General features: G+C 33.9%; 41 protein-coding genes, 1 pseudogene, 2 riboswitches and 1 other annotated feature (1 of these 45 running past the window's edge). Of the genes and pseudogenes, 39 read left to right on the forward strand and 3 right to left on the reverse strand.

Annotation, left to right across the window (positions count from 1 at the left end; all coding sequences use genetic code 11):
- Positions 1-234 precede the first annotated feature (234 nt).
- From C7954_RS05895 to C7954_RS06015, 24 genes and pseudogenes are all read left to right on the forward strand, one after another.
- Entirely contained in the window at positions 235-1,737 is a 1,503-nt protein-coding gene (locus C7954_RS05895) for a glutamate synthase subunit beta (RefSeq protein WP_089655734.1), read from the forward strand.
- Between the two features lie 1,119 nt (positions 1,738-2,856).
- On the forward strand, positions 2,857-3,249 hold the full coding sequence (locus C7954_RS05900; protein ID WP_073158850.1) for a hypothetical protein: 393 nt from the start codon (positions 2,857-2,859) through the stop codon (positions 3,247-3,249).
- A gap of 47 nt (positions 3,250-3,296) precedes the next feature.
- Positions 3,297-3,549, forward strand: a binding site (T-box leader).
- Between the two features lie 86 nt (positions 3,550-3,635).
- Positions 3,636-5,393, forward strand: a complete 1,758-nt coding sequence (gene ilvB, locus C7954_RS05905) for a biosynthetic-type acetolactate synthase large subunit (protein WP_073158852.1) — start codon at positions 3,636-3,638, stop codon at positions 5,391-5,393.
- A gap of 443 nt (positions 5,394-5,836) precedes the next feature.
- A pseudogene (locus C7954_RS13850) lies at positions 5,837-6,618 on the forward strand (LTA synthase family protein).
- 104 nt (positions 6,619-6,722) lie between these two features.
- Positions 6,723-8,009, forward strand: a complete 1,287-nt coding sequence (locus tag C7954_RS05920) for a hypothetical protein (RefSeq protein WP_133618077.1) — start codon at positions 6,723-6,725, stop codon at positions 8,007-8,009.
- A 114-nt stretch (positions 8,010-8,123) separates the two neighbouring features.
- A riboswitch (FMN riboswitch) is annotated at positions 8,124-8,238 on the forward strand.
- A 251-nt stretch (positions 8,239-8,489) separates the two neighbouring features.
- Positions 8,490-9,611: a bifunctional diaminohydroxyphosphoribosylaminopyrimidine deaminase/5-amino-6-(5-phosphoribosylamino)uracil reductase RibD gene (gene ribD, locus C7954_RS05925; protein WP_089655730.1), complete on the forward strand. Its 1,122-nt coding sequence runs from the start codon at positions 8,490-8,492 to the stop codon at positions 9,609-9,611.
- A gap of 39 nt (positions 9,612-9,650) precedes the next feature.
- Positions 9,651-10,313: a riboflavin synthase gene (gene ribE / locus C7954_RS05930; RefSeq protein WP_243734131.1), complete on the forward strand. Its 663-nt coding sequence runs from the start codon at positions 9,651-9,653 to the stop codon at positions 10,311-10,313.
- Between the two features lie 39 nt (positions 10,314-10,352).
- Positions 10,353-11,549, forward strand: coding sequence for a bifunctional 3,4-dihydroxy-2-butanone-4-phosphate synthase/GTP cyclohydrolase II (locus C7954_RS05935; RefSeq protein WP_089655728.1), 1,197 nt, complete (start codon positions 10,353-10,355; stop codon positions 11,547-11,549).
- Between the two features lie 108 nt (positions 11,550-11,657).
- A complete protein-coding gene (gene ribH, locus C7954_RS05940) occupies positions 11,658-12,122 on the forward strand; it encodes a 6,7-dimethyl-8-ribityllumazine synthase (protein WP_089655727.1) in 465 nt (154 codons plus the stop codon).
- 167 nt (positions 12,123-12,289) lie between these two features.
- The gene (locus tag C7954_RS05945; RefSeq protein WP_089655726.1) at positions 12,290-14,017 is read left to right on the forward strand and encodes a putative bifunctional diguanylate cyclase/phosphodiesterase; all 1,728 of its coding nucleotides are present in this window, start codon (positions 12,290-12,292) and stop codon (positions 14,015-14,017) included.
- 105 nt (positions 14,018-14,122) lie between these two features.
- Complete coding sequence (locus C7954_RS05950; RefSeq protein ID WP_133505429.1) at positions 14,123-15,607, forward strand: GGDEF domain-containing protein; 1,485 nt, start codon at positions 14,123-14,125, stop codon at positions 15,605-15,607.
- 5 nt (positions 15,608-15,612) lie between these two features.
- Complete coding sequence (locus tag C7954_RS05955; protein ID WP_089655894.1) at positions 15,613-17,139, forward strand: phosphohexomutase domain-containing protein; 1,527 nt, start codon at positions 15,613-15,615, stop codon at positions 17,137-17,139.
- Positions 17,140-17,153: 14 nt separating this feature from the next.
- The gene (locus C7954_RS05960) at positions 17,154-18,110 is read left to right on the forward strand and encodes an aldo/keto reductase (protein ID WP_110300815.1); all 957 of its coding nucleotides are present in this window, start codon (positions 17,154-17,156) and stop codon (positions 18,108-18,110) included.
- A gap of 254 nt (positions 18,111-18,364) precedes the next feature.
- Positions 18,365-19,858, forward strand: coding sequence for a threonine synthase (thrC, locus tag C7954_RS05965; protein ID WP_073158877.1), 1,494 nt, complete (start codon positions 18,365-18,367; stop codon positions 19,856-19,858).
- 220 nt (positions 19,859-20,078) lie between these two features.
- Positions 20,079-21,749, forward strand: coding sequence for a bifunctional diguanylate cyclase/phosphodiesterase (locus C7954_RS05970; RefSeq protein ID WP_089723097.1), 1,671 nt, complete (start codon positions 20,079-20,081; stop codon positions 21,747-21,749).
- A gap of 15 nt (positions 21,750-21,764) precedes the next feature.
- A complete protein-coding gene (locus tag C7954_RS05975) occupies positions 21,765-22,268 on the forward strand; it encodes a GNAT family N-acetyltransferase (protein ID WP_089655891.1) in 504 nt (167 codons plus the stop codon).
- Positions 22,269-22,340: 72 nt separating this feature from the next.
- Positions 22,341-24,293, forward strand: a complete 1,953-nt coding sequence (locus C7954_RS05980; RefSeq protein ID WP_073158883.1) for a fructose-1,6-bisphosphatase — start codon at positions 22,341-22,343, stop codon at positions 24,291-24,293.
- Positions 24,294-24,651: 358 nt separating this feature from the next.
- Positions 24,652-26,766 (forward strand): BglG family transcription antiterminator, encoded by a 2,115-nt coding sequence (locus C7954_RS05985; protein WP_089655890.1) that lies wholly within the window; start codon positions 24,652-24,654, stop codon positions 26,764-26,766.
- Complete coding sequence (locus tag C7954_RS05990; protein WP_073158887.1) at positions 26,767-28,665, forward strand: PTS mannitol transporter subunit IICBA; 1,899 nt, start codon at positions 26,767-26,769, stop codon at positions 28,663-28,665. It abuts the gene before it with no gap.
- A 46-nt stretch (positions 28,666-28,711) separates the two neighbouring features.
- Entirely contained in the window at positions 28,712-29,971 is a 1,260-nt protein-coding gene (locus C7954_RS05995) for a zinc-binding dehydrogenase (RefSeq protein WP_073158953.1), read from the forward strand.
- Positions 29,972-30,034: 63 nt separating this feature from the next.
- Positions 30,035-30,316 carry an HPr family phosphocarrier protein gene (locus C7954_RS06000; protein ID WP_073158889.1) on the forward strand — a complete coding sequence of 94 codons (282 nt, stop codon included), beginning with the start codon at positions 30,035-30,037 and terminating at the stop codon, positions 30,314-30,316.
- A gap of 231 nt (positions 30,317-30,547) precedes the next feature.
- The gene (locus tag C7954_RS06005; protein WP_134059093.1) at positions 30,548-33,208 is read left to right on the forward strand and encodes a glycoside hydrolase family 31 protein; all 2,661 of its coding nucleotides are present in this window, start codon (positions 30,548-30,550) and stop codon (positions 33,206-33,208) included.
- Between the two features lie 146 nt (positions 33,209-33,354).
- Positions 33,355-34,092 carry a Mut7-C RNAse domain-containing protein gene (locus tag C7954_RS06010; protein ID WP_276330797.1) on the forward strand — a complete coding sequence of 246 codons (738 nt, stop codon included), beginning with the start codon at positions 33,355-33,357 and terminating at the stop codon, positions 34,090-34,092.
- Between the two features lie 105 nt (positions 34,093-34,197).
- Positions 34,198-34,848: a metallophosphoesterase family protein gene (locus C7954_RS06015; RefSeq protein WP_134059100.1), complete on the forward strand. Its 651-nt coding sequence runs from the start codon at positions 34,198-34,200 to the stop codon at positions 34,846-34,848.
- 135 nt (positions 34,849-34,983) lie between these two features.
- On the opposite strand, the gene nhaC is transcribed toward C7954_RS06015, so the two are convergent.
- Positions 34,984-36,360: a Na+/H+ antiporter NhaC gene (gene nhaC / locus C7954_RS06020; protein ID WP_089716762.1), complete on the reverse strand. Its 1,377-nt coding sequence runs from the start codon at positions 36,358-36,360 to the stop codon at positions 34,984-34,986.
- A 327-nt stretch (positions 36,361-36,687) separates the two neighbouring features.
- Here nhaC and C7954_RS06025 point away from each other — a divergent pair, with 327 nt between their 5' ends.
- From C7954_RS06025 to recQ, 7 genes are all read left to right on the forward strand, one after another.
- Entirely contained in the window at positions 36,688-36,864 is a 177-nt protein-coding gene (locus tag C7954_RS06025) for a hypothetical protein (RefSeq protein ID WP_176760723.1), read from the forward strand.
- A gap of 107 nt (positions 36,865-36,971) precedes the next feature.
- Positions 36,972-38,174 (forward strand): peptide-methionine (R)-S-oxide reductase MsrB, encoded by a 1,203-nt coding sequence (gene msrB, locus C7954_RS06030; RefSeq protein ID WP_089716763.1) that lies wholly within the window; start codon positions 36,972-36,974, stop codon positions 38,172-38,174.
- A 287-nt stretch (positions 38,175-38,461) separates the two neighbouring features.
- Entirely contained in the window at positions 38,462-38,998 is a 537-nt protein-coding gene (locus C7954_RS06035; protein ID WP_073158899.1) for a macro domain-containing protein, read from the forward strand.
- Between the two features lie 221 nt (positions 38,999-39,219).
- Positions 39,220-39,304, forward strand: a riboswitch (ZMP/ZTP riboswitch).
- A 257-nt stretch (positions 39,305-39,561) separates the two neighbouring features.
- Positions 39,562-41,790, forward strand: a complete 2,229-nt coding sequence (gene pflB / locus C7954_RS06045) for a formate C-acetyltransferase (RefSeq protein WP_073158901.1) — start codon at positions 39,562-39,564, stop codon at positions 41,788-41,790.
- A gap of 83 nt (positions 41,791-41,873) precedes the next feature.
- Complete coding sequence (gene pflA / locus C7954_RS06050) at positions 41,874-42,602, forward strand: pyruvate formate-lyase-activating protein (RefSeq protein WP_073158903.1); 729 nt, start codon at positions 41,874-41,876, stop codon at positions 42,600-42,602.
- 149 nt (positions 42,603-42,751) lie between these two features.
- Positions 42,752-43,849, forward strand: a complete 1,098-nt coding sequence (locus C7954_RS06055; protein WP_073158905.1) for an alpha-amylase family glycosyl hydrolase — start codon at positions 42,752-42,754, stop codon at positions 43,847-43,849.
- Positions 43,850-43,918: 69 nt separating this feature from the next.
- Entirely contained in the window at positions 43,919-45,694 is a 1,776-nt protein-coding gene (recQ, locus tag C7954_RS06060) for a DNA helicase RecQ (protein WP_134059103.1), read from the forward strand.
- Positions 45,695-45,728: 34 nt separating this feature from the next.
- Here recQ and C7954_RS06065 read toward each other — a convergent pair whose 3' ends face one another.
- Positions 45,729-46,745 (reverse strand): mechanosensitive ion channel family protein, encoded by a 1,017-nt coding sequence (locus C7954_RS06065; protein ID WP_089723238.1) that lies wholly within the window; start codon positions 46,743-46,745, stop codon positions 45,729-45,731.
- Between the two features lie 187 nt (positions 46,746-46,932).
- On the opposite strand from C7954_RS06065, the gene C7954_RS06070 reads away from it, so the two are divergent.
- Complete coding sequence (locus tag C7954_RS06070) at positions 46,933-47,538, forward strand: hypothetical protein (RefSeq protein ID WP_134059107.1); 606 nt, start codon at positions 46,933-46,935, stop codon at positions 47,536-47,538.
- Between the two features lie 101 nt (positions 47,539-47,639).
- Here C7954_RS06070 and glgD read toward each other — a convergent pair whose 3' ends face one another.
- Positions 47,640-48,881 (reverse strand): glucose-1-phosphate adenylyltransferase subunit GlgD, encoded by a 1,242-nt coding sequence (glgD, locus tag C7954_RS06075; RefSeq protein WP_089723240.1) that lies wholly within the window; start codon positions 48,879-48,881, stop codon positions 47,640-47,642.
- A gap of 351 nt (positions 48,882-49,232) precedes the next feature.
- Between glgD and sdaAB the strand changes: the two genes are divergently transcribed.
- The 7 genes from sdaAB to C7954_RS06110 all read left to right on the forward strand — a co-directional run.
- The gene (gene sdaAB / locus C7954_RS06080) at positions 49,233-49,904 is read left to right on the forward strand and encodes an L-serine ammonia-lyase, iron-sulfur-dependent subunit beta (RefSeq protein WP_089723241.1); all 672 of its coding nucleotides are present in this window, start codon (positions 49,233-49,235) and stop codon (positions 49,902-49,904) included.
- Between the two features lie 12 nt (positions 49,905-49,916).
- Complete coding sequence (gene sdaAA, locus C7954_RS06085) at positions 49,917-50,825, forward strand: L-serine ammonia-lyase, iron-sulfur-dependent, subunit alpha (protein ID WP_089723242.1); 909 nt, start codon at positions 49,917-49,919, stop codon at positions 50,823-50,825.
- Positions 50,826-51,132: 307 nt separating this feature from the next.
- Positions 51,133-51,324 (forward strand): iron-containing alcohol dehydrogenase, encoded by a 192-nt coding sequence (locus tag C7954_RS06090; RefSeq protein WP_223174538.1) that lies wholly within the window; start codon positions 51,133-51,135, stop codon positions 51,322-51,324.
- A gap of 229 nt (positions 51,325-51,553) precedes the next feature.
- Positions 51,554-52,771: a Tm-1-like ATP-binding domain-containing protein gene (locus C7954_RS06095; RefSeq protein WP_089723243.1), complete on the forward strand. Its 1,218-nt coding sequence runs from the start codon at positions 51,554-51,556 to the stop codon at positions 52,769-52,771.
- A 67-nt stretch (positions 52,772-52,838) separates the two neighbouring features.
- Positions 52,839-53,672, forward strand: coding sequence for a phosphoenolpyruvate hydrolase family protein (locus tag C7954_RS06100; RefSeq protein ID WP_073158930.1), 834 nt, complete (start codon positions 52,839-52,841; stop codon positions 53,670-53,672).
- Between the two features lie 430 nt (positions 53,673-54,102).
- Positions 54,103-57,306: a carbamoyl-phosphate synthase large subunit gene (gene carB, locus C7954_RS06105; RefSeq protein ID WP_073158932.1), complete on the forward strand. Its 3,204-nt coding sequence runs from the start codon at positions 54,103-54,105 to the stop codon at positions 57,304-57,306.
- Between the two features lie 359 nt (positions 57,307-57,665).
- Positions 57,666-57,671 carry the 5' end (the start) of a helix-turn-helix domain-containing protein gene (locus C7954_RS06110; protein WP_081374565.1) on the forward strand. Its footprint extends 165 nt past the window's final position, so only the first 6 of its 171 coding nucleotides appear in the window; its start codon is at positions 57,666-57,668; the stop codon falls past the right edge of the window.

Here is a 57,671-nt window from a genome sequence, read left to right on the forward strand (position 1 = left end):
AATTCATAAGAGGTTTAAGCAGGAAATTAGGTAAATTTCGAGAAAACATAACTTAGGATCCCTTCCTTTCTGGGTGTAGTAAGTTGTGGTTCTCTCAATTACTATTTACGAGCTCAGGGGGAGGGATTCCTGCATTTTATGCAAATTCCTAACCTGACAATTATGATAACTATTAATATTTTTAAAAAAACTATTAGATTTGACGTAACGAATTAGGACAGAGGAGGAGATAAAATGGGTAAAGCAACTGGATTTATGGAATATAAGCGGGAAACTCCGAAAGAGCGCCCGCCGAAAGAGCGAATAAAAGACTGGAAAGAATTTAAAAATAAATTTAGCGAAGAAGCTGCTAAAATTCAGGGAGCCCGCTGTATGGAATGTGGAATTCCCTTCTGTCACAGCGGCCTGGAAATTGGAGGTATGGTTTCTGGCTGTCCTGTAAATAATTTGATTCCGGAGTGGAATGATCTAATCTATAAAGATAAATGGGAAGAAGCAGTTAAAAGACTTTTAAAAACCAATAATTTTCCCGAATTTACGGGTAGAGTCTGTCCGGCTCCTTGCGAAGGTTCATGTACAGTGGAGCTGAATGACCCGGCAGTAACCATTAAGGCAAATGAGTATCAGATTATTGAAAAGGCTTTTGCCGAAGGCTGGATCAAGCCTGAGCCACCAGAAAAAAGAACAGGAAAATCAGCAGCAGTAGTTGGTTCTGGACCTGCTGGTCTGGCTGCTGCTGATCAGCTAAACAAATTGGGACACAAGGTAACAGTTTATGAGCGTCAGGATAGAATAGGTGGCCTTTTAGTTTACGGTATTCCTAATATGAAGCTTGATAAAGAACTGGTTCTCAAACGTCGGCTTGATATTATGGAGGCTGAAGGAGTAGAATTTATCACAGAGATTGAAATTGGTAAAGATCTTAGTCTGGAAGCGCTTGAAAATAATTTTGATGCTGTAGTACTGACAGGTGGAGCAACTAAGCCTCGAGATCTTGAAGTCCCAGGAAGAGAGGCAGCTGGAGTATATTTTGCTGTAGACTATCTAAAAGCAAATACAAAGCATATTTTGGGTGACCAGAATGAAGATTATATTTCTGCTGAGGATAAAGATGTGATTGTAATTGGTGGTGGAGATACGGGAACTGACTGTGCCGCAACTGCTATTAGACAGGGTGCAAAAAGTGTAAATCAGTTTGAAATAATGCCTAAATCACCATCTGAGCGTCAGGCAGATAACCCCTGGCCTGAATGGCCCAAAACTCTTAAGGTCGATTATGGCCAGGAAGAAGCGATTGAAGTTTTTGGTTCTGATCCGCGAGAGTTTCTAATTATGACAGAAAAAATTATGACAGAAAAAATTGACGGAGAAAAGGTTGTCAGTGGAGTTAAAACTGTTAAAATTAACTGGGAAAGAAATGATGAAAATCGTTTTGTGCCAATAGAAAAACCAGGAACAGAAAAAATCTGGTCTGCTGATCTAATTTTAATAGCAATGGGTTTTTTAGGGCCAGAAAAGACTCTGATTGAAAAAGCAGGTATAGAACAGGATCGGCGGTCTAATGTTAATGCTGATTATGGTGATTTTAGAACAAATGTTAAAGGAGTTTTTGCTGCTGGTGATATGCGTAAAGGCCAGAGTCTGGTAGTTAATGCAATTGATGAGGGTCGAAAAGCAGCTAGGGAAGTAGATAAATATTTGCACGTACCGTTTACCAAACCAATTTATGGAAATTAATTTAGCTTGCTTTATCAAGCACTTCATAATCAATGTTTTCTGATAATTTGTACTCTTGATTTTACCATTTATGGTGCCGCCAATTTGTTGGAATGCAAGTAAGTAAAAAGCATGGTTTAAATCACGACAGCCGTGCTTTTTGTAGCTTAAGTTTTTAGAGGTGCCAGAGCTATGTTCTACAGGTGCCCGGCATGGATGTCAGCTGATACTGGCTTTTTTCAACTGCTTTTTTAAGCTGACTATTGATTTTCTCAAGAGATTTTCAAGCAGTTTCAAATGTTCAATACAATAGTACTTTTGATAATAATATTTCTGGGGCTTTGGTATCAGCAGTTTTTTCCTGTTCTTATCTACCAGAAAAAGTATAGTTTCAACTTTATCATTGCCTATAGATTTAACTTGAGATCATTTAGAAAATCCTGGAGCCTGATTTCTCCATAATAGTCAAGCTCTGAGGGATGAGGAAATTTCTCATAAAAAGCTATAACAGTTTTACCGATGGGATCACTAAAAAAATTTTAGTATTCAAGATACTGCTGGTGAATTAGATTATGGAATCTGTTTTTAAGTTTTGTCTGTTCTTTAACTAGAGTCTTACGCTGGTTATTTAGCTGTCTGATTGCTTTAAAATTAGCATCATAGATATAGCATCAGGAAGCTCATTGAAATCTGCCAACAATACATTGGCAATGGCTTCAGCATCAATTTCATCTTAATTAGAATTTAAATTATCATCAGGCGTGCCTTATTGGATTAGCGTTGATTCGCAGCGTCCTATTTGACGTCTCTGATCTGATGATAGTAATAGGTAGGTGAATTGCAGTTTCATTTAAAGCGTTACTCTGATAGATAAAGCCGCAATGTACTTCCATCCCAGGTAAATTATATCAAAAGACAAAATGAAGTACAAATTATTAAGTTTGATTAGTTTCTATAATTTAGAATAACACAATAGGGAGGAAGTATATTAATTTTAAACTAACATTTTCTTTGATTATAATCACCTATTATGGTATAATTTAGTCATATAGAATTTAAATAAGTGCCAGTGACTGAAATTATTAAATATAGAGATAAATGCCGCTCATGGAAACCATTAAGAGATAGGTGGTGTTAATTGTGAATCAGGAACTTTTAGATAGTATTAGACAGATAATCAGAGAAGAAATATCTGGAGTCAAAGGTGATGTATCTTCACTAAAAGGTGATGTATCTTCACTAAAAAATGATGTATCTTCACTAAAAGGTGATGTATCTTCACTAAAAAATGATGTAGCAGAAATGAAGCCTCAACTAGAAGAAAATACTCAGATGCTTAGGACTTTACTTGCTCGAACTGATAATCATGGAGCAATGTTAGAACAGCTTAATATAAGAGTGTCTAGACTCGAAGGAAATGAGAAGAGATATAAGAAATTAAATAATGATTTTTATTATCACAGCCATAAAGTAGTTGTTGAAATAAAAGAACCAGTATTTGAAATTGACTCAAATGACCATTCTGATTCTTGACAATTTTCTAAAAACAATATATAATAAAACAAATTACAATTATATAATTAAAAGTTATGAGAGGGAGGAAAATAATATTTAATGATTACAGAGAGTCGGAATGCTGAGACCCGATATTAAAAAAATTATTTTTGTAGCCCTTGAACTGCAGTACCGAATAAAGTAAGTACTGTCGGAATCTTTGTTTAAATGCATCCGTTATCACATGCAGAAGTATAAATGATTAATATCAGGAGTACTGAAGAGGCTGTCTAACAGCAAATTCGGGTGGTACCACGTGAGATAACTCTCGTCCCTATTAATAGTTCAACTATTAGTAGGGATGAGAGTTTTTTGATTTTGAGAATGTTAATTAAAATTCATTATTTTAAGAAGGAGTGAGCAGCATGAGTAGTAATGATAAAAAGATGATGAGTGGAGCAGAAATTTTTGTGAGGTCATTAGAGTCAGAAGGTGTAGATACTATATTTGGCTATATTGGGGCAAAGGTAATAGATATTTATGACAAATTATATGATTCAAAAATTAGACATATTATGCCACATCACGAGCAGGGAGGAGTTCATGCGGCTGATGGATATGCTCGTTCGAGTGGAAAGACAGGAGTCTGTATTGCGACCTCAGGACCCGGTGCAGCAAATATGGTTACTGCCTTAGCAACCGCAAATATGGATTCAGTTCCCCTTGTTGCTTTTACAGGTCAGGTGCCAAATAATATGATCGGTACTGATGGTTTTCAAGAAGCTGATATCAAAGGGGTAACTATGCCAATCACCAAAAATAACTATATTGTTAATGATGTTAAAGATTTAGCCAGAATAATTAAAGAGGCCTTCTATATCGCTTCTACTGGACGTCCTGGACCTGTACTGGTTGATATACCTTCGAATATTTTAAAAGAGGAAGCAGAATTTAATTATCCAAAAGAAGTTGATCTTCCCGGCTATAAACCAACTTATAAAGCAAATAAACTGCAGTTGAAAAGAGCTGCAGAACTAATAAACGATTCCAATCAGCCGATTATCTATGCTGGAGGGGGCTCTATTATCTCGGAAGCAGAAAAAGAAATAGCAGAATTGGCAGCAAGTGCTGAAATACCTGTAACAACCACCTTAAATGGAATTGGGGTTTTTGATGAAAATAATTATTTATCCTTAGGAATGTTAGGAATGCATGGGACAACTGAAGCTAATTTAGCAATTACAAATTCTGATTTAATTATTGCTTTAGGAGCTCGTTTTGATGATCGAGTTACCGGGGAAATAGAAGACTTTGCTGTCAATGCAGATGTGATTCATATTGATATTGATCCTGCAGAAATAGCAAAAATTATAGAAACAAAAATCCCAATTACAGCTGATGTTAAGACCGCTTTAAAAGAATTAATACCGCAAATTAAAAAGGTTAAAAGGCCTGCCTGGATCAAAAAAATCAATAACTGGAAGCAAATTGATCAAAAATCAGATCCTGGAAAAAGTCAAAAATTATTACCATCAGAGATTATAGAAACTCTTTATGAGTTAACAGCTGGAGAGGCAATAATTACTGCTGGTGTAGGTCAGCATCAGATGTGGGCTGCTCAGTATTATAAATATAAAAAACCTAGAACCTTCATCAGTTCAGGTGGTTTGGGAACCATGGGCTATGGTTTTCCAGCTGCAATAGGAGCTAAAATTGCTAATCCAGAAAAAGAGGTTTTTGCACTTGTTGGTGATGGTAGTTTTCAAATGAATATTCAGGAATTAGCAACTGCAGCTAAAAACCATGTAGCAGTAAAAATTATTATATTTAACAATCAGTATCTTGGAATGGTAAGGCAGTGGCAGGAGCTATTTTATGACAAGCGCTATTCCGCTACCTGTTTAAGAAGACAAAGTGACTGCCCGCCTAAATGTTCCGGCCCTAATTCAGAATGTCCAGAAATGATTCCTGATTTTATTCAGGTAGCAAAAGGTTATGGAATTAAAGGAGAAACTATTACTGAACGAAAAGATATTAAATCAGCAATTGAAAGAACTATTAAGGCTAAAGAAAGCTATATTTTAAACTTTATAATCGAAGAAGAAGAGAATGTGTTTCCTATGGTTTCTGCTGGTGGGAGTTTGGAAGATATGATTTTAAGAAAGGATAATCAGAAAAAATAAATTTAATCTATCTCAATTTATATCAATTATCGTCTTATCACAAAAAATTTAAAAAATATTTTCTAATTTAATTGCATATTTTCTAAAAACAACATACTATTAAAGTAAGAGAAAATATATGGGAAAGGTATAAATTGAGATATTTTAATGATTTAAGCTTTAAGAAAAAAATTATATTTCTTTTATCTCTTAGTCACTTCATTTTTCTTTGCAAATTTATGGTATAATAGGTATTTTTCTAACTATTTAAGTGTTGCTGATATTACTATGGGGCAGGGAATAAGACCATTCAAAGTTTTATTCAGACAGCTAATTAGCTATTTAGATTTGCTTTTCATTTTTGAAATAGCAATTTTATTGTTTTTCTTATTTTATAGTTCAAATTTCAGGACAGTAAAAATATCAATGGCCAATAATAAAGGATATAGACGTTATATTTTAGCATGCAGAACCAGGAAAAAGAGGATATTGAACAAATAACCGATTCAGAAATTGTTGGAGAAGAAGATTTAAACCAGTACCATCAACTAGAATATATTAAAAATATTATAGTTATTCAACTAGAGTCTTTTGATCAAAAAATAATTAATTACCGCCATAACAATAGAAAAGTAGCTCCTTTTTTAAATAAGCTTAAGGAAAATTCTCTTTATTTTAATAATATTTATGCCCAACATGTTAATGAAAGTTTTGATGCTGAATTTTCTTTTTTGACCTCCCTTTATCCTAGAAATAAGAATTATGCTTTTAAAACTAATGATATGTCAAAGTTTAATTCAATAGTTAAAGTTTTGAAAAAAGAGGCTACCAATTCTTAGCTTTTCATGGTAATAGCGGTGATTTCTTTTATCGAAATAAAGCTTATCCGGAACTAGGTTTTGATAAATTTTACAGTAGAGAAGATTTTGAAATTGAAAATGCCAAAATTGCTGAAGAAAGTTATCTCGGAATTGACGACTACGATTTTTTCGACCAGTCTATTGATTATTTAGAGCAGGCAGCAGAGCCATTTTTTGCTTTTTATATAACGGTAACCAGTCATATGCCATTTGATTTTTATCCAGAAGAATATAGCCAGGAGGAATTTGAGGATTTAGAACCTCCGATTGTAAAATATTACTTTAATTCAGTTTACTTTACTGATCAGTCAATAAAACATTTTTTTGAAAAACTTAACTTAAAGAAAAGATTTATACCAAGGTACTCTTTTTGTCTTTTACTCTAATCATAGTTCTGATATAAAAAAAGAAACATACAGTTCAGCTGGAGAATTTGTTATGGAAAAAAATATTTCAGAAGAAAATGCTCAAGAATAGGGAGGTCCAAGTAATGAACAAATTTATTAAAAAAGCTTCAATTTATATTTTAGTAATGTTATTTGCAGCTGCAGTTATTTTTACAGCTAATTATTATTATGGACAAAAAATAGCAGAAGATGTGGAAATTGAAATCAGAAAAACAGCAGCGGCTAATGACTATCAGCTCCGCAGTTTGGAGGTTGAAAGCAATCCTTTGCTTCAAAAAATAGATATCAGAGATGCTAGTATAACAAAAAGAGATCAATTTAATTTAATTGTTAATCAGGCAGAAATTAGTTTTAACTGGCAGCAAATAATTAATTATATTCGTAATCAGAATTTTGAGTTTAATAAGAATTTAGAGACAAAGATTGCTCAAATTAATTATTCTAATTTAAATAAAAACTATCAAATTAATATAAAAGGTGCAGAACTTCATTACCAGGGTAATCTAACAGAAGAAAATATTTTAGCTATCAAAAATGAAAATGATCTTCATCTTCTTTTAGAAGATAATCATAATTTAGATTTTACTGCAGCTGAATTAAAGTATAATTTTCCCTATTATAGAAGTTATGGTCTCAGTGAACAGGATTGGAATAGATTGTCGACATTTAGTGATTTTAAATTAAGGGTAGATTATGATCAGGCAAATCAAAACTTAAAACTGGAAGAATTTAATTTAAGCAGCGAATTACTGAAAATAATTTATAATTTTGATTCAATAATTGATTATAATGAGCAAGAGCAGCAAATTTATGTTGAAGAAGCAAAAGGTAATTATGATTTTCATTTAACAGCATCAGATTTGAATTTTTCAGCTAATGATTTTTATCAGGACCTTGAATTTAACCAATTTGATTTTAATGGAAGCTTTGATTTAACAAATCAGAATAATCGAATTAAGGTAAATCAGCTTGAATTTAATTTGAATTTAAATGAATTGAAACTTGTGCTGGCAGAAATCATGGCTCAACAATTAAATGAAAATAGTTTTGGTATTTTAGCTGAAAATAATCAATTTGAAATTTTAATCAACAAATTTTCTTATCAGCAGCAGTACAGTCATCCTAATGGCAGCAGTCATTCGGAATTAGATTCTTCAATACTGTTGGCTGAATTAGATGCTGAATATAATTATAGTGAAGAAATCCCATATATCAGCAGTGGTGAATTAAGATATAAACCGCAAACTGCTAAAGTTGAACAGCTTAATTCTTTTCTGCAGCTTGTGTTAAGTGAAAGAATAACTAGAAATGAAGATGGTTTTTATCAGCTTAAATTTTGGGGTCCAATAGATTCTTTAAATTTAGAGTAAAGAGCAAAACATTCTAAATTATTAGAAAGAGCTGTTCAAATAGGAAAAACAAACAATTATGTGAAATTACTTTACAAACTTTAATTTAGATGCTAAAATATAACTAGTAAATTTAATAACTAACGAGGATGGGTGAAATTCCCTACCGGTGGTAAAGTCCACAAATCCATTAGGATTGATCTGATGAAATGCAGAACCGACAGTAAAGTCTGGAAGGGAGTTAGGTTATGGGTTAATTAATCTAATTTGTTTATTTGTCATTTAATTTATTATAGATTTTAAATATTTTAAATCTATAGTGCTGAATAAATAGTTATAATTAACTTATATTATAATATTTGATTATTAAAGTCCTTCCAGTTTTGGTCAGTTCTGGAAGGACTTTTTCTAATTTCCGAGGAATTATAAAATTATTGAGTCGGAGCAGTTGAATTTTAGGCTAAAAATTAAACTATAAAAATGGGGGTATGGGGGTAGATGATGCAGAAATTTTCTAGTATCGATTACAAGCACATGAAAAGAGCCTTGGAGTTAGCAAAATTAGGTGAAGGAAAAACTTCACCTAATCCAATGGTTGGAGCAGTAGTAGTTAAAAACGGTGAAATAGTTGGAGAAGGTTATCATCAGGAATGTGGTGGCCCACATGCAGAGGTATTTGCACTTGAAGAGGCCGGGAAAAAAGCTGTAGGAGCAGATATTTATGTTACTTTAGAACCCTGCAGTCATTATGGGAAAACACCTCCTTGTGCTCAAAAACTAATTGATACGGGGATAAAAAAAGCAGTAGTGGCAATGGTTGATCCGAATCCAGAGGTTTCCGGACGAGGAATTGAGATGCTCAGAGAAGCTGGTATTAAAGTTGAGCTTGGATTATTAAAAAATGAAGCTCAAAAATTAAATGAAATATTTTTGAAATATATTCAAAGCGATTATCCTTTTGTTTTTTTAAAAAAAGCCCAAACTTTAGATGGCTATATTGCCAGCAAAACTGGTGATTCAAAATGGATAACTAATTCAGCTGCTAGATTAGAAGGCCATAAATTAAGACATCGAATTGATGCAATTATGGTTGGTATTGGAACTGTTTTAGCTGATGATCCTTCTTTAACAGCAAGATTAGATACCAGAGAAGGAATAGATCCTCTGCGGATTATTTTAGATCCCGACTTAGAAATACCAATAAATGCCAGGATTATAAATCAAAAGTCAACAGCCAAGACTTTAATTATTACAGCTCAAAATGATGAGCCTGATATTTTAGCAAAAAAAGAAAGATTATTGAAACTGAAACAGGTCGATATTATATCATTTGCAGCTGAAAATAAATATTTTGATCTCAGAGAAATTTTGAAAACCTTAAAAAAAAGAAAAATAAGTAGTCTGTTAGTTGAAGGAGGCGCAAAACTCAGCCATACATTTCTAAAAGAAAATTTGGTTGACAAATTTTATTACTTTATTGCTCCCAAAATTTATGGTGGTAGTGATGGAATAGCATCTTTCTGCGGTAAAGGTCCAAAACTGATGTCAGATACTGTTGAATTAAAAATTCTAGAACAAAAATTATTGGAAGACAATATTTTACTAATTGCTGAAAGAAAATAATTTTTTAAAATAGATTTATGTGGCATCTATTTTTAGGAGGTGGATTTATTGTTTAGCGGGATAATTCAAGAAAAAGGTAATTTTTTAAGAAAATTTAAAGGAAATAATAAATATCAATTGGAAATTAAATCAGAAAAAGTTTTAGAAAATATTAAAACCGGTGACAGTATAGCAGTCAATGGAGTTTGTTTAACTGTGGTGGATTATGGTAGCAATTATTTTAGAGCTGATGTAATGCCTGAAACGCTAAAAGATACCAACCTAGGTGATTTAGAAACTGATTCAGTCCTCAATCTAGAACAATCTTTAAAAGCAAATGATTTTATTGGCGGACATTTTGTAACGGGTCATGTAGATTCTACAGCTGTGGTTAAATCAATTCAAAGAGAAAACAATGCTCAAATAATTAAAATGGAAGTAGACCAAGAAACAGAAAAGTTTATCGTTCAAAAAGGTTCAGTTGCTTTAAACGGTGTCAGTCTGACAGTAATGGGAATTGAAAATGGAATTTTAAAAATATCATTGATTCCTGAAAGCTGGTCTGAAACAAACTTATCACTTTTAAGTGCTGGTGATAGAGTTAATATAGAGACTGATATGTTAGGAAAATATGTTTATAAGATGTTGAATAATTTAAATGGACAGAGAACTAATGAAGTCAAGATTTCTAAAAGTTTTTTAGCCGAAAATGGATTTATTTAATCTCAAATTCAAAAATAATTATCCGAAAGGAGATTTGGTATGGATAAAATAGAAGCTGCAGTAGAAGACATAAGAGCTGGGAAAATGGTAGTAGTGGTTGACGATGAGGATAGAGAAAATGAGGGGGACCTTTTGATGGCTGCTGAAAAAGTAGATAAAGAGGCCATTAATTTTATGATTAAAGAAGCAAGAGGTCTTGTTTGTACTCCAATAGAAGAGGTTCTAAGTGAAAAATTAGATTTAAAAATGATGGTAAAAAATAATACAGAAACTCATGGCACAGCTTTTACTGTTTCAGTTGATCATACAGATGTTACAACAGGAATTTCTGCTCAGGAAAGAGCTTTAACAATTCAAAAACTTATTGCTCCTGCTGCAAAAGCAGAGGACTTTATGCGTCCTGGTCATATATTCCCTTTGGTTGCTAAAAAGGGTGGAGTTTTAAGAAGAGCTGGTCACACAGAAGCAGCTGTTGATCTGGCAAGGTTAGCGGGTCTGAAGCCAGCCGGTGTTATCTGTGAGATAATTAAAGAAGATGGAGAAATGGGGAGACTTCCGTTCTTAAAAGAATTTGCCCAAAAACACGATTTGAAATTAATTTCTATTGAAGATTTAATTAATTACCGAAAAGAAAAAGACAAGCTGATTAATTTAGCAGCAGAAGCTGAGCTTCCGACTGATTTTGGTGATTTCAAAATCAAAGTCTTCACTACAAAAATTGATGATAAAGAGCATATCGCTATCATCAAAGGTGAGATAGAAAATAAAGAAGATGTTTTAGTTCGAGTCCACTCACAGTGTATTACTGGTGATATTTTTGGTTCAAAAAGATGTGACTGTGGTGAACAGCTGGCAGCAGCCCTGCAGCTGATAGAGGATGAAGGCAGTGGAGTTGTTTTATACATGCGTCAGGAAGGAAGAGGTATTGGCTTAGTTAATAAAATTAAGGCCTATAAGCTCCAGGATCAAGGAATGGATACTGTGGAAGCTAATGTTGCCTTAGGCTTTGATCCTGATTTAAGAGACTATGGAATTGGAGCTCAGATTTTGAGTGAACTTGGTTTATCTACAATTCGTCTCCTGACAAATAATCCAACTAAAATCATAGGTTTAGAAGGTTATGGACTTAAAGTTACCGAAAGAGTTCCTTTAGAAATTGATCCCAATCATGAGAATGAGTCCTACTTAAAAGTAAAAAAAGATAAGATGGGTCATCTTTTAGATTTTGACCATTAAATCAACAAATTTTCGAATAATTTATAAATATTAAAGAAATAAATTTACAAAAATAATAATTAAGAACTAAGATAATTATAAAAAAATTTAAAAAGGGAGAATGATAAAATGAGAACTATTGAAGGAAAATTAAATGCACAAGGTATAAAAACCGCAGTTGTAGTAGGCCGTTTTAATGAATTTATTTCAGGCAAACTATTAGAAGGGGCAGTAGATGCTTTAAAAAGACACGGAATGGACGAAGCAGATATTGATGTAGTTTGGGTACCCGGTGCTTTTGAAATACCATTAACTGCAAAAAAAATGGCTGTAAAAGAAAAATATGATGGGGTTATTGCCTTAGGTGCAGTAATTAGAGGTGAAACACCACACTTTGATTACGTTTCTGCAGAAGTTTCTAAAGGAGTTGCTAAAGCAGGTCTGGATACCGAAAAACCAGTTATTTTTGGAGTTTTAACAACTGATACAATTGAGCAGGCTATTTCCAGAGCAGGAACTAAATCCGGCAACAAAGGTTATGATGCAGCTGTTTCTATGATCGAAATGGTTAATCTTTTTAAAGAAATAGGCTAAATTAGTTAAACTATTTAAATTAATAATATAATCCCCTGACGGTAACAGATTAAGTCAAAATAATCTGTTTTCTCCGAAAGGGGATTTTTAATTTTTCTTTATTGAATTAAAGCTTAAAATTAGTTATACTAGTAAGTAAATAGTATAAAACGAGGGTAGGTTGGATAATGAAGAAAAAAAGATTTTTTTCTTTCTTAAAAAATGAAGTTAGCAGCATCAGCTTTAATAGTTTAGAAAACAATATGTTTTTTGTTTTTCTAAGCAGTTTTTATATAATTGGTGCAGTATTATTAATTTTAATTAATTCGATAAATATAACAGGATTAAATATTTCGCTTGATACCACCAAAGGATTAATATCACAGCTTCAGATTTTAACACTTTTGTATCTAAGTTTAAATTTTAAAGAAACCGGAATAGCTGCTGCTTTAGCACTAAATGTATTTTCTCAGTCCTCAATGATTGCAATCATGATTATGGAAAATACATTTATTTATATGCCGGGGATAATTGCTTATACAACATTTTTAATTGTAATCTTTTTGATTCATAATTATCAGCAAGAAATTAATTCAAAAGTAGAAGAGTTAGAGACAGAAAAAGAAAAACTGCAGCATTTGGCATATTATGACAGCTTAACGAAAACAGCCAACAGAGAAATGTTAATTAAAGAACTTGATTATTTGTCATCTTTATCTGATGAAAAATCAATCAATTATACCTTAATTTTTATTGATTTCAAAAATTTTAAAAGAATTAATGAATCTTGGGGTTTTGATATTGGTGACTATATTTTGAAGGAAGCTGCCCAAAGGTTGAAGAAAATTGTCCATGATTCCGATTTGATCGGACGTTTGGGTGGAGATGAATTTGCAGTAGTTGTTCATCAGCAGTTAGAAGAGAAACAATTAAATAGATATATCAGGAGCATCAAGAGAGAACTGGAAAAACCATATAAATACAAAAGCAGAGAAGTATTATTGAACAGCAATTTTGGAATTTCAACTTTTCCGCAGGATGGTAAAAACAGTAAGGAGATAATTAGAAGTGCTGATATTGCAATGTATAAAGCTAAAACAAATGTAGATAAAGAAATAGAATTTTTTGCTGAACATATGGAAAAAGAGGTTGTCATGGATGTTCAGCTGGAAGATGTCTTGAAAAAGGCTATTAAAAATGAAGAATTTTATCTTATGTTTCAGCCTCAGTATAAAACAAATGGGAAAGAGCTGCGGGGTTTTGAGGTTCTTTTGCGTCTGCATTCATCAGAATTCGGTACAATCAGTCCTGTTAGATTCATTCCCGAAGCTGAAAAAAGTGGTTTAATAAAAGAAATTGGAGATTGGGTGATTAGAAGCTCAATTCAGAAATTCAATAGTCTTAAAAATCATTTTGAGCAGGAATTGGTTTTATCAATTAATATTTCAGTAGTTCAGCTCACAGATCCTCAATTTTTAGCTCAGGTAGAAGATATCATAGGAAAAGAAAAACCAGAGGGCTTTAAAATTGAATTTGAAATAACAGAATCTCACTTTATTTCTGATCAAGAATATGTAATAGATGTTTTATATAAACTCAAAGATTTAGGAATCAGTATTGCCTTAGATGATTTTGGGACGGGTTATGCTTCTTTAAGTTATCTGCAGCATATTCCAATAGATGTATTGAAGATAGATAAATCTTTTATTGATTTAATATCTCACAACTCAGCCAGAGAAAAAATGATGGTTGCACCTTTAATTGAAATGTCACATCAGTGGGAGGTAAAGGTTATAGCAGAAGGTGTGGAAACAGTTGAACAGCTGCATTATTTGGAAGATCACAGCTGTGATTTTATACAGGGATTTTTATTCAACAAACCCTTAAGTGAACATCAAATTACAAAATCTTTTTAGAAATAATCTATAATTAGCAAAATATTGCAGGTAATTCAAATTAAGCGTCGAATTATATTAATATAATTGGGATCCTTTAGCCCTCTTTTAAGAGAGGAGTTTAAGATGAAATATCTGCGAAAATATTATTTAATATTTTTTATCCTGCTGTTTATTATGATGATCTGGCTTAATTATCAGAGCTATCGCAGAACAGAAAAAATTGTTAGAGAAAATTTTGAGACAGAAATTGAACTAATTAAAAACAATGTTTTTAATTCTTTAGAAAACGCCTTTGCTGCTTATTCTATTTCCGAAATTGTTTTAAATCAGGAGATGGAAGAAAATTCTCAGATATTATTAGCAGAATATGCCGAAAATCAGGATCCTATAAGCTGGAACTTAACTGAATTAAAAGCACAAATGCCTGATTATGAGATCTACATAATTAATGATCAGCTAAAAATTATCAGTACTACTTTAAAGGCAGATTTGGGGATGGATTTTTCACAATACAGAGAGTTTTCTAAATTGCTGTATTCCAGGCTGAAAAGTGGAAGATTTGCAGCTGATAAATTAGATCTTGCCCAGAATACAGGTTTAATTAATAAATATAGTTATCAGGCAACTTCTGACGGCAGATATTTGTTTGAACTGAGCATTGATATCAGCAAACGATTTCCGATACTTGGAGATTTTAATATTTTTGCAAAGGCTGAAGAATTAGTGCATAAATATGAGCAGCTGCGGAGTATTAATTTTTATAAATTTGGCCAGGATAGTAACCGAGTTGGAATCTTAAAAAGCAGCAACCCAGATGAATTGGAGCCTGTGTCTGCACAGGTAAAGGCAGTAATTAAAAAAACAGTCCTAGAAAATAAAATTCAAAATTCAAGTTTTAAAGAAAATGACTATCAAGTTACTGATTTTTATTTACCTTTTTTAGTTAAAGGAAAAGAAACCGATTCCGAGTGGTGGAATTCATTTGTAGTAAGGGTTCGTTACGATAATCAAAATTTACTCAATGAATTAAGTCAGGAACGTAAAAATATTATCTTTAAAATAATCATAGTTCTTATTTCTTTTATTATTTTTTCAATGATAATGCATTATTTTATAAAAAATACGGAAACTATTGCTTATCATGATTGTTTAACCGGTCTCCCAAATCGGCAGGCTTTTCAGGAATATTTTAATCAAAGTAACATTCGAAAAGCAAAAGAAAAAACAGCAATTTTATATTTAGATTTGGATGGATTTAAGGAAATTAATGATAATTATGGTCATGAAATTGGAGATAAACTGCTTCAAATTGTAGCGGGTCGCTTAAAAAATTCAATCAGACCTAAAGATAAAGTATCACGAATTGGCGGAGATGAGTTTACAATTTTATTACCCAACATTAAAAACTCCGAAGATGTTGAGATAATAATAGATAAAATTGAGGATATTATATCAGAACCATATCAAATTGACGGTCATAAAATTAATATTAGCTGCAGTATAGGTTATAGTATAGCAAATAATACTGCAGATTCCTTAAAAAAATTATTAAATAAAGCAGATAAAGCAATGTATGAAATAAAAAGTGAAAAAAATAAAATGGAGTGATTTTAATGTCAGAAATAAAATGGGAAAGATTGTTAAGTGGTACAGATGTGAGAGGTAAGGCAATCTCAAATGAGCAGAAAAAAGCAAATTTAACAGAAGCAGCTGCTTTTGGAATCGGTTTTTCTTTTGTGCAGTGGTTGACTGATACCCTGAATAAGAAAAGTAATCAGCTTAAAATAGCGATCGGCCATGATTCAAGATTAAGTGCTGAGAAATTACAGAATGCTCTTGGCGGAGGAATTAAAATGGCTGATGCTGAGTGTTTAACTGCAGGTCTGGCTTCCACTCCAGCGATGTTTATGTCAACTGTTTTAGAAGAATATCAATATGATGGAGCAATTATGATTACAGCCAGTCATTTACCATTTGATAAAAACGGATTCAAATTTTTTACAAATAAAGGTGGTTTAGAAAAGGAAAATGTAAAGGAAATTCTTAAAATAGCAGCAGCATCAGAAAAAGAATTTTTAGATGAAGCTAAAATAAAAGATAAGAAGTTTAAAATTGAAAATATTGATTTAATTTCAGACTATGCCGCGCATATAAAAACTATTATCCGGCAAAATCTGAAGCCGGAACTTGACCAAAAAAAACCTCTGGCAGGTTCTAAAATAATTGTTGATGCTGGTAATGGAGCCGGAGGGTTTTTTGCTAAAAAAATTCTAGAAGCTTTGGGAGCCGATACAGCAGGTAGTCAATTTTTAGAGCCAGATGGAAACTTTCCCAATCATGCTCCAAATCCGGAAGATAAAGAAGCAATGCATTCAATTCAAAAAGCAGTTCTAAAAAATAATGCGGATTTAGGTATCATTTTTGATACAGATGTTGATCGAGCTGCGGTTGTAGACAGCAGAGGTCAGGAAATTAATAGAAACAAATTAATTGCCCTTGCTTCAACAATAGTTTTAGAAAATAATCCTGGAGCTACTATTGTCACAGATTCCGTTACTTCTGTTGGCTTAAAAGAATTTATTGAGGATAAGTTAGGTGGAATACATCACAGATTTAAAAGAGGATATAAAAATGTGATTAATGAGGCTAAAAGACTTGAAGCAGAAGGAGTTAATGCACCGCTGGCGATAGAAACTTCCGGTCATGCAGCTTTTAAGGAAAACTATTTTCTTGATGATGGTGCTTATTTAATAGCAAAAATTTTAATCAAAATGGCTAATTTAAAAGCAGAGTCAAATCAAAAAATTGGGGATTTAATTGCTGATTTAAAAGAAGCTGAAATTAAAAAAGAATACCGAATGACAATTGACCTGGATAATTTTAAAGATTATGGTCAGGGAATCCTTAGTGATTTAGAAGATTTTGTTAAAGAAAGTGAGAATTGGGAAATTGCACCTAAAAATTATCAGGGGTTAAGAGTAAATTGTGGTGGTAATGATTGGTTTTTATTAAGAATGTCTTTACACGATCCTGTTTTAGTGCTTAATCTCGAGTGTGACAAGGAGCAGGATTTAGAAGAAATATTAGATAGTTTACGAGAATTTTTAACTAATTATAATCAATTAAAATCTATTTTATAATCAGGAGGCTAATAATGAAGTATAGACATTTAGGAAACTCAAATTTAAAAATTTCTGCAGTTGGTTTAGGTACCTGGGCTTATGGTAATGATACCTTTGGTGAGGTAGATGATCAGCAGTCAATTAAGGCAGTTAGAGCAGCTGTTGATTCCGGTATTAATTTGATCGATACAGCTCCAGCCTATGGTGATGGACATGCAGAAAAAGTTGTAGGTAAGGCAATTCAAGGAATTAGAGATAAGGTTGTTATCGCCACAAAATGTGGAACCCACCGGGATGGACCTAAATATGTTCGAGATTTAAGCCCGGAACGAATTAGAACAGAAATTGAAAACTCTTTAAAAAGGTTAGATATTGAGCAGATAGATCTTTATCAGATTCATTGGCCTGATCCAGATACTCCTTTAGAAGAAAGTGTAGAAGAATTATTAAAGCTAAAAAAAGAAGGTAAATTTAAATATCTGGCAGTCTGTAATTTTGGAGTAGAGCTGATGCAGGAAATATCTGAGATGACTGATATAATTTCACTGCAGCCTCAATATTCACTGCTTAAAAGAGACATAGAAAATAAGATTATTCCCTACCTTTTAGATAATAATTTAGGGACCTTAAGCTACGGAACTCTTGGGGGTGGGATTCTAAGCGGTAAGTATCAGGAAAGACCTCAATTTGATGATGAAAAAGACAATCGAGCTGGCTTTTATCCATTTTTTAAAGAAGAAAATTGGGAACAGACTCAGAGCTTAATTACATTATTAAAAGAAATTGCTGCAGAAAATGGACAATCACCGGCTCAAACAGCAATTAACTGGTCGATTAATCGTCCAGGAATTACAACCGCTTTAGTGGGTGCCAAAAATGAAAAACAAGCTAGAGAAAATGCTGAGGCAGCAGATTTCAGCCTAACAAAGACCGAAATGACAGAGTTAACCAAAAAATCTGATGAAGTAATTAAAAACTTGAAAATTTAGATTAAACTGAACTCGATTTAAAAAACAAGATGATGTTCTATACAGAGTAAAAAGATGGCAGAATAGAGTTGAAATAGACAGCTAAAATATATTATTAAAAAGTCCTGCAGCAATATCAAAAGCTTCAGGACTTTTTGTTTTCTATAAATTTTAAAGATATAGCCTATTTAATAGACATAGTTATATTCTTTCGATATAATGAGTTATAGTTATTAAAAACATGACAAATATAATATTTAGTGGAGGTAGAGAGTATGGAGTATATGAGTACTAGAGGTAATTATAAGCAGGTTAATTCAGCTGAAGCAATTAGTTTAGGGATGGTTCCTGAAGGAGGGCTTTTTGTCCCAGCAGAAATACCTAAACTTAATTTAGAAGAAATTACAGTCCGAAAAAATGAGAGCTATCAAAAATTGGCAGCCTGGATATTTAAGAAATATCTAACTGATTTTAGTGAGGATGAAATAGAGTCAGCTGTAAAGGCAGCTTATAATGATCAAAGTTTTCCGGAAGCAGAAAAAACACCACTTGTAAAGCTTGATCAAAATACATATATATTAGAGCTCTGGCATGGTCCAACAGCAGCCTTTAAAGATATGGCTCTGCAGATTTTACCACATCTGCTTGCTGAATCGGCAAAAAAACTTCAAATTGGAAATGAAATAGTAATTCTTGTAGCAACTTCAGGTGACACAGGTAAGGCTGCTCTCGAGGGTTTTAAAGATGTAGAGGGAGTAAAAATCATTGTTTTTTATCCAGAAGCCGGAGTAAGTAGAGTTCAGGAAGACCAGATGAAGACAACTGGTGGAAAAAACACCGAGGTAGTTTCGCTTAAGGGAAACTTTGATGATTGTCAAAATGCAGTTAAGGAAATTTTTGCTGATAAAGAACTAAAGCAGAGGCTGCAGGAAAATAATTATCAATTTTCTTCTGCTAATTCAATTAATTGGGGAAGGCTGCTGCCTCAGATTGTTTATTATTTTAAAGCATATTTAAAACTACTGCAGGATAAAGAAATTGAAGCAGGTGAAAAGATCAATTTTACTGTTCCGACTGGTAACTTTGGTAATATACTTGCCGGCTATTATGCTTATCGAATGGGACTTCCGGTAAATAAGTTCATCTGTGCCTCAAATGATAATAAGGTGTTAACCGACTTTTTAGAAACAGGAATTTATGATATTAACCGTGATTTCAAAAAAACAATCAGCCCCTCAATGGATATTTTAATTTCATCAAATTTAGAGCGCTTTCTTTTTGAAATGAACGGACATGACAGCGGTAAAATTAACGAGTGGTATCAAAAGCTGCAAACAAATAAGAAGTTTAAAATAGATGGGCAGACTTTCACAAAAATCAGAGAAATGTTCAGCGGTAAATTCAGCAGTGAAGATGAAGCAAGAAAAGCCATTAAAAAAACATATCAAAATTATAATTATTTAATTGATCCACATACAGCAGTTGGAGTTGACTCTCTTTTTAAATATCGCAGTGAAAGTGGAGATGAAAGCAAAGCCGTTGTCGATTCTACAGCTAACCCTTATAAGTTTAGTCGGGCTGTTTTAGAATCATTAAAAGATAAAGAAATTAAAAAAGACGAGTACAGAATTATAGAAGAATTAGAAGAAATGACTGCAGCTAAAATCCACCGAGGTCTGGCAGGTCTAGAAAATATGGAGTCCAAACATCAGGAGAGCTGTGGTCAGGACGGTGTAAAAGAAAAATTAGAAGAGCTGCTTAATCTTTAATTTTTTTGCTTCACACTATTTAGTAGAGCGCTCTGGATAGGTCGAAAATATTTAAGTAATGACTGGATAGCTAAAGCTTATATTTTAATTAATCGAAGAAGAAATTATGGTAATTGATGCAGGTTTTAATTAATTTAGAAAGAAATATATGATAGAGAAAGATTTTAACTATAATATTTAAAAATTATAAATAAACAGATTTTGTCTGAGGAGAATCATAATGATTAAAAGACAGGAAATATATTTAAAACTTAAATATTTAAAAAATAGAACTGTACTTTTGATTTCAGCTATTTTTCTATTAATAACTTTTATTACATTCTTTGTTTATCAAAGTGGGGGGACTAGGTTTAGCTATACCTATTTAGTTTATATTCCAATAATTTTAGCTGCCTATTTTTATAATATCAAAGGCGGTCTTTTGGCTGCTTTGATAGGGGGTCTTTTTTTGGGACCTTTGATGCCGCTTAACACGGAAACTATGGTAATGCAGAGCTTTGAAAACTGGTTTTTTAGAATGCTTTTATTTATGATAATTGGTTCTTTTTCAGGCGCTTTATTTTCTTTTTTAGAAAGCCAAATAGAGGAAATAAATAAAATAGCCTATTATTATCAGGAAACGGGATTGGCAAATTTAATCAAAATGAAATCAGATTTAGAAGCTAAAATAGAAAATGATGGGGATTTCTATCTTATAATCATCAACATCAATAATTTTTTAGATATTTATAAACTGATTGGTTTTACAAATTTTTCTAATTATATAAATAAGTTTGTAGAACACATTAGAGACTTTAAAAATATCAAAGATAGTATCTATCAACTTAATGAGAATAAATATGGTTTAACTATTGATAAAAATAAAGTTGATAATTTTGAATTTTTTTTGAAAGAATTTGTTATTTATCTAGAGCAGGCTATTGATTTTAAACATGTCTCAATATTTAATGAAATAACTCTTGGTATTTCAACTTCACCTGAGCAGAGTCAAATTGCTGATGAGCTAATCAATCAATCTTTTTTAGCATTAGAAAAAGCGGCAGAAAAAAGGATCAATTATTGGATTTATGAGGAACAAGAAAAAGATCTTGAGTATTCAGATAGCAATATAGAAATACTGGCCCAGGTCAAGAATTCAATTACTGAAGATAACTTTGAGCTTTATTATCAGCCAAAAATAAATTTAAGAACTAATGAAATTGAGGCTTTTGAAGCTTTAATTAGATGGCACCATCCTGAAAAAGGATTTTTAACCCCTGATAGATTTATTTCTATAGTTGAGCAGAGCAGTTTAATTGAATCACTTACTAACTGGGTGATAAAGGAAGCAGCAGCTGACTTAAATATTTATAAAGAAAAAATTAAAGCCAGTCAAATTAATTTAGCAATCAATATTTCAGCTAGAAATTTACAGCAGCCTGAGTTCACAGATAATTTAATAAAAGTGCTGAGGCAAGAGGGGGTTGACCCCTGTCAGCTTAGGTTAGAAATTACTGAGACGGAATTAATGTTGGATATTAAAGAAAATATTAAAAAGCTGAAGCGTTTAAAAGATCATGGAATTCAAATTTATTTAGATGACTTCGGCAAAGGTTATTCTTCTTTGAAATATTTAAAGGAGCTGCCGGTTGATTTCATAAAAATTGATGGTTATTTTATCCGCTCAATTTCTATTGAAGAGTCTGCTGAAAACATAATTTATTCAATTATAAATATGGCTCATGCTTTAGATTTAAAAGTAGTTGCTGAAGGTGTAGAAAATCAAATTCAGTTAGATTTTTTAAATGATTTAGGTTGTGATTTTGCCCAAGGCTATTATTTTGCCAGGCCAGGCAGTAAAGAAAAGATTATTCACTGGATAAAAAATAATAATTATTATATACTAAAATAATTTAGAGGTGAAAAAATGGAGTTTAGACAGGCAGAAATGAAAGATATTCCTCAGATTATGGAAATTATTCAAGCTGCTCAGCAGTATTTAAAACAGGAAGGAATTGACCAATGGCAGAATAATTATCCTAATCCTGATTCATTAAAAGAGGATATAACAAATAATAATTCTTATTTAATTAAAGATAGAGATAAAATAGTGGCCACAGCTGCAATTATTTTTGGCGATGATCCTACTTATAGCTACATTGAAGGTGGAAAATGGATTAGTAAGGGTAATTATGGAGTTGTTCATCGTGCTGCAGTTGCCGAAACTTATAAGGGCCAGGGTATTATTTCAAAAATATTTGTTCAAACTTATCAACTGGCAGCAGCAGATGGTATCACAAGTATCAGAATTGATACTCACCCAAACAACAAAGCAATGCAGAGGGCAATAGAAAAAGAAGGGTTTAAATATTGTGGTATTATTTATACTGAAGATGACAGCAAAAGGTTTGCTTATGAAAAATTAATTTAATTTTTTTAAAAACTTAAAACTTATTTAGGATTTAGCAGTACTTGAAAATAACTGCTGCAAAAGGAGGGACAAATGAAAGACTTAAAATATTTAAAACTATTGTCAGAACAGTTTCCAAATATACCAGAAGTCAGCACAGAAATTATTAACTTAAAGGCTATTTTAAACCTGCCTAAAAGTACAGAGCATTTTTTGACAGATTTACACGGAGAGGCTGAAGCTTTTAAATACATGTTGAAAACTGCTTCAGGGGTTATTGAATATAAAATAGATCAGATCTTTGGGAATCGGCTAAAAGATACAGAAAAGAGAGAACTTGCTACTTTGATTTTTTATCCCAAAACAAAAATGAAAGAGTTAAATGAAAGAGGTGGAATTCCACCAGAATGGTACAAAGAGGCTTTAGACTATATGGTTCGCATTACTCAGGAGGTCTCTTCGATTTATACCAGATCAAAGGTTAGAAAAGCTCTGCCAGAAAAATTTTCATATATTATTGAAGAGCTGCTGCATATTAAAGAATGTGATCCTAACAAAGAAGCTTATAAAAATAAGATATTAACAACCATAATTGAAATTGGTAGAGCAAAGGATTTTATTGTCGCCCTATCAGAATTAATTCAGAGTTTTGCAGTTGATAAACTTCATATTATTGGCGACATTTATGATCGGGGCCCATCGCCAGATGTAATTATGAATGTTTTAAAATCACACCACAATGTTGATATTCAGTGGGGAAATCATGATATTTTATGGATGGGAGCAGCTCTAGGTCAAAAGTCTCTGGTTGCCACTGCTTTAAGAATTGCACTCCGCTATGGTAATTTAGAATTTTTAGAAGAAAGATATGGAGTTAATATGAGACCACTTTCTAGATTTGCAATGAATTACTATCCGGAGCCTGATCCAGAACTATTTGAACCGCAGCTGATTAATAAAGAATTAGACAAAAATGAAATTAAAATTATGGCTCAGATGCAGAAAGCTATAGCAGTAATCCAATTTAAATTGGAAGGACAGTTAATAAAAAAACACCCAGAATTTAAGATGAATGAAGCTTTATATCTAGAAAAAATTGATTATGATAACTCAATATTAGAACTTGATGGGAAAAAATATCAATTGACTGATACAAACTTTCCAACTATAAAATCAGAAGATCCTTACAGTTTAAGTACCTGGGAAGAGGAAGTTATAGATCAATTGAGTTATTCTTTTAAAAATAATGATAAACTGCAGGAAGACATTAAATTTCTATTTAATAACGGCAGCATGTACAAAAAATATAATGGTAATCTTTTATTTCACGGCTGTGTACCCCTAACAGAAGATGGTGATTTTTCAACTATTGAGGTAAATGGAGGGAAATATCAAGGCAAAAAATTAATGGACTTTTTTGATGATATTGTACGCCGTAGTTATTCAAATAAGGAAGAAGAAGCCGATTTTAAAGACTGGCTCTGGTATCTCTGGCGGGGAGAGCTCTCTCCTTTATTTGGTAAGGATCGGATGACAACATTTTTAAGATACTTTACTGACGAAGATGAGCCTGAGCTATATAAGGAGAATAAAAACCCATATTATCAGGCTCGAGAAAATGAATTTATCTGTAAAAAAATTCTATCTGAGTTCGGTCTGGATACCGAAAAAGGACATATTATTAATGGACATACTCCTGTAGCAGAAAAGATGGGTGAAAGTCCAATTAAAGGTAATGGAAGACTGCTGGTGATTGATGGTGGAATTGCAGCTGCTTATCATGAAAAAACCGGAATTGCCGGCTATACCCTAACTTACAGCAACACTAAAATGCGTTTGATGTCACATGAGCCCTTTATCAGTAAACAGGATGCTCTGCATAAAGACAGCAGGGATACAATTTCAGCAGTAGAAGTATTAAAGTTTGATCGGCCTCAAAAAATTGCTGATACAGATATTGGTGAAAAATTAAGTGAAGATGTAAAGTATTTAATGCAGCTGCTTGAGGCTTATAAAGATGGTATTATTAAAGAAAAATATAACTAAATTTCAGAACCAGAGGGATAAAATCCTCTGGTATTTTTATGTTCATCTACTGGGTACGTGAACATAAATAGATAATCTAATCACCAGCAATGAAAGGCTTTAATATAAAAGACAAAACTGAAGATTATAAATTCTGTCATTTATTACAGCTGCCATAACTATTTTTCTTTTCCTTGTCATTTAAGAGTTAAAAGAGTAAAATTAATTTAGAAATTGAGAAGAGCAAAGAAATAATTATGCATTTAACTGACATAATTTAATAAGAGCAGCATAACTTTATAACTTATGACTTCTGAATTTTAAAAATTTGCAATTATCAGTTTAAAATTAACACTTTTGGCCAAAAGGAGTAATAATTATGAAAATTAGTTCTAGAACAAAAAAAATAATTAAAATTTTAATTAATAATGTTGATTATATTGTAACTGAACAAATTGCAGAAAAGTTGGATGTAAGCTCCAGAACTATTTTAAGAGAACTCAAAAAAGTAGAAAAGTGGCTTCAAAAAAATAATATTTTACTAGAAAAGAAAAAAGGAACCGGAATTCGTTTGGACTGCAGTCCAGCTGAAAAAAGAAGAATAAAAGAAATTTTAGAATTTGAAAATGTTGATCAACACTATTCACCAGCTGAAAGAAAAATGATTATTTTAGCAGAACTGTTAAAAGATCAGAGGCCAAATAAATTATATGCCTTTACCAGAGTCTGTAATGTTTCTGAGGCAACAATCAGCAATGATCTGGATGAGATTGAAAATTGGCTCAAAGAATATCAGTTAAGACTAATCAGGAAGCCGGGGCTCGGAGTTTATATTAATGGAAGAGAAAGAGATATTAGAAAGGCAAGTATTAACCTTCTTTATCAAAATTTTGATTTAGAAGAAATATTGCTGCTGCTGCAGGATAAGTATTCTGAGAAAGAACAGTCATTAAGAAAAACACTTTCTAAAAATAGGCTTTTAAATTTAATTGGACTGGATACAATTAACCTCTTAGACAACTATATCAAAGAATTAGAAGAAAAAATGAACTACAGACTGGCTGATGACTCCTATGCAGCGTTAATGGTTCACCTGGCAATTGCCTTAAAAAGGATTAAAGATGGAGATCAAATTATAATAGACCAGAAGCTTTTAGAAAAAATTAAGACAAATGATGAATTTTTGATTGCCAGAAATTTGGTTACTTCAATAGCCGATGCTTTTAACGTGGAAATTCCAGAAGCTGAAGTTGCCTATGTCACGATGCATTTAATGGGCAGTAAAGGGCGTGGAGGAATCTATAATGATGAGATATCAATGACCGAAGATTATCATTTAGTTCATATCACAAGAAAAATGATAGAAACTGCTGAAATAGAATTGGGAATTTATTTAGAAGATGATGAGGAATTATTAATTGGTCTTGTTCGACATCTAGAACCAACGATAAATAGAATTAAACTTAATTTAGACATTCGAAATCCACTTTTAGAAGAGATTAAGAAAAAGTACGCAAAGCTTTTTCAAGTATCAAAAAAGTGTGCTGAAATTCTGGCTGAGAAAGAAAAAATTAAAGTGCCTGAATCTGAAGCTGCGTATATAGCAATGCATTTAGGTTCAGCTGTTGAAAGAAAGAGAAAACCTCAGCAAAAGTATAGAGCAGCTGTTGCCTGTACCAGTGGAATTGGCGCTTCAAGGCTTTTAGCTTCAAGATTGAGCAAAGAATTTGAAAATATAGAGATAACTTCCTTAATTTCAACTTTAGACTTTGATAATCAAGAAATTGAAAATATGAACTTAGATTTAATAATTTCAACTGTTGCAATTCCAGAAAGTAAAGTTCCGGTAATTGTCGTTAATCCTCTTTTAAACGAGAAACAGCAGCAGGCAATTAATGACTTTCTTTTAAGCCATCAAGCAAAAAAACAAAATAATAATAAGCAAATTACTTTAAAAGAAAAGTTAGAAATGATCAATAACTATAATCAGGGAATTTTAGAAGTTTTAAATAATTTTCAGCTGCAAAACAATTATGACTATCAAAATATTGAGAAGTTAATTAAAGATGCTGCCCAAATGCTGACACCTTTAGAAGAAAAAAGAAAAGGTATTGAAGCTGATTTAAGTTTAAGGGAAGAAAAGGGGAGCACAGTTTTAAAACATAATCAAATTATGTTATTACACTGTCAGAGCAGTGCGGTTAAAGAATTATATTTTGCGGTAATTAGACCAGAATCAACTTTTAAAATTCAAACTGAAGCTGATAAAAAAACTGAAATTAAGATTGTTATTTTGATGGCAGCTCCACTAAAAGGGAGTATTCAGGGCAGAGAAGTATTGAGTGAAATAAGTCATTTGTTAATTGAAAATCAGGATTTTATAGAGGCTGTAAAAAGTGGAAGTAAAGAAGATATTTATTACGGTTTAGCAGAGCATTTCGATTATTTTTTACAGCAGAAAAGTATGGTGAATTATCACAAGGAGGAAAATTAAATGCAAAAAAGCAGTTTTCAAAATAATGTGCAGAGTTTTGGTAGATTTTTAAGTGGAATGGTAATGCCTAATATCGGTGCCTTTATCGCCTGGGGTTTAATAACTGCCTTTTTCATTCCAACAGGTTGGATTCCAAATGAAGGTCTGGCAAGTCTGGTAGGTCCGATGATTACTTATCTTCTGCCGCTATTAATAGCTTTTTCTGGTGGACGCTTGGTCGCGGGAATAAGAGGTGGAGTAATTGGTGCAGTAGCTACCATGGGAGTAATTGTTGGTTCAGATATTCCAATGTTTATTGGAGCAATGGTCATGGGACCCTTTGGTGGTTGGACAATCAAAAAGGTTGATCAGTTATTTGAAGGTAAAATAAAATCCGGTTTTGAAATGCTGGTTAATAACTTTTCAGCCGGTATAGTTGGTGGATTACTCGCTATCTTAGCCTATCAGATTATTGGACCTATTGTTGGTGGACTAAATGAAGTTTTACGATTGGGAGTAAATGCCTTTGTGAGTCGCGGTTTATTACCTTTAGCTTCAATTTTTATTGAGCCTGCCAAAATATTATTTTTAAATAATGCAATTAATCATGGAGTTTTAGGTCCTTTAGGAATTCAAGAAGCAGCTGAAACTGGGAAGTCAATTTTCTTTATGCTGGAAACAAACCCTGGTCCTGGTTTAGGTATTCTTTTAGCTTACTGGATTTTTGCTAAGGGTATGGTTAAACAATCAGCACCTGGTGCAATAATTATTCACTTTTTTGGAGGAATTCACGAAATATATTTCCCCTATGTTTTAATGAAGCCTTCCCTTTTATTAGCAGTCATTGGTGGAGGTGCAGGTGGAATTTTTACATTTAGATTATTTAGCACAGGTTTAGTAGCAACACCTTCTCCTGGTAGTATCTTTGCTTATCTGGCAATGACACCACGAGGGAATTATCTGGGAGTGTTTGCCGGTATTTTAGTTGCAACAGCAGTATCTTTTCTAATAGCTTCGGCTTTAATTAAAAGATCAGTTGCCAGAGGAGATACAATGGAATTTGAATCAGCTCAGTCTAAGGTGAGAGAACAAAAAGGTAAAGAACTTCATCTGGACAAAAAAACTAAAGAAATGACTGCTGCTGAAGTAGATAAAATTGTTTTTGCCTGTGATGCAGGTATGGGATCTAGTGCAATGGGAGCAGGAAGATTGCGTAAAAAAATTGAAGCTGCTGGTTTAGATATTACAGTTGTTAATAAAGCAGTTAATGAGATTCCCGAAGATGCTCAGATTGTAATTACCCATCAGAATTTAACTGAAAGAGCTAAAAACAAGGCACCACACGCAGAGCATATTTCAATTCAAGATTTTCTGCAGACACCGGTTTACGATCAATTAGTAAATAGACTTAGTGCAGAAGCAGATAATTCAGCAAAAGCAAATAATAGAAAAGAAGAAGCAGCAGAAGCAAAAACTGAGAGCAGTTCTGCTGCAAATAAAGAAATTCTAAAAAAGGAAAATATAAAACTGGGTTTAGAGAGTATTAAAAGAAATGAAGCTATTAAGATGGCAGGTCAACTGCTTGTAGATAGTGGATATGTTGATCAAGATTATGTAGATGCAATGCTGGATCGGGAAAAAGAAATGACAACTTATATCGGCCAGGGAGTTGCAATACCTCATGGAGTAGGAGCTGCCAAGAAAAAGATTAATAAAACAGGGATTTCAATACTTCAGTTTCCAGATGGAGTTGACTTTGAAGGAGAAACAGCTTATCTAGTAATTGCAATTGCAGGAGTTGGTAATGAACACCTTAAAATACTGGCCAACCTCTCAGAATTGATTGAAGAAGATGAGGCAGCGGAGAAACTGAGAACCACAGATGATGTCGATTATATTTACGAAAAATTTACTCTTTAAAATATTTAAAAAAGTAAATAAAATTTTAACAAAGGGTGGTCAACTAATGAAAACAAGAGCAGTACGTATATATGGTGAAAATGATCTTAGATTAGAGGAATTTGAGCTTCCAGAAATTAAAGAGGATGAAATTTTAGCAAGAATTGTTTCTAACAGTATCTGTATGTCGACATATAAAGCGGTAATTCAGGGTGGACGCCACAAAAGAGTTCCCGATGATGTTGCAGAAAACCCTACAATTACTGGGCACGAATTTGCTGGAGAGATAGTTAAGGTAGGTAAAAAATGGCAGAATCAGTTTGAACCAGGAGAAAAATTTGCAGTACAGCCTGCATTAAACTATAAGGGTAGTCCTTATGCTCCAGGTTATTCCTATAAATACTTTGGCGGTAATACAGAATATACAATTATTCCTCAGGAAGTTATGGAATTAGGTTATCTCTTAAAATATGAGGGAGATGGATTTTACGAAGCTTCACTTTCGGAGCCAATGTCCTGTATTGTAGGGGGCTACCATGCAGTTTACCATACAGAAAGCAATAATTACATTCATAAAATGGGAATTGTAGAAGATGGAAAAGTTGCCCTTTTAGGTGCTGCTGGACCAATGGGTTTAGGAGCAATTGATTATGCCCTTCATGCAGATCGCAAACCTTCGGTAGTTGTAGTAACCGATATTAACCAGGATCGACTTGATAGAGCAGCTTCTTTATTTACTCAGACAGAGGCAGAAAAACAGGGTGTTGAACTGCATTTTGTCAACACTGCCGAGATGGATGATGTGCCGGCTGAACTTAAAGAACTGGTTGGAGGAGAAGGTTATGATGATGTTTTTGTCTATGCTCCAGTGAGAGAACTGGCAGAACAGGGAGATCAGATCTTAGGTAAGGACGGCTGTATGAACTTTTTTGCCGGTCCTACAGATAAAGAACTTTCTGCTGAATTTAACCTTTACAACATTCATTATTCTCCAACTCACATTATGGGTTCAACTGGTGGTAATGATGATGATATGCGAGAATCGCTCAAGCTATCAGCTGAAGGAAGGTTAAATCCGGCAACAATGATAACTCATGTTGGAGGACTGGACAGTGCAGCAGATACTATTCAGAATCTACCAAAAATTCCAGGCGGCAAAAAGTTAATCTATACTTCAATTGATATGGAGCTAACAGCTTTAGCAGACTTTGCTAAAAAAGGAGAAGACAATCCTAAATTTGCTGAACTGGCAGAAATCATAGCAGATAATAATGGCCTCTGGTCAGCAGCAGCAGAAAATTATTTACTTGAAAATTTTAGGAAATAGGCAGATAAACTAAAAAAACTATTAGATTTGACGTAACGTTAAAATAAACAGGAGTGAATTAGTATGAAAAAAGCAGATTTTATTTTAGAACATGAGGAAGGATTTCACGCCAGACCTGCCGGTGTTTTTTCAAAGCAGGCAAGTAAATTTAAAGCAGATATTGTACTCTTTAAAAATGGAAATGAAGATAAAGAATATAATCCTAAAAGTATAATTTCGATCATGACAATGGGGGCAACTCAAAACGATAAGATTACAATTCAGGCAGATGGTAATGATGAGGAAGAAGCAGTTAACTCATTACTTGAGCTGGTAAAAAATGATTTTAAATTAGCTAATAAATAATTCTGGTAGCAGTTTTCGTATATTATTTCGGCTTACCGGTTTTAATTTGGTTAATTTAATTATAAAGCTACAGCAGCAATAGATTGAAAGGCCCATCATTTTGGACAGGTGATGGGTCTTTGTCTGTTTATGTGCACCTTCTGGGTATGCCGAACATGAAGACTGAAATTTGTTTAAGCAATTTGACAGTGATATAATAATTTAAAAGCATCTTACAGAGGAGCTGAAATTATGACAGAACTGGCAGAACATTTTAAGCTTGATTTTAAAGCAGCTGCGGCAGAGGAAGCTCAGGCTGCAGCCGACAATTTACGAGTTACAGTTTTAACAGACGGGCTGCTGCGTTTGGAGTACGATCCCGAGCAGGAGTTTGATGACAGACCAACTCAGCTGGTCTGGACCCGGAAGCTGGATGTACCTAATTTTAATCTGGTAAAAGATGAAAATAAGTTAGTTATAGAAACTGAAAAAATAAAACTTAAATATTTACGTGATGGCAGAGAATTATCTAAAGATAATTTAAAGATTAAAATTAAAGCAAATGAAGAAGAATGGTTTTATGGAAAAAAAGATGATCAAAATTTAAAAGGGACTTATCGGACTTTAGATGATGTTGATGGAGAAGTAGAATTAGACAGGGGTCTGCTTTCTAAATCCGGTTGGACTTTAGTTAATGACACTGAGAGCCTTGTTTTTAATAATACCGGCTGGCTTGAAGCTCGCAATATGTCTGCAGGATATCAGGACTTATATTTTATAGCTTATGGTGATCAATATCAGCAGGCATTAAAAGATTTTACTAAAATAACAGGTGAAATTCCCCTACTTCCCCGCTGGGCTTTAGGCAATTGGTGGAGCAGATACTGGGAGTATACAGATCAAGACTTAAAAGAACTGATGCAGAAGTTTGAGAATAAAGATATTCCACTTTCAGTCTGTATTGTGGATATGGACTGGCATCGCGTAGAAAATGAATATACAAGCGGCTGGACCGGTTATTCCTGGAATAAAAAATTTTTTCCAGAGCCCAAAGAGTTTACAGATTGGCTGCATAATAAGGGTTTAAAAACTGCTCTAAATTTACACCCGGCAGATGGAGTTCAGCCTCACGAAGATCAATATCAAAAGTTTGCAGAATATATGGGAATTGATCCGGAAAGCAAAAAAGGAATAGAATTTGATTTAAGCAAGCTTAATTTTATAAATGGCTATTTTAAACTGCTGCATAATCCATTAGAAGATCGAGATGGTGTTGATTTTTGGTGGATTGACTGGCAGCAGGGCCATGATAGCGGTTTAGAAGGACTTGATCCACTCTGGGGACTTAACCACCTTCATTTTTATGACCTAGCCCGTAATAATGACAAGCGAAAATTTATCTTTTCCCGCTGGGGAGGACTCGGCAGCCACCGCTATCCGATTGGATTTTCTGGTGACACAGTAGTCAGCTGGGATTCTCTCAAGTTTCAGCCCTACTTTACTGCGACTGCATCAAATGTTCTTTACGGCTGGTGGAGTCACGATATAGGTGGTCATTTCTTTGGTACTGAAGATAGAGAACTATATACCAGGTGGCTGCAGTTTGGAGTTTTTTCTCCTATAATGAGGCTTCATTCCACCAAAGATCCATATTTAGACAGAAGTCCCTGGGGTCATGGGGCAGATGTTTTAGAGATTGCAAGAGATTATATGCAGCTCAGACATCAATTAATCCCCTATCTTTATACACACAGCTACCGGGCCAGAGAAAAATCCATTTCCTTAATTCGCCCAATGTATTATGAATCGCAAAAAGAGACGGCCTACAGGGTTCCCAATCAATATTATTTTGGCAGTGAACTGATTGCGGCTCCATTTTTAGATCCAGCAGATGAAATGACAGAGCTGTCTCAACAGACTGTCTGGCTGCCTGAGGGAGAATGGTTTAACTATTTTAATGGGGAATATTATCAGGGCAATAAATTCTATAATATTTATGGAGATTTATCAGAATTCCCCTTATTTGCAAAAGCAGGAGCAGTCATTCCTTTAGCTGGAGAGAGCAAATTCGGAGAAACTGGCAATCCAGAAATTTTAGAAATAGAGATCTTTCCAGGTGCAGATAATGAGTTTAAACTTTATGAAGATAATGGAGCAGCAGTGGATGCAGAATTAAAAAAAGCAGAAACGATTTTTAAAAACAGCTGGCAGGAAGATCAGCAGCATTTTGAAATAGAATCTCTAGTTGGCTCAACCGAGGTTTTACCTGCAGAGCGAAGATTGAAACTTAAATTTAGAGCTGTCAACGAGGTAGATTTAGAAATTTTAATAGATCAGAAGCAGGTTAATCAATCTAAGCAAAATCAATTTACTTTAAATTATGACCAGGAGCAGAATACTCTTTTAGTTGAGTTTGATTATGATCCTCAAAAAAAATATAATTTTAAGCTAAAAAACAAAATTGGACTGCTGAAGCAGAGAGATTTACGTCTGGATAAAATAAAAAAAATAATTAAAAACTTTAAACTGCAGACAGTTGTCAAAACTAAGTTAGCTCAAGCTGCAGCAGAGGCAGTAAAAAAAGAAAAGGGAGCAGAATTTTTAGAAAGGTTTGATGCAGTTCTATCTCAATCACAGCTGGAAGCATTAGTTGAAATAATTTATAACTGTGGTTCGGCTCAGATTAAAACTGCAGATTTTGATCAGATAGTTCTTTTTAAAGGTGATTTAAAAGAAATGAGCTATAATCTCTCCTATGCAGTATTAACTGAGAATCCCCATAATCCAATTATGGAAATGAAAAAATCTGCTGTAAAAAATTATGAATTTCTTGATTTAGAAAAATTACAGAACGAAAAATGGAAGTTAAGCCTAAATTATACTGAATTTATCAAAAAGAAATATTCAAATTAAAAGCCCCTACTTTGTCCATTCCAGGATTTCATCTTTTTTTGTCCCATTTTTTTGGCTCCTTTTTTAAGATAGTATGGTTTAAAACTAGTATATATAATTTTTAAAATTTTAGCAAAAATTTAACGGGAGGAGTTATTATCAAAACTATTAAATTAAGATTTTATGGTTATTTAAATAAATTTATTGACCCTGAGCAGAAAAATTTACAGCTGGTAGATCAGCGCTATTATCTGCATCATTATCGAGGGCGGCAAACTATTAAAGATCGCATAGAAAGTTTGGGAATTCCCCACCCGGAGGTTGCTCTGATTTTAAGAAACTCTCAAGCTATAGATTTTTCTTATCTGGTGCAGCCCGGTGATTTCTTTTCAGTTTATCCCCATTTATATAATTTAAAGCTGCCTACAGCTAAATCTCTGCTGTCTAAATACCCAGCTAAACCAAAGTTTATTCTTGATGTTCACTTGGGAAAGCTGGCCCGCTATTTAAGACGTTTTGGTTTTGATACAGCTTATAGAAATGATTATCAGGACCAAGAAATTGTAGAACAGGCAGTCAGAGATAAAAGAATAATTTTAAGCAGAGATTTAGGTCTTTTAATGCGAAAAAAAGTTAAATGGGCCAAATTTATCTGGCATGATGACCCTCAGGTACAGCTTAAAGAAGTTTTTCTAAGATTTAATTTAGATCAATATTATCCGGGTCAAGAAAGCCGCTGTGTTAACTGTAACAGTAAATTAATAGAAATCAAAAAAGAAGAAATTATAGAAAGACTGGAGCCGAAAACTAAAAAATATTTTGAGAAGTTTAAATACTGTCAGCAGTGTGACAAAATCTACTGGAAAGGTTCTCATTTTGAGGAAACGGAAGAATTGCTTGATTAGCTCACTAATGATTAATTAAAAAAGATTAATTTGCTCTGCTCAAACTAAAGATTCCAGCAGATTTATGTTATAATCTATTTAAAGAAAGGAGTGGAGGTGGCTTAAATGGCTGAATATGTTATCGGTGATATTCACGGAGAAATAGATGAGTTAAAAACAATTATTGATAAAATTAATTATGACCAAACTCAGGACAAATTAATCTTTGTGGGAGATTATATTGACCGTGGTGCTAATTCCTATCAGATTTATAAATATATCAAAGAACTAGACAATGGCAAAAATATTTTTTTAAGAGGAAATCACGAGGAAATGATGATCGATGCTGTTTTAAACAATCATAATATTAATCTCTGGTATCAGAATGGAGGCCGAAAAACAGAAGCCAGTTTTCCAAATCAAACAGAGCTAAAAGAAGCTGCTCACTTTTTTGACTCACTTCCTTATTATCATGCAGATCAGGAATATATATTTGTGCACGCAGGGATTAATCCCGCACTGACTTTAGAAGAACAGACAAAACATGATTTGATTTGGATTCGCTATAAATTTTTAGGAGCAAAAAGTGATGATTTCAAAGAAAAAAGAACGATAGTTGCCGGACATACACCGGTTGCAGAAGTTAAATTTGACGGAAATAAGATTTTAGTGGATACCGGATCAGGTAAGGGTGGAATTTTAAGTGCTGTTGATTTAAATACTAAAAAAGTTTACAACACAAGTGATAAAAATCCAATTGCCTCACTTTTATTTTAAGCATAAATTATTGAGCTAAAAATTAATAAAATTTATTTAGAATAATAAATAAATTAAAAAGCGCTGGCCCGAATTTTAAAGGCTCAGCGCTTCAACTTTTTATAATTTCATTTGATCAAGCAAATTCTTTCCAGCCTAGTTACTTCTAAAAGTAAATTTACCTGTATAAGCATAAATAACAGCAATCACTGGGGCCAGAAAAGACAAAAATGTATACGGAATATAGCTAAAGCCAATATCCATCACATTTTGAATATAGACTGAAACAACTCCCCAGGGTAAAATAGAGCACCCCAGAGTTGATGCGGTTTCCAGAGAACGAGAAAGAACATTAGTATTGATATCCATTTCCTGATAGGCAGGAGCCAGTGTGCGTCCAGGAATAACTATTGAAACAAACATTTCTCCGGTAGCTAAAAGCATAACATAGGCTGAGGTTAAGGAAATTAAAATTAAATCTCTTGGTTTTTTAACTACTTTTAACATTGATTCCAGTAATACTTCCAAAATTCTCGCCTTCTCTAAAATCCCACCCATCGCAGTACCAGCCATAATGATGGCAACTGTACTCATCATATTATTGATTCCACCCTGAGTTAAGAGGTTATCTAAAAGCTCCATTCCTGTATCTGCTTGGTAGCCGTTGGCAGCTGCATTTAAAATTTCTGCAAAGCCCGCCCCCTGTGTTAAAAAGGCAAAAATAGAAGCCGTAATAAAGCTGATCGAAAGTGAGGCAATAGCAGGCATTTTAAATAATGAAAGCAGCAGCATTAAAGCTGGTGGAATTAAAGTCCACAAAGAAATATTAAAATTGCTGCTTAGATTTTCCATAATTATTGAAATTTGATTTAGATCGGCTCCACCATCAAGATAAGAGGCCCCCAGAATAGAATAAAGAATCAAACTGATCAAAGCTGCTGGAGCTGATATGTAAAGCATTGATTTAATATGTTCAAATAAGTCTGTACTGCTCATGGCAGCAGTTAAATTAGTTGAATCCGACATTGGTGAAATTTTATCACCCAACATGGCTCCGGAGACTATTGCCCCAACCGTTATAGCCTTTGGCACTCCAAGTCCCTCAGCAACTCCCAGCAGAACAATTCCCATTGTAGCAATGGTCCCAAAAGAACTTCCAATTAAAATAGAAGTAATAGCTGCCAAAATAAATGCTGCCGGCAAAAAAATACTTGGACTTAAAAAATTTAAGCCGTAGTAGATCATTGTCTGGATAGTCCCAGATAAAATCCAGCTTCCAATTACCATTCCAATTATGATCAAAATCAAAGAGGCTCCAATGGCATTTTTAATCCCTGAAATCATACCTCTTTCAATCTGATGCCAGCTTAAGCCCATAAGAATAGCAAAAACTGCAGCAGTCATTGCACCTAAAACAAGAGCGCTTTCTAAAACTAAAATTGTTCTAATCGAAATTAAAATAACTGCAATAACTGTAGTCAATGCAGTTACAGCACTTTTTAAAGCGGGTTTCTTTATTTCACTTTTTTTCATTTTTTAACCACCTTCATTATATATTTATCATATTAGTTAAATTTTACACTATATTTATGATATCTTTTAAACAGCTTAAAATCAAGGGAGAATTAAATATTATATACGAGTCAAAATTAATTTTGAAACTGTTTTAGATTAAGGAAAAACATACAACAACAATTAATTTTTTTGACAAATATTCGGAAAAATTTCTTAATTCATTTAGGTAGATGAATAAAATTAAGGTAGACAGTTAAAATTAAAAGGAGTGGTAATAATGGCAGATGCAATCGGCAGTGATGGTTAAAAGAGTTAAAACCATATAATTTAAAGATTACATATGCAGTGAGGCAGCTTCCTATTTTACACGATATTACTGCAGGAAAAGCTGAAGAACTTGGAATTGGCGAATATGCGGAAATAATTAAGAGCGGCACAACTGCTCCGGGAATGCTGATGGAAGAGTCCTCAGCAGAAGTTTTAGATGTCGGACTTAATGATTTTGTCTTTCTTTACCACTAAAATATAATCCTGAGTAATCTACTTACTATTTAAAATATCTAAAAAATATTATCATATATTGCAGGGCAGGATATTATATCTTTGATATAAATAGGGAGGTAGATTTAATGGATTATTTGTTTGTAACTTCGATTTTATTACTGGCGGTATTTGGTCTAAGTGCCAATGTTCTGGCTCAGGAAGCAATTTTCTATGATCAGCAGATGAATGAGTTAGAAACTGAGACTGCTACTTTTGGTCTCGGCTGTTTCTGGGGCCCTGACGGATCATTTGGTGCTTTAGAAGGAGTAGTTAGAACCCGAGTTGGCTATGCAGGTGGAGAAATGAAAGATCCAAGATATACAAAAATAGGTGACCACACAGAAACTGTTCAGATTGATTATGATCCAGATCAGATTTCTTATCGGGAGCTGGTGAAGATTTTTTTCAACAGCCACAATGCATTTGCTGAAGCCTATTCAAGACAGTATGCTTCATTAATTCTCTATCACAACGAAGATCAGCGGCAAACCGCTGTAGAGGTGAAAGAAAATTTAGAAGCTGAAAGAAATCGTAAAGTCAAAACAATGATTAAAGAATTAGATAGATTTTATTTAGCTGAAAATTATCATCAGAAATTTAGATTACAGCAGAAAACTGAATTTAGAGATCATTACTTTGAAATGATGAAGATTGAGGAATTTATAAATTCTCCAACTATCAGTAAAATAAATGGGTATGTTAGCGGTAAGGGTGAGCGAGATAATATTATTCAAAATATTGGTGACTTTGCACTGACATCTGAACTGCAGGAGGAACTTTTAAGAGTGAATGGAATTAATCCGGAAGAATGTATAACTTTCTGTAAAACTGAAGATGCTGATTCGGTTGTGATCAATGAAGAAGAGACCGATGCTGAATTAAGAGAACGTTTAACAGATCTGCAGTATAAGGTAACTCAGCTTGATGCAACTGAGCCTGCATTCAATAATAAATATTGGGATAATAAAGAGCCGGGTATTTATGTTGATGTAGTTTCAGGAGAGCCGCTTTTTTCTTCAACAGATAAATTTGAGTCTGGTTCAGGTTGGCCGAGCTTCACCAAACCCCTGGTTGAAGAAAATATAGTTAAAGTAGAAGATACCTCTTTTTGGATGAGAAGGATCGAGGTTCGAAGCAGAAATGCAGATTCTCACTTAGGACATGTTTTTGAAGATGGTCCTCAACCAACCGGACTCCGCTACTGTATAAATTCAGCCGCTTTAAAATTTATTCCAGCTGAAGACTTAGCTGCAGAGGGTTATGAGGAGTTCGAATATCTTTTTGAGTAAAAACATGCCCCTTCCGGGTACGGGAATATTATCTGGAAAATATTTAAAAACAACTTAAAAAGCAAAAAAGGGTGGATTTAATCCACCCTCATTTTAAGTAGTTGAAACTTAAGACTGTAGTTTAATTGAATAATATTTTGAAAATTGACCTATACAAAAATTTGCTTTTCTCAGCTTAAAAAAGGATAAATCATCTGCTTCTAGAATTATAATTATAATAATGTTAACAGTATCAGGACTAAGTTTCATTTTATATCACTAAGTATATTATACGAGGAGGAGCTTTTATGAAATATAATGTAGCTGGAATTGAACTGCAGTTGATTCAGGGAGATATAGCAGCTCAAGAGGATATTGAAGCTGTGGTCAATGCTGCTAATGCTAAGTTGAAAATTGGAGGTGGAGTTGCAGGGGCAATCCATCGAGCAGCTGGCCCGGAATTAGAAGAGGCCTGTCGTGAGCTGGCCCCGATTCAGGTAGGAGAGGCTGTAATTACATCAGCTTTTGAGCTGCCAAATCAATATGTTATTCACACTTTAGGTCCTATCTATGGTCAGGATAAACCAGAAGCAGAACTGCTGGCCAGATGCTATCAGAACTCTTTACATCTGGGTGAGGAGTGTCAGTTAAAAAGCGTTGCTTTTCCAGCTATTTCAACCGGTGCTTTTGGCTATCCAATTAAAGAGGCTGCAGAGATTTCCTTGAACACTATTAAAGAAATTGCCGGAGAACTAAAAAAAATCAGACTAATTCGTTTTGTACTATACAGCAGCAGAGATTTTAACGAATACAAAAAAGCTGCAGAAAAAATATTAAAAAAATGAAAATCATTTTTTAGCTATAATAACCAAAATTAGCTCTTAAAAACTATATTCAGAAAATTTAATCAATTTAGATAAATTACTAGAAACAAAAACTTTTAAATTAATTATTTTTCCACTTAAAGTCAGAGCAGAAGCAGCTCCCTGTCGTGCAGCAGCAGAAATTTAATTTGACAGCCTCAAATCTATCTGCTAATATATAAATTGTAATTAAAATTTGAATATATGGATTATATGACTGGCGGATAAATATGGGTTTAACCATAGGGGAATATAATCTTTATTAAGTCGCCCGCCTGGATATTGAATTAATTCTTTATCCGGGGGGCGATTTTTTTGTTTAGCTGCAGATTTTAGTCTTAAATCAAGTAAATGTAATCTAATTTACAATGAGCTGGAAATTTAAAAACATAGTAAAGTACTCAGGATTTGACGTTGGAAAAATATTCTGCTAAGATGAGAGTAGAATTCAGCTTAAGGGATATTTAAAAATTAAGTTCTTAACTCATAAAACAATATCTTTTGAGCAGCCAATAAGCTTATAAGACTAAAAGGGAGGATTTTAAATGAAATTTGATACTTTAGAACTAAAGGGTCAAAGGTGGGAAGAAGAAATTGACGTTCGGGATTTTGTTCAGCAGAATTATACTCCTTATACAGGTGGAGCTGATTTTTTAGCTGATCCAACTGAAAGAACAAAAGATATCTGGCGCCAGAGTTCAGAACTTCTCAAACAGGAAAGAGAAAATGATGGTGTACTCGCTATAGATACAGAAACAGTTGCAGATATCAATGCCTATGATGCTGGTTATATTGACCAGGATCAAGAAATAATAGTTGGTCTGCAGACTGATCAACCTTTAAAAAGAACTTTAAACACCTATGGTGGGATCAGAATGGCTCGTCAGGCAGCAGAAGCCTACGGCGAAAAAGTTGATCCGGATATAGATGAGATATTTACTAAATATAGAAAAACTCATAATGATGGTGTTTACGATGCTTATACTCCAGAAATTAGAGAAATTAGACGATCTGGAGTAATCACAGGTCTGCCTGATGCTTACGGACGCGGTAGAATCATTGGTGATTACAGAAGAGTAGCACTTTATGGTATAGATAGATTAATTGAAGCAAAAAAAGAGGATAAGGCAAATCTTAAAAGTCCAATGACCGAAGAAACAATTCGCTTAAGAGAAGAAGTTAGTGACCAAATTAAGGCTCTCAAAAAGTTAAAGGGACTTGGAGAAACATATGGCTGTGATTTAAGTCGTCCAGCTAATAATGCTAAAGAGGCTGTGCAGTGGACCTATCTTGCTTATTTAGGAGCCATTCAGGAAAACAATGGAGCAGCTATGTCTTTTGGCCGGGTAGCAGAATTCTTTGATATTTATTTTGAAAGAGATATTGAAGCTGGACTGCTGACTGAAAAAGAAGCTCAGGAAATTATAGATGATTTTGTAATTAAACTGAGGCTGGCCAGACAGCTGAGAACTCCCTCCTATAACGAACTTTTCAGCGGAGATCCACTCTGGGTTACTATTGTTTTAGGTGGAATCGGAATCGACACCAGACCACTTGTTACTAAAACAAGCTATAGAATCTTAAATACCCTATATAATTTAGGTCCGGCACCGGAACCAAATCTGACTGTGCTTTGGTCAGAACAGCTGCCGGAAAGCTTTAAACATTACTGCACCAAAATTTCAAAAGATACAAGTTCTCTGCAGTATGAAAATGATGATCTGATGCGCCTTAACTTCTCCGATGATTATGGAATTGCCTGCTGTGTTTCAGCAATGACACCGGGTAAAGATATTCAGTATTTTGGTGCCAGATGTAACCTGCCTAAAACTCTACTTTATTCTTTAAATGGTGGTAAGGATGAGGTCAGCGGAACTCAGGTTGGTCCTAAATTTAAGCCCTATGAGGGAGACGTTTTAGAATATGATAAGGTAATGGAAAACTTTGATCGTTTCCTTGACTGGTTGAGCGAAAAATATGTTGATGCTTTAAATATTATCCACTATATGCACGATAAATATGCCTATGAAGCTGTACAGATGGCTCTACATGATACTGAAGTTCAGCGGATAATGGGCTTTGGAGTAGCAGGACTTTCAATTATTGCTGATTCCCTCAGTGCAATTAAATATGCAGAAGTTAAACCGATTAGAAATGAAGATGGCTTAATTATAGATTTTGAAATTAATGGTGATTTCCCTAAATACGGCAATGATGATGACCGAGTTGATCAGCTGGCAGTAGAAGTAGTTAAACTCTTTATTAATAAACTAAAACAGCATCAGCTCTATAGAGATGCAGTTCATTCTATGTCAGTGCTGACTATCACCTCAAATGTGGTTTATGGAAAGAAGACAGGTGCCACACCAGATGGTAGAGAAGCAGAAGAGGCCTTTGCTCCCGGAGCTAACCCAATGCACGGTAGAGATAACTCAGGTGCCTTAGCCTCACTTAACTCAGTTGCTAAAATACCTTATAAGTACTGCCAGGATGGAATTTCTAATACTTTTTCAATTGTGCCGGAGGCTCTCGGTAAAGCAGAAGAGGCTCAGATTAATAATTTAACTTCAATCCTGGACGGTTATTTTGATCAGGGAGCACATCACTTGAATGTTAACGTCTTAAAAAGAGAAACTCTGCTCGATGCAGTTGAACATCCGGAAGAATATCCACAGCTGACAATTCGAGTTTCAGGTTATGCTGTTAACTTTATTAAATTGACACCGGAACAGCAGCAGGAAGTTATCGCAAGAACCTTCCACAAAAGTATTTAATCAGGATTTAACTGTATGAATGATACCGGGAATTTGAAAATTATTTTTAACGGTCCGGTATTCTCTTAGTAAAGGAGGTAAATATGGCTGAAGGATATATTCACTCAACAGAAAGTATGGGAACAGTTGATGGCCCGGGGATTCGTTTTGTTGTTTTTACTCAAGGCTGCCCACTGCGCTGTCAGTACTGCCATAATCCGGATACCTGGAAGCTAAAAGATGGTAAAAAAACAACAACTGCAGAACTGATGCATAAAATAGTGAAAATTAAACCATATATAGAGCGCTCAGGTGGTGGAATTACAATTTCAGGTGGAGAACCCACCATGCAGCTTGAATTCACACTTGATCTCTTAAAAAAAGCTAAGGCAGAGGGACTGCATACTGCTGTTGATACTTCAGGTTATGTAGATCCCGAAAAATTCAAGCAGCTGCTGCCTTATTTAGATCTGGTACTTTTAGATATTAAAACAATGGATGATTTAAAACATCAGGATCTGACCGGAGTTAGCAATAAAAAAACTTTAAATATTGTGGAACTGCTGGAAGCAGAAAAACAGCCTTACTGGGTCAGACATGTTGTTGTACCCGGCATTACTGATGATTTTGAAAAAATGCAGGAATTTGCTAAATATTTGCGGGATAAAAAATATTTAGCGAAAATTGAACTGCTGCCCTATCACGAATTAGGAAAGCATAAGTGGGAAAATCTTGGCCTTGAATACAAATTGGCCGCTGTTGAACCACCAGCTGCAAAGAAGATGACAGAGTTGAATTCCTGTTTTAAAAATTATAAAATAAATATAGCTTGAGTAAAATAATATTCAGAGAAGATCTCAATCAAATTGGCTTTGGTTGGGATTTTCTGTTTTTATGTCGAAAACTATGATATAATATATATTAATGATATTCATATTAAAATAATTATAAAAATAAAATATTTTTACTAGGAGATAAAATCATGCTGATACTTCAGGCTTTTTATTGGAATTGTTTAGATGACTGGTGGCAAGAAATTAGTTCAATCGCTGAAGAAATTTCAATTAAAGGGTTTGATACTGTTTGGCTGCCACCTCCATCTAAGGGGATGAATGGCAAAAACTCAATGGGTTATGATATTAAAGAACACTACAACTTAAATTCAAAATTTGGAAATAAAAGAACATTGAAGAGATTAATTAAAAAACTGCATAAAAATAAGGTAGAGGTAATGGCAGACTTAGTTTTGGGGCACATGCTTGGTGGTAAAAAAGAATGGAATCCTCATTTTGAAACAAAGACTTATACTAAATTTGACGAAGATGATTTTCCTAAAAACCATATGCATTTCTGTCACGAATGCGGAGGCTGCAGCAGCCGTAATAGTTTTGGCGAAACAATTTGTTATTATTCTGATCAAGAATATATGAAAAATGAGTTAATAAACTGGGCAAAATGGCTTAAAAATGATATTGGCTTTGACAGTTTTCGCCTTGATAATTTAAAGGATATGCGCTGGGATTTTGCCAAACAATTTGCAGACGAATTTAGAGATAATACCTTTATGGTTGGTGAATACTGGAATGGTGATGATCGAAGGCTGCAGGAATTTATTGATCACAGTCAGATTAATTTATTTAACTTTCCCCTTTATTACAGTATTAAAGAAATGTGTATGGATCCATTTTTTTCAATACGCAGTTTGGAAGATATTTCGAAAAAGAATAAAGTTAATTTTCTTTCAAATCATGACATTGAAAGAGAAGAAAGAGATTTTAACAAAGATGCAATCATCACAAATAAGGAATTGGGTTATGCTTATATCTTATTTCAAGATAACCCGGCCGTTATTTACTGGAATGATTATTTTAAATATAATCTACGAGAAAAACTTGATCAATTAATAAATTTAAGAAAAAATTCAATTCATAAACCGCTTGAAATAGTGAATTTAAATGATAATATTTATCATGCAAAAAGAGGTAGATATAACCTAATTATCAACAATGGTTATGATGAATATTATTATTCAGCTTTAAAAGTGGCTGGTAGAGATTATGAAATTTTTATAGAAGATTAACTTAGAAAGAAAATTAAATTAGCAGATTCAATTTAAAAATTACTAAATATAGCAGAGAAAGGATTTTTTATGTCTGCAGAAATTAACAATATAGACACAATTTTAAAAAAATATTATGGTTATGATAGTTTCAGAAAAGGACAGGAAAAGGTTATAAATAGTATTTTAGCCGGCAGGGATACAGCCGCAGTGATGCCAACAGGTTCAGGTAAATCTATCTGCTACCAAATTCCAGCTTTAATTTTTGAGGGGCTGACTATTGTAATTTCTCCCCTTATTTCACTGATGAAGGATCAGGTAGATGCTTTAAAGGAAATGGGTATCTCAGCCAGCTATATCAATAGTTCGATTAGCAATCAAAAACTGGAAGAACGTTTAAAATCAGCTGAAGCTGGAGAATATAAACTACTCTACATCGCTCCAGAAAGACTGAATTCTTATCGCTTTCTTGATTTGCTGCAGAGGCTAGATATTTCAATGGTGGCAGTGGACGAAGCACACTGTGTTTCTCACTGGGGTCACGACTTTAGGCCGAGCTATTTAAATATTTCAAAGGTTGTTGAGCGTTTAAACACCAAAGTTGTTTTAACTGCTTTTACTGCTACAGCAACCCCAAAAGTTAAGAGTGATATCAGTACTCAGCTTAAAATGGATAACCCATTAATTTATACAAGTGGTTTTGATCGTGCAAATTTAAGCTTTAAAATCCGTAAGGGAATTGATAAAGATCAGTTCTTAAAGGATTATCTAAAGGTTAACTCTGATCAGCCGGGTATAATTTATGCAGCAACCAGAAAAGAAGTTAACAGAATTTATGAGCTTTTAGAGAAGTTAAACTATCAGGCTGCCCGCTATCATGCCGGGCTTTCAGATCAGGAAAGAACAGAGGCTCAGGAAGCCTTTATTTATGATAAAATCCAGCTGGTTGTAGCAACAAATGCTTTTGGGATGGGTATTGATAAGTCAAATGTACGTTTTGTAATCCACTACAATATGCCCAAAAACATGGAATCATATTATCAGGAAGCCGGTAGAGCAGGTCGTGATGGGGAGCCAGCAGATTGTATTTTGCTTTATGCTCCCGGTGATAAGCATATCCAGAAATTTTTAATTGACCAGGTTGATGCAGCCGCTCCAAGAAAAGAAGAGCAGTTAAAAAAGCTGCAGCAGATGGTTGATTACTGTCATACCAGCAGATGTCTTCGAGCTTATATCCTAAAATATTTTGGTGAAGAAAATGTACCCTTAAAATGTGATAACTGCAGCAGCTGTAATGATCAGCGTCAACTTCAGGATATTACAGTTGAAGCCCAGAAAATTTTATCTTGTGTTTACCGTTTAAATCAGGGCTGGGGAATTACTGTAACAGCAAAGGTTTTGGCAGGATCAAAAAGCAAAAAAATATTAGAATCTAATTTTGATCAGCTTTCAACCTATGCTATTATGTCAGATTATAAGATCAAGGAAATTAAAAACTTAATAAATCTTTTAATAGCAGATGATTATCTCGGTCAATCAGGAGCTAAATATCCACTTTTAAAACTAAATCAGAAATCATATCAGATAATGAACGGTGAGCTAGAAGTTGAGAGAAGAATCGAAGCTAAACAGCAGCGGGTAAGTGAAGATAGTGAACTCTTTTTGATTTTAAAGGATTTAAGAAAAGAAATTGCTCGAAAAGAAGGAGTTCCACCTTATATTATTTTACACGACAGCAGTTTGAAAGATATGTGCAGACTTTTACCCCAGAACAAAAGCGAAATGCTTGAGGTAAGTGGAGTTGGTGAAGTTAAATATTCTCGTTATGGTGAGGAGTTTTTAACCGCTGTTAAAGATTATTCTTAGCTTTATTTACCTTATTTTAATATATAAATTTAAATTATTGGTTTTCAGGAAATTCAACTCTTGTTTTCGGTAAGCTTTCTGGATAATTATCCTGGATAAATTTAATTAATTTTTCTCTCAAAAATACTCTTAGCTCCCAGGCAGTTGGAGAATCATCTGCACTAACTAAAATTCTTAGCTCCATTGTTTTTTCACTAGCATTAGTTACCTGGACTACCTTGACTTTTCCATCCCATAGTTCATTATCTTCTAAAAGACGATCTAATTCCTCTCTGATGGCATCAACTGATATAGTGTAGTCTGTATATAGAAAAACAGTTCCTAAAATAAAAGAAGATTTTCTAGTCCAGTTTTGAAAAATATTGTCAATAAAATAAGTTGTAGGAACAACAAGTCGTCTGCGGTCCCAAACTTTTACCACAACATAAGTTAAATTAATTTCTTCAATCCAGCCCCATTCGCCATTAACTATGACAACATCCTGAACTCTAATTGGCTGGGCAATAGCCAGTTGAATTCCGGCTATAATAGAAGCAATAATTTTTTGGGCAGAAAAACCTATAATAATACTTGCAACACCAGCTGAAGCAAAAAGACTAATCCCAACTCTTTTAATTGAATCAAAAGTCATTAAAGCTGCTGCAATAGCTATAAAAATAATTAAGACTTTAATAACCCTTTCTAAAATTCTGTATTGAGTATGTATTTTTCTAGCTTTAAGGTTATTGTGGCTGTCAATTCTGTGAGTATCATCAAGATAAAGCCTAATTAAACGCATCAATCTAATAATAAACCAGCTAATTAAAAAGATTAAAATTATTTTTAAGAAATGATTGAATAAACTCAAAAATTTACTGCTATCAGATAAATAGTAGAAAGGAATTAATAACGCGATGTTTAACATCGTCAGCAGTAGTGGAATTTTAAGATTTTCTCTAATTTGTTTATACCGTTTTTTACTCAAATCTTTTAAAATGAATCTAGTTGAATATAAAAGTATAAAATATATAATGGTAAATGCTGTTATAGAAATAATAAAATCAATGTACACTGATTATCACCTCTTAAATATAATGATTATAAATTTAAATCTTATACAATTAATCTTAACATATATCTTAAAATTTTCAACTTTAACTTAATTTTGATATAATAAATTTAACCAAAGAATAAATATTAAATTGAGGCAGGGTTTTATTCAAAAATAGAGAATTATTATAGACAAGGGGGCTGAAAATATGGATATTACATGTGATCAAAGCTGTGGTATGGGATATATATATTTACAGCAGTTTAAACAGCATCAAAAAGAAGATTTTGATAAAAGCAGATTAATTGCATCTGCTCAGCCAATTGAAGTTATCGATAATATTTATCTTAAATTAAATAAACTCAACTGGCCAGATAAAAAATATATAGATGCTTTAATGGATGGCAATTTTATAGAAGAATTTCAAAATGATTTTGATGAAAATGCCTATCTAAAGGGGATTGAACTGCAGTTAAATCAGCAGAGACTGGAAAGTATAATTGAACATTATAAGTTAGCAACTTTTGAATTTAATAAAAATCAATTTTATTATATTGCCTTTGCTGAAGATGAAAAAGTTTTTGATTCAAAAAATTATGTTTATCCACTTTCAGACAAAGAAGATGCATTTGTTATTATTACCCGCAGCCAGGAGAGACGTTATCAGATAACATTAGGAGAAAATAAAGAGTCTGAAAAGTCTTTAAGTCCTAAAATAGCTTATATTAGAGCCTTAATATTTAAGGAAGAATCACCTTATGATATTGATTATCTTAAAAGGTTAAAATTATATATAAGTAATGAAGATTATTAAAAAGCAGTAAAAATTATTAAATAACTTGAAATAATAAGCAAAGCCGGACAACTAAGTGTCCGGCTTTGCTTATCTAAACTTAATTATTTTTTTAATAAAGTTTAATCTACCGTGGTTCCACTCTTAACTTCATTGTTTTCAAATTCATCTATATTGATATTTCTATTGATCCGGCAGTTTCTATTGATTTTAATATTTTTAGCAATAGTTATATCTTTTGCAATTAAATTTAAACCATTTTCTAGAGTAGTTTTAGCATCAGAGTTAACAGTAAAGTCACTACCTGAACCAATTTGAACATTTTCTTTGATTTCAACATTTTTATCAATGATAGTTTTATTGATCATTGCATTTTTTCTGATTGTACAGTTATTTAAGATAATTGAATTTTTAACTAAGACTCCTTCTTCAATATAAACTCCTGGTGAGATGACTGAATCCTCAACTCGGCCATTAACAATTGCGCCGTTAGCGACTAAAGACTTTGTGCAGCATTCTTTTTTGCCAAACTTAACTGGCGGCATTTCCTCACTGCGGGTATATACTGGCCAACTTTCATCATAGAGGTTGATTTCCGGGAGGTTTTCTGTTGTTTCTAGATTTGTTTTCCAATATGATTTTACACTTCTAATATCTCTCCAGTAACCTTCAAACTTTCTAATATAAATATTTTTCTTTTCAGCAAGTAATTTAGGAATGATTTCTGAATGAAAATCTACTGCCCCCTGACTGCAGTATTTTTCCAGAGCTTTAACCAAAATATTTTTTTTAAAAACGAAAACTCCCATTGAGACCAGATTTTTAGCTGGTTCTTTTTCCTGTTTAATCTCAGTTAGCTTATTATTCTGATCATAATCCAAAACTGAGAAATGTTTGGCATCAGCATATGGTACATTATTGGCTGCAATAGTCAAATCAGCCTTGTTTTTTCTATGTTCTTTTAGTATTTTTTGATAATCCATCTTATAAACTAAATGGCCCGGTAAAAGCAATATTTCTTCAGGGGCCTTTTTTTCAATATAACTAATATTTCTGTAAACAGATTGAGCATCCCCAACATACCAGTCTTCTCCCGCTTTCCCTTTAAAAGGCTGCAGAATTGTAATTCCACCATTGGCTCGATCTAAATCCCATGGTTTACCTATTCCAAGATGTTTTCTTAAAGAATAAGGCATATATTGGGTTATAACTCCAATGTTCTCTAAACCAGAATTAATGCAGTTGCTTAAAGTAAAATCAATTAACCTAAACTTACCAGCAAAAGGTAAGGCAGCTTTAGAACGCGTCTTAGATAAAAGGTCAAGTTTCCCACCGGCAGAAATAAGTGCAATTGTTTTATCCATCTGAATCCCCCCAATTAAATAATTACTAATTTTATACATATTATTATAACAGATGTATTAGAAAAAGTCATATCTGAAATTGCCTATATTCTTTAACTAATTATTAGCAATTTGTCTAAACATATGGATTTAAATTAAAAAAACAAAAATATAGATAAGGAAAAGCAAAAATATTCCCGATAAAATACAATTAAAATTAAACAGAAACATAATTATTCAATTAATTACAAAAAATTTTTAATGATTACAAAAATTTTTGAGATTAAACTTGACTTTTAAAAGGCTTTAATCTACAATATTATTGTAAGACTTAAACAAAAATTTTAAATATCATAACTAGGTGGTGGTTAAATGGATAATTTAAGTGCTTTTGATATTATTGGTCCAGTAATGATTGGACCTTCTAGTTCTCATACTGCAGGTGCCTGTAGAATCGGGAATCTGGCTAAAGAAATTGTTGATAACAAGCTAAAAGACATTAAAATATATTTTCACGGTTCATTTAAAGAAACATATAGAGGTCATGGTACAGATAAAGCCATTATTGGTGGGCTTTTGGGACTTAAGACAGATGATAGTAAAATCAAAAATTCATTTGAGCTGGCAGAAGAAGAGGGTTTCAGCTTTGAATTTTTCCCGGTAGATCTTGATGATGTTCATCCAAATACTATGAAATTAAAAATTATAGATCAAGACAATATAAAAACAACCATTGTTGCTTCCTCAATTGGTGGTGGGAATATAATTGTAACTGAGCTAAATGGAACTGAGGTTAAATTAAAGGGAGAATATTACACTTTAATTACCTTCCATAATGATCAACCTGGATTAATTGCAAAAATATCAGAAATTTTGCAGATTTATAATTTAAATATAGCTGAAATGGAAGTTCTAAGAAAACAAAAAGGAAAACAAGCAACTGCGATTATTAATTTAGATCAAAAGGTGGAAAAAAATATATTACAGCTTTTAAAAGATATTCCCGGGATTCAGAGTTTAAAATTGGTTAAACCATTAGTCTAAGGAGGTTTTGAAATGGAAGATTTTCATAAAATAGAAGAATTAATTGAAATAGCTGAAAAAAATGATATTTCACTGGCTCAGGTTGTTATTAATAGAGAAATAGATTTAACTGAAAAAAGTGAAAAAGAAGTAAGAGATAAAATGCGCTATTCGCTGCAGGTAATGCGGGAATCGATAGATAAGGGTTTAAAAGAAGATGTTAAATCGATGAGTGGTTTAACCGGTGGCGACGCTAAAAAGATTGAAAAGGCAAGAAAAGAAGGTAAAAATATTACCGGAGATCTTTTTTCGAGAATTCTTGCTAATACATTAGCGGTTTCAGAATTAAATGCAGCTATGGGTAAAATAGTTGCCTGTCCAACAGCGGGTTCCTGCGGTATTCTACCTGGCTCATTGATCACAGTGGCTGATGAAAACGATTTTACAGAGGAAGAAATTATAGACGCCCTATTTGTAGCTTCAGGTATTGGAGTTGTAATTGCTAAGCAGGCTTCAGTTTCAGGTGCTGCTGGGGGCTGTCAGGCTGAATGTGGATCGGCTTCGAGTATGACTGCTGCAGCTATTACATATTTGATGGGGGGCAGTCATGAAGAAGTTGCAGCTGCAGCCGCAATTGCACTCAAAAACTTACTCGGTTTAGTCTGTGATCCTGTAGCTGGTCTGGTTGAGGTTCCCTGTATTAAAAGAAATGCCGCAGGAAGCAGTAATGCAGTAACTGCTGCTGAGATGGCTTTAGCTGGTGTTAAAAGTGTAATCCCTGCTGATGAAGTCATAGTGGCAATGAAAAAAGTTGGAGATGCTCTGCCAGATTCACTTAAAGAAACTTCTCTGGCTGGTTTAGCTGCTACACCTACAGCCTGCAAAATTAAGGAAGAACTGCTGCAGAATTTCCTGACTCCAGTAGAAATGCAGAAGCTTTAATTTCATCTGCCCAACTGGCGGCTTGGTTTCTCCACAGAGGTTTATCAAAATTGCAGAAGAAAGTTCTCTTATTAGAGAAATAGGAGATTAGGTTATTGAAGAAGACTTCAAACAGCTTTCAAACTGTCAGAATAAATATGATGGTGATCTAAGAATTTCTGTTAATTTATCTCCGCTTGAATTATATGATAAAAACAAGTTGAAGAAAATTATGATTATTAGAATTTCTAATCAACTCTAATTTGACATACCCAAATAACTATAATATAATTAAAGTGTGAAAAAAATATCATAAGGAGTGATTTTAATGATAAAAGTTTTAACATCACCAGGAAAATATGTTCAGGGCAAAAAAGTAATTAAGGAAATGGGAGACTATATTAAAGAGCTCGGAGAAAAAGCTCTAATAATAGCTGACCCGATAGTTGAAGAATTATTTTTAGATGATCTGGAGTCAGGTTTAAAAGAACTTGATTATGAAATTGAATTTTTCAAATGATTATAAAAATATAATATAAATAGAACCCCTTCCTGAATTTTTAAATTGATGGAGGGGGTTTTTTATTTAAAAATTTATTTGCCCTTTGGACCATGAAAAGAGTTAAATTTAAAATTATTATAATTTGTAATTAGACAGCTCAGACTGTATAATAAAGTTGGAATAGTTAGAAAATTAGCTAATTAATTTCATTAGTTTTTATAACCTTAGCCTAAGGGGGGGAATTATCTTGAGTAAAGTAGTTATCGTTGGGACTTTGGATACCAAGGGAGAAGAATTCAAGTATGTCAAAGACATTATTGAAAACGAAGGTTTAGAAACAATTGTCATTGATGCAGGGGTGCTGGGAGAGCCATATTTTGAACCTGATATTGACCGGTCAGAAGTTGCAGAAGCTGGTGGGGACAATATAAAAGATTTGGTTGAGGCTGCTGATCGGGGTAGATCAATGGAAATCATGTCGAATGGTGCTGCAGAAATTGTTGAAGAACTTAATCAAAAAGGAAAAGTTGCTGGAATAATTAGCCTGGGTGGTTCTGCTGGTACAACAATTGGAACAACAGCAATGAAAAGACTCCCGGTTGGAATTCCTAAAGTTATGGTTTCAACTCTTGCTTCTGGTGATACAAGACCCTATGTTGGAACTAAAGACATTACAATGATGTATTCTGTTGTTGATATCCTGGGGGTTAATTCCTTATCATCTGAAATCTTATCAAATGCAGCCTTTGCTGTTGCCGGGATGGTTAAAGGCAAAAAACCGGAACCTAAGGAGAAACGGCCGTTAATTGCTGCAACTATGTTTGGAGTTACAACTCCCTGTGTGGAAAAGGCAAGAGATTATTTAGAAAATCATGGTTATGAAGTTTTAGTATTTCATGCGACCGGAACCGGTGGCCAGGCAATGGAAAACTTAGTTGAAGAAGGATTTATTAGTGGAGTTCTCGATATTACCACAACCGAACTCTGTGATGAACTTGTTGGAGGAGTGCTTTCAGCCGGACCAGATCGTTTAGAAGCTGCTGGGAAAGAAGGAGTACCTCAGGTTGTTTCCACAGGAGCTTTGGATATGGTTAATTTTGGTCCTATTGATTCAGTACCGAAAGAGTTCAAAGATCGGAATTTATATAAGCATAATCCGACAGTAACCTTAATGAGAACAACAGCTGCAGAAAACAAGAAATTGGCTGAGATCATTGCAGAAAAATTAAATAAAGCTGAATCAAAAACTGCATTGTTCCTGCCGCTCAAAGGTGTTTCTATGATTGATGCAGAAGGTCAGCCCTTTTACGGTCCTGATGAAGATAAGATGTTATTTGAAACATTGAGAAAAAATATTGATCTGGAAAAGGTGGAAATTATTGAAAAAGACCTCCACATTAATGATGAAGAATATGCTTTGGCGCTGGCTAAAAAAATGATAGAACTGATTGAAGAAGATAATTAAAACTATAATTTCACATATTCATGTAAATGTTAATATTATCTTTAAAATTTTAAAGGGGGACTAAATAATGGCTTTTACACGGAAAGAAGTTCGGGAAAGATTGGAAAAAGAAATTGCAAAGGGTAAAAGTGTAGTTGGTGCTGGTGCTGGAACCGGTATTTCAGCTAAATTTGCTCAAAAAGGCGGAGTAGATTTGATCATTATCTATAATTCAGGCCGCTACAGAATGGCAGGCAGAGGTTCATTAGCTGGGCTGCTTCCATATGGTGATGCTAATGGAATAGTTGTAGAAATGGCAGATGAAGTACTGCCGGTTGCCAAAGAAACTCCTGTACTGGCAGGTGTCTGTGGTACAGATCCCTTTAGATTAATGGACAATTTCTTAAAAGATCTAAAGGATATGGGCTTTTCAGGAGTTCAGAACTTCCCAACAGTTGGTTTAATTGACGGTGTATTCAGACAGAATCTTGAAGAAACAGGAATGGGCTATGATTTAGAAATAGAAATGGTTAGAAAAGCTCATCAGCTCGACATGTTCACCGCTCCCTATGTTTTCAGTGAAGAAGATGCCAAAGCAATGGCAGAAGCCGGAGCTGATGTATTAGTTGCTCATATGGGTTTAACAACCAGCGGCAGCATTGGTGCAGAAACTGCTCTGACCCTAGAAGAAAGTGCTAAAAAAGTTCAAAGAATTGCAGATGCCGGAAAAAGTGTAAACGAAGATGTAATGGTTATCTGTCATGGTGGCCCAATTGCAATGCCAGATGATGCTAAATACGTTTTAGAAAATACAGAAAATGTAGTTGGATTCTTTGGAGCTTCCAGTATTGAAAGACTGCCTACCGAAGCTGCAATCAAAAAGCAGACTGAAGATTTCAAGAAATTAGTTATCAACAATTGACTTTTTACCTCTCAAGCCGTCCAATATAGGGCGGTTTTTTTATTATCTATCAACATTATATAATACCAGGAAATTATATCTGATGGTTTGTTGTGGATAATATTTATAGTTTTCATAATTTCCGCTATCAACAAAATTTAACCTTACTATATTACAGATTGTCCGAAGGACATTTTGTTCAAATAAAAGATATAACAATATATGGCGGTTAAAGATAAGATGGAAATGAAATTACTGTTAATCAATTTAATCCTCTAAATAAGAGAGAATTTGAGATTGATGAAAAGGTAACAATTAGTCACAGGTGCTTTTATTTATTTTTAAATTATTCAAATATTAAATTAATTAAAAACATTTAGCTTCAGGCAGGAAAATGGGATTTAATCTAAAATGTATATACAAGGCAAAAGAATTTGAGGAGGATGAATTAATGCCCAAAAGAAAAGATTTAAATAAGATTTTGATCATTGGTTCTGGCCCGATAGTAATCGGACAGGCCTGTGAGTTTGATTATTCCGGAACTCAGGCCTGTAAGGCTTTGATGGAAGAAGATTATGAAATTGTACTTGTTAATTCGAATCCGGCTACTATTATGACAGACCCTGAAATGGCAGACCGAACCTATATTGAACCGCTGACAGCAGAGAGTATTGAGCGGATAATAAAAAAAGAAAAGCCAGATGCACTTTTATCTAATTTAGGTGGACAGACAGCACTTAATTTGTCTTCAGAACTTTATGAGACAGGTGTTTTAGAAAAATATGGAGTAGAAATTATTGGAATTCAGCCCGAAGGGATTGAGCGGGGAGAAGACCGAATTTTATTCAAAGAAGAAATGGAAAAGCTGGATGTTCCGATGCCCAGGAGTTTACCAGCCTATAATGTAGAAGAGGCAGTAAAAATAGCCAAAGACATGGGTTTTCCTGTAGTTGTTAGACCGGCTTACACCATGGGTGGAAGTGGTGGAGGTTTAGTCTACAACCTGGAGGAACTCAAAAATGTTGCAGAAAATGGAATTGCAGCCAGCATGATCGATCAGATTTTAATCGAAGAAGCAGTTTTAGGCTGGCAGGAATTGGAGCTTGAACTGGTCAGAGATGAAAATGAAAAGAAGATTTCAATCTGCTTTATCGAAAATGTTGACCCAATGGGAGTACATACAGGCGATAGTTTCTGTGTTGCACCAATGCTGACCATAGATGAAGAGGTACAAAAAAGAATTGAAGAGCACAGCTATAAAATTGCAGATGCAATTGGAGTTATTGGAGGTGCCAACTTTCAATTTGCCTACAATCGGGAAGAAGATAGACTTGTAATTATTGAGATGAACCCCAGAACCTCACGTTCATCTGCTCTTGCTTCAAAAGCAACAGGCTTTCCAATTGCCAGAATTTCAACAAAATTATCAGTCGGAATCACCTTAGATGAGCTCCCATATTACAATGGAGCCAATCTTTCCGAATATGAACCTGGTGGAGATTATGTAGTAGTTAAATATGCCCGCTGGTCCTTTGAGAAATTTCCGGGAGCTGAAGATAAGCTGGGGACTCAAATGAAAGCGGTAGGTGAAGCAATGAGTATCGGTAAAACTTATGCTGAGGCCGCTCAAAAAGCAATCCGCTCTCTGGAAATCGGCAGATCGGGTTTTGGAAATATAGCAGAATTCCAGGCACTGGAAAAAGAAGAAATTTTAGATCGCTTAAGAACCCCCTCAAGTGAAAGACACTTTTTAATTTATGAGGCTCTGAAAAAAGGAGCTGCAGTTTCAGAAATAGAAGAGATCACCTTTATTTCAACCTGGTTCTTGGATGAGATGAAAAAATTAGTAGACTTAGAAAATAAGCTGCTTAAATATAAGGGTAAGCGCCTGCCTGCAGATGTTTTAGTGGAAGCCAAAGAAAATGGCTTTTCAGATAAATATCTGGCAGAAATTTTAAGTCACAATGAAGAACAGCTGCGTAAAGCACGCAAATATGCAGTTAAAAATGATAACTTCGATTTAGTCAAAGTTAGTGGAGCTGAGGGAGAATACTATTATTCTTCCTACAATCTGGCTGAAGAAAAGATCCCGACATCAGATTCCAAAAAAGTAATGATCTTAGGTGGAGGTCCCAACAGAATTGGCCAGGGAATCGAGTTTGACTATGCCTGTGTCCATGCTTCTTTTACTTTGGATAAATTAGGTTATGATTCAGTGATGGTCAACTGCAACCCGGAGACTGTGTCCACAGATTACGATATTTCTACTAAACTATATTTTGAACCTTTGACAACTGAAGATGTTTTAAGAATCTACGAGAAGGAAAAGCCTGAAGGAGTAATTGTCCAGTTTGGTGGTCAGACTCCCCTTAATATTGCAGAAGAATTAGAAAAGGCAGGTGTCAATATTTTAGGAACCTCACCTGCCAGTATCGACTTTGCTGAAAATAGAGAAGAATTTAGAAGGCTGATGAACGAATTAGAAATTCCACAGCCTGAAAGTGATATAGCAAGATCCGCTGCCGAAGCACATCGAATTGCAGCAGATATTGGTTATCCACTGATGCTAAGACCTTCCTATGTTCTTGGAGGTCGGGGGATGGAAATCGTCTATGACCAAAAGAGTTTAGAAAATTATCTGGAATCACAGGTAGCAGAAGTTTCAGCCGAGCATCCCGTTTTAATCGATAAGTTTTTAGAAGATGCTTTAGAAGCTGAAGTTGATGCTCTAACTGATGGTGAAGACACCTTTGTCGCTGCAGTGATGGAGCACATTGAAGAAGCTGGGATTCACTCAGGTGACAGTGCCTGTGCCATCCCTTCACTGGAGATAACAGATGAGCAGCTTGCAACAATCAAAGACTATACTGCTAAAATTGCATCAGCTTTAGATGTTGTCGGCCTAATGAATATCCAATTTGCCATCTACCAGGGCAAAGTCTATATTATTGAGGCCAACCCAAGAGCCTCCAGAACAGTGCCCCTGGTCAGCAAAGTAACAGGAATTAATATGGCACAGCTGGCAACTAGATTGATGTTAGGCGAATCTCTGGCTTCACTTGATTTAAAGGAAAAAGAAATTCCCTATACCGGAGTTAAAGAAGCGGTATTTCCCTTTGATAAATTTGAGAATATCGACGCTGTTTTAGGACCAGAAATGAAGGCGACCGGAGAGGTAATGGGAATTGCCAGCACTTATGCTCAGGCATTCTACAAAGCTCAGACAGCAGCCGGACTTGAGCTGCCAACTTCAGGTAAGGTCTTAATTACGGTTAATGATAAGGATAAAAAGAAAATAGTGGACACAGCCCAGAAATTAAAAGAGCTTGGTTTCGAAATTCTGGCAACTGAGGGTACAGGTGATTTTCTGGCTCAGCAGGGAATAGAAAGTGAACTGATTAATAAACTGGGTCACGGCCGTCCCAATATAGTTGATGCCATTAAAAATGGCGAAGTTCAGCTGATAATCAATACCCCAATTGGTAAAGAAGGAATAGAAAACGACAGCTACATCCGTTCAGCAGCTGTTAAGTATAAGATACCATATATTACAACTACAAATGCTGCTCGAGCCAGTGCAGCAGGTATTGAAGCTGAAATTAACAGTGACTATGAGCTGAAAGCAATCCAGGATTACCACAAATTACTAAAATAAAAGTCAGGATCCCCGCTGGGTATTTAAGCTCAGTCGGGGATTTTTTTCTTATCTATCAACATTATATAATACCAGGAAATTATACCTGATGGTTTGTTGGGGATAATATTTATAGTTTCATAATTTCCGCTATCAACAAAATTTAACCTTACTGTATTACACGAAGGACATTTTGTTCTTATTAAAAATGTCTAATTTTTAATATCTAGAATTATATAATAAATTAAATATTTAAATCAAAATTTAAATAAGTTCAAAACAATTCTAAAACTATTTCAAAGTATATTCAAAAGGTATTCAAAGTTGAAAAAGACAGAAGAGTGTGATATAATTTAATTACAGAGAAAGGAGAGATTTAGATGAAG

Origin of the sequence: Halanaerobium congolense (assembly GCF_004366375.1) — a bacterium.
Classification (GTDB): Bacteria; Bacillota; Halanaerobiia; order Halanaerobiales; family Halanaerobiaceae; genus Halanaerobium; species Halanaerobium congolense.

Bases quoted from the DNA above. Each gene is read 5' to 3' on its own strand.
- pflA (WP_073158903.1), top strand. From the start codon at position 41,874: ATGGCTGAAGGATATATTCACTCAACAGAAAGTATGGGAACAGTTGAT.
- ilvB (WP_073158852.1), top strand. From the start codon at position 3,636: ATGAGTAGTAATGATAAAAAGATGATGAGTGGAGCAGAAATTTTTGTG.
- C7954_RS05920 (WP_133618077.1), top strand. From the start codon at position 6,723: ATGAACAAATTTATTAAAAAAGCTTCAATTTATATTTTAGTAATGTTA.
- glgD (WP_089723240.1), bottom strand. From the start codon at position 48,881: ATGGATAAAACAATTGCACTTATTTCTGCCGGTGGGAAACTTGACCTT.
- C7954_RS06090 (WP_223174538.1), top strand. From the start codon at position 51,133: ATGATAAAAGTTTTAACATCACCAGGAAAATATGTTCAGGGCAAAAAA.
- C7954_RS05895 (WP_089655734.1), top strand. From the start codon at position 235: ATGGGTAAAGCAACTGGATTTATGGAATATAAGCGGGAAACTCCGAAA.
- C7954_RS06035 (WP_073158899.1), top strand. From the start codon at position 38,462: ATGAAATATAATGTAGCTGGAATTGAACTGCAGTTGATTCAGGGAGAT.
- C7954_RS05990 (WP_073158887.1), top strand. From the start codon at position 26,767: ATGCAAAAAAGCAGTTTTCAAAATAATGTGCAGAGTTTTGGTAGATTT.
- C7954_RS06015 (WP_134059100.1), top strand. From the start codon at position 34,198: ATGGCTGAATATGTTATCGGTGATATTCACGGAGAAATAGATGAGTTA.
- C7954_RS05960 (WP_110300815.1), top strand. From the start codon at position 17,154: ATGAAGTATAGACATTTAGGAAACTCAAATTTAAAAATTTCTGCAGTT.
- C7954_RS06005 (WP_134059093.1), top strand. From the start codon at position 30,548: ATGACAGAACTGGCAGAACATTTTAAGCTTGATTTTAAAGCAGCTGCG.
- C7954_RS05985 (WP_089655890.1), top strand. From the start codon at position 24,652: ATGAAAATTAGTTCTAGAACAAAAAAAATAATTAAAATTTTAATTAAT.
- nhaC (WP_089716762.1), bottom strand. From the start codon at position 36,360: ATGAAAAAAAGTGAAATAAAGAAACCCGCTTTAAAAAGTGCTGTAACT.
- C7954_RS05970 (WP_089723097.1), top strand. From the start codon at position 20,079: ATGATTAAAAGACAGGAAATATATTTAAAACTTAAATATTTAAAAAAT.
- recQ (WP_134059103.1), top strand. From the start codon at position 43,919: ATGTCTGCAGAAATTAACAATATAGACACAATTTTAAAAAAATATTAT.
- carB (WP_073158932.1), top strand. From the start codon at position 54,103: ATGCCCAAAAGAAAAGATTTAAATAAGATTTTGATCATTGGTTCTGGC.
- C7954_RS05945 (WP_089655726.1), top strand. From the start codon at position 12,290: ATGAAGAAAAAAAGATTTTTTTCTTTCTTAAAAAATGAAGTTAGCAGC.
- C7954_RS06070 (WP_134059107.1), top strand. From the start codon at position 46,933: ATGGATATTACATGTGATCAAAGCTGTGGTATGGGATATATATATTTA.
- C7954_RS05980 (WP_073158883.1), top strand. From the start codon at position 22,341: ATGAAAGACTTAAAATATTTAAAACTATTGTCAGAACAGTTTCCAAAT.
- C7954_RS05950 (WP_133505429.1), top strand. From the start codon at position 14,123: ATGAAATATCTGCGAAAATATTATTTAATATTTTTTATCCTGCTGTTT.
- C7954_RS05955 (WP_089655894.1), top strand. From the start codon at position 15,613: ATGTCAGAAATAAAATGGGAAAGATTGTTAAGTGGTACAGATGTGAGA.
- pflB (WP_073158901.1), top strand. From the start codon at position 39,562: ATGAAATTTGATACTTTAGAACTAAAGGGTCAAAGGTGGGAAGAAGAA.
- C7954_RS05975 (WP_089655891.1), top strand. From the start codon at position 21,765: ATGGAGTTTAGACAGGCAGAAATGAAAGATATTCCTCAGATTATGGAA.
- thrC (WP_073158877.1), top strand. From the start codon at position 18,365: ATGGAGTATATGAGTACTAGAGGTAATTATAAGCAGGTTAATTCAGCT.
- msrB (WP_089716763.1), top strand. From the start codon at position 36,972: ATGGATTATTTGTTTGTAACTTCGATTTTATTACTGGCGGTATTTGGT.
- C7954_RS06100 (WP_073158930.1), top strand. From the start codon at position 52,839: ATGGCTTTTACACGGAAAGAAGTTCGGGAAAGATTGGAAAAAGAAATT.
- C7954_RS05995 (WP_073158953.1), top strand. From the start codon at position 28,712: ATGAAAACAAGAGCAGTACGTATATATGGTGAAAATGATCTTAGATTA.
- C7954_RS06000 (WP_073158889.1), top strand. From the start codon at position 30,035: ATGAAAAAAGCAGATTTTATTTTAGAACATGAGGAAGGATTTCACGCC.
- C7954_RS05935 (WP_089655728.1), top strand. From the start codon at position 10,353: ATGGATAAAATAGAAGCTGCAGTAGAAGACATAAGAGCTGGGAAAATG.
- sdaAB (WP_089723241.1), top strand. From the start codon at position 49,233: ATGGATAATTTAAGTGCTTTTGATATTATTGGTCCAGTAATGATTGGA.
- sdaAA (WP_089723242.1), top strand. From the start codon at position 49,917: ATGGAAGATTTTCATAAAATAGAAGAATTAATTGAAATAGCTGAAAAA.
- C7954_RS06055 (WP_073158905.1), top strand. From the start codon at position 42,752: ATGCTGATACTTCAGGCTTTTTATTGGAATTGTTTAGATGACTGGTGG.
- ribD (WP_089655730.1), top strand. From the start codon at position 8,490: ATGCAGAAATTTTCTAGTATCGATTACAAGCACATGAAAAGAGCCTTG.
- ribH (WP_089655727.1), top strand. From the start codon at position 11,658: ATGAGAACTATTGAAGGAAAATTAAATGCACAAGGTATAAAAACCGCA.